This window comes from Vibrio sp. SALL6, assembly GCF_002002385.1.
Lineage (GTDB): Bacteria > Pseudomonadota > Gammaproteobacteria > Enterobacterales > Vibrionaceae > Vibrio > Vibrio parahaemolyticus.
Genome location: NZ_MQVK01000022.1, coordinates 1 through 57,671, shown reverse-complemented (window position 1 = coordinate 57,671; position 57,671 = coordinate 1). Strand labels below are relative to the sequence as shown.

The 57,671-nt window shown below is 44.1% G+C and carries 49 protein-coding genes and 1 other RNA gene (1 of these 50 running past the window's edge); 21 read left to right on the top strand and 29 right to left on the bottom strand.

From position 1 onward, the window contains the following. The 10 genes from ribBA to BIW15_RS14010 form a co-directional block, all read right to left on the bottom strand. Positions 1 to 577, bottom strand: partial view of a bifunctional 3,4-dihydroxy-2-butanone-4-phosphate synthase/GTP cyclohydrolase II gene (gene ribBA / locus BIW15_RS14055; RefSeq protein ID WP_005496254.1) — the 5' portion only. The gene continues 533 nt to the left of window position 1, outside the view; only the first 577 of its 1,110 coding nucleotides appear in the window; its start codon is at positions 575 to 577; the stop codon falls past the left edge of the window. Positions 578 to 746: 169 nt separating this feature from the next. Beyond that, entirely contained in the window at positions 747 to 1,400 is a 654-nt protein-coding gene (locus tag BIW15_RS14050) for a riboflavin synthase (protein WP_025555673.1), read from the bottom strand. Continuing rightward, the gene (gene ribD / locus BIW15_RS14045) at positions 1,369 to 2,538 is read right to left on the bottom strand and encodes a bifunctional diaminohydroxyphosphoribosylaminopyrimidine deaminase/5-amino-6-(5-phosphoribosylamino)uracil reductase RibD (protein ID WP_077281190.1); all 1,170 of its coding nucleotides are present in this window, start codon (positions 2,536 to 2,538) and stop codon (positions 1,369 to 1,371) included. The genes BIW15_RS14050 and ribD overlap by 32 nt, the downstream gene beginning before the upstream one ends. A 7-nt stretch (positions 2,539 to 2,545) precedes the next feature. Next, complete coding sequence (gene nrdR, locus BIW15_RS14040; protein WP_005482986.1) at positions 2,546 to 2,995, bottom strand: transcriptional regulator NrdR; 450 nt, start codon at positions 2,993 to 2,995, stop codon at positions 2,546 to 2,548. A gap of 127 nt (positions 2,996 to 3,122) precedes the next feature. Continuing rightward, positions 3,123 to 4,373 carry a glutamate-5-semialdehyde dehydrogenase gene (locus BIW15_RS14035; protein WP_077281189.1) on the bottom strand — a complete coding sequence of 417 codons (1,251 nt, stop codon included), beginning with the start codon at positions 4,371 to 4,373 and terminating at the stop codon, positions 3,123 to 3,125. Between the two features lie 17 nt (positions 4,374 to 4,390). Beyond that, the gene (proB, locus tag BIW15_RS14030) at positions 4,391 to 5,530 is read right to left on the bottom strand and encodes a glutamate 5-kinase (protein ID WP_005483011.1); all 1,140 of its coding nucleotides are present in this window, start codon (positions 5,528 to 5,530) and stop codon (positions 4,391 to 4,393) included. Positions 5,531 to 5,651: 121 nt separating this feature from the next. Continuing rightward, positions 5,652 to 6,041 carry a sigma factor-binding protein Crl gene (gene crl, locus BIW15_RS14025; RefSeq protein ID WP_005455997.1) on the bottom strand — a complete coding sequence of 130 codons (390 nt, stop codon included), beginning with the start codon at positions 6,039 to 6,041 and terminating at the stop codon, positions 5,652 to 5,654. Between the two features lie 116 nt (positions 6,042 to 6,157). Next, positions 6,158 to 7,405, bottom strand: a complete 1,248-nt coding sequence (frsA, locus tag BIW15_RS14020) for an esterase FrsA (RefSeq protein WP_077281188.1) — start codon at positions 7,403 to 7,405, stop codon at positions 6,158 to 6,160. Between the two features lie 91 nt (positions 7,406 to 7,496). Continuing rightward, entirely contained in the window at positions 7,497 to 7,961 is a 465-nt protein-coding gene (tet(34), locus tag BIW15_RS14015) for an oxytetracycline resistance phosphoribosyltransferase domain-containing protein Tet(34) (protein WP_005381590.1), read from the bottom strand. Between the two features lie 268 nt (positions 7,962 to 8,229). Beyond that, the gene (locus BIW15_RS14010) at positions 8,230 to 9,519 is read right to left on the bottom strand and encodes an NCS2 family permease (RefSeq protein WP_005456001.1); all 1,290 of its coding nucleotides are present in this window, start codon (positions 9,517 to 9,519) and stop codon (positions 8,230 to 8,232) included. A 1,021-nt stretch (positions 9,520 to 10,540) separates the two neighbouring features. On the opposite strand from BIW15_RS14010, the gene BIW15_RS14005 reads away from it, so the two are divergent. Then, positions 10,541 to 12,013 (top strand): aminoacyl-histidine dipeptidase, encoded by a 1,473-nt coding sequence (locus BIW15_RS14005; protein WP_025499715.1) that lies wholly within the window; start codon positions 10,541 to 10,543, stop codon positions 12,011 to 12,013. A 76-nt stretch (positions 12,014 to 12,089) separates the two neighbouring features. Here BIW15_RS14005 and BIW15_RS14000 read toward each other — a convergent pair whose 3' ends face one another. Next, complete coding sequence (locus tag BIW15_RS14000; protein ID WP_077281187.1) at positions 12,090 to 12,629, bottom strand: DUF3332 domain-containing protein; 540 nt, start codon at positions 12,627 to 12,629, stop codon at positions 12,090 to 12,092. A 330-nt stretch (positions 12,630 to 12,959) separates the two neighbouring features. Between BIW15_RS14000 and BIW15_RS13995 the strand changes: the two genes are divergently transcribed. Together BIW15_RS13995 and BIW15_RS13990 are read left to right on the top strand one after the other, a co-directional pair. Next, positions 12,960 to 14,030 (top strand): succinylglutamate desuccinylase/aspartoacylase family protein, encoded by a 1,071-nt coding sequence (locus BIW15_RS13995; RefSeq protein ID WP_005496268.1) that lies wholly within the window; start codon positions 12,960 to 12,962, stop codon positions 14,028 to 14,030. 211 nt (positions 14,031 to 14,241) lie between these two features. After that, entirely contained in the window at positions 14,242 to 14,685 is a 444-nt protein-coding gene (locus BIW15_RS13990) for a hypothetical protein (protein WP_005496270.1), read from the top strand. An 87-nt stretch (positions 14,686 to 14,772) separates the two neighbouring features. On the opposite strand, the gene BIW15_RS13985 is transcribed toward BIW15_RS13990, so the two are convergent. Both BIW15_RS13985 and purL read right to left on the bottom strand, forming a co-directional pair. Continuing rightward, the gene (locus BIW15_RS13985) at positions 14,773 to 15,075 is read right to left on the bottom strand and encodes a DUF3622 domain-containing protein (RefSeq protein ID WP_005455950.1); all 303 of its coding nucleotides are present in this window, start codon (positions 15,073 to 15,075) and stop codon (positions 14,773 to 14,775) included. A gap of 269 nt (positions 15,076 to 15,344) precedes the next feature. Next, on the bottom strand, positions 15,345 to 19,253 hold the full coding sequence (purL, locus tag BIW15_RS13980; RefSeq protein ID WP_077281186.1) for a phosphoribosylformylglycinamidine synthase: 3,909 nt from the start codon (positions 19,251 to 19,253) through the stop codon (positions 15,345 to 15,347). Positions 19,254 to 19,552: 299 nt separating this feature from the next. On the opposite strand from purL, the gene mltF reads away from it, so the two are divergent. Both mltF and BIW15_RS25345 read left to right on the top strand, forming a co-directional pair. Then, a complete protein-coding gene (mltF, locus tag BIW15_RS13975) occupies positions 19,553 to 21,130 on the top strand; it encodes a membrane-bound lytic murein transglycosylase MltF (protein WP_015296324.1) in 1,578 nt (525 codons plus the stop codon). A gap of 308 nt (positions 21,131 to 21,438) precedes the next feature. Then, positions 21,439 to 21,573, top strand: coding sequence for a hypothetical protein (locus tag BIW15_RS25345; RefSeq protein WP_005488686.1), 135 nt, complete (start codon positions 21,439 to 21,441; stop codon positions 21,571 to 21,573). Positions 21,574 to 21,630: 57 nt separating this feature from the next. Here the strand turns inward: BIW15_RS25345 and tadA are convergent, their stop codons facing one another. The 6 genes from tadA to BIW15_RS13935 all read right to left on the bottom strand — a co-directional run bounded on the left by tadA (position 21,631) and on the right by BIW15_RS13935 (position 26,983). Next, positions 21,631 to 22,155 carry a tRNA adenosine(34) deaminase TadA gene (gene tadA, locus BIW15_RS13965; RefSeq protein WP_024700116.1) on the bottom strand — a complete coding sequence of 175 codons (525 nt, stop codon included), beginning with the start codon at positions 22,153 to 22,155 and terminating at the stop codon, positions 21,631 to 21,633. Positions 22,156 to 22,321: 166 nt separating this feature from the next. Continuing rightward, positions 22,322 to 23,881 (bottom strand): AbgT family transporter, encoded by a 1,560-nt coding sequence (locus tag BIW15_RS13960; protein WP_025551307.1) that lies wholly within the window; start codon positions 23,879 to 23,881, stop codon positions 22,322 to 22,324. 287 nt (positions 23,882 to 24,168) lie between these two features. Further along, positions 24,169 to 24,579: a prepilin-type N-terminal cleavage/methylation domain-containing protein gene (locus tag BIW15_RS13950; protein WP_077281184.1), complete on the bottom strand. Its 411-nt coding sequence runs from the start codon at positions 24,577 to 24,579 to the stop codon at positions 24,169 to 24,171. Then, on the bottom strand, positions 24,569 to 25,879 hold the full coding sequence (locus BIW15_RS13945; protein WP_069539637.1) for a hypothetical protein: 1,311 nt from the start codon (positions 25,877 to 25,879) through the stop codon (positions 24,569 to 24,571). Before BIW15_RS13945 ends, BIW15_RS13950 begins: the two co-directional genes overlap by 11 nt. After that, positions 25,876 to 26,493: a hypothetical protein gene (locus BIW15_RS13940; RefSeq protein ID WP_025636099.1), complete on the bottom strand. Its 618-nt coding sequence runs from the start codon at positions 26,491 to 26,493 to the stop codon at positions 25,876 to 25,878. Before BIW15_RS13940 ends, BIW15_RS13945 begins: the two co-directional genes overlap by 4 nt. Then, positions 26,474 to 26,983 carry a GspH/FimT family pseudopilin gene (locus BIW15_RS13935; RefSeq protein ID WP_021454347.1) on the bottom strand — a complete coding sequence of 170 codons (510 nt, stop codon included), beginning with the start codon at positions 26,981 to 26,983 and terminating at the stop codon, positions 26,474 to 26,476. The genes BIW15_RS13940 and BIW15_RS13935 overlap by 20 nt, the downstream gene beginning before the upstream one ends. A 103-nt stretch (positions 26,984 to 27,086) precedes the next feature. Between BIW15_RS13935 and BIW15_RS13930 the strand changes: the two genes are divergently transcribed. Beyond that, the gene (locus BIW15_RS13930; protein WP_005496290.1) at positions 27,087 to 27,518 is read left to right on the top strand and encodes a type IV pilin protein; all 432 of its coding nucleotides are present in this window, start codon (positions 27,087 to 27,089) and stop codon (positions 27,516 to 27,518) included. A 68-nt stretch (positions 27,519 to 27,586) separates the two neighbouring features. Here the strand turns inward: BIW15_RS13930 and dnaJ are convergent, their stop codons facing one another. The 4 genes from dnaJ to grpE all read right to left on the bottom strand — a co-directional run bounded on the left by dnaJ (position 27,587) and on the right by grpE (position 33,483). Then, the gene (gene dnaJ, locus BIW15_RS13925) at positions 27,587 to 28,732 is read right to left on the bottom strand and encodes a molecular chaperone DnaJ (protein ID WP_005496291.1); all 1,146 of its coding nucleotides are present in this window, start codon (positions 28,730 to 28,732) and stop codon (positions 27,587 to 27,589) included. A gap of 204 nt (positions 28,733 to 28,936) precedes the next feature. Beyond that, entirely contained in the window at positions 28,937 to 30,850 is a 1,914-nt protein-coding gene (dnaK, locus tag BIW15_RS13920) for a molecular chaperone DnaK (RefSeq protein ID WP_005455943.1), read from the bottom strand. Positions 30,851 to 31,197: 347 nt separating this feature from the next. Beyond that, positions 31,198 to 32,469 carry a dicarboxylate/amino acid:cation symporter gene (locus tag BIW15_RS13915; RefSeq protein ID WP_077281183.1) on the bottom strand — a complete coding sequence of 424 codons (1,272 nt, stop codon included), beginning with the start codon at positions 32,467 to 32,469 and terminating at the stop codon, positions 31,198 to 31,200. 417 nt (positions 32,470 to 32,886) lie between these two features. Then, complete coding sequence (gene grpE / locus BIW15_RS13910; protein WP_005455958.1) at positions 32,887 to 33,483, bottom strand: nucleotide exchange factor GrpE; 597 nt, start codon at positions 33,481 to 33,483, stop codon at positions 32,887 to 32,889. A 145-nt stretch (positions 33,484 to 33,628) separates the two neighbouring features. Here grpE and nadK point away from each other — a divergent pair, with 145 nt between their 5' ends. The 4 genes from nadK to bamE all read left to right on the top strand — a co-directional run bounded on the left by nadK (position 33,629) and on the right by bamE (position 38,385). Further along, positions 33,629 to 34,513, top strand: coding sequence for an NAD(+) kinase (nadK, locus tag BIW15_RS13905; protein WP_005455932.1), 885 nt, complete (start codon positions 33,629 to 33,631; stop codon positions 34,511 to 34,513). A 250-nt stretch (positions 34,514 to 34,763) separates the two neighbouring features. Next, positions 34,764 to 35,954, top strand: coding sequence for a DUF3103 domain-containing protein (locus tag BIW15_RS13900; RefSeq protein ID WP_005496293.1), 1,191 nt, complete (start codon positions 34,764 to 34,766; stop codon positions 35,952 to 35,954). Between the two features lie 167 nt (positions 35,955 to 36,121). Further along, the gene (gene recN / locus BIW15_RS13895; protein WP_077281182.1) at positions 36,122 to 37,786 is read left to right on the top strand and encodes a DNA repair protein RecN; all 1,665 of its coding nucleotides are present in this window, start codon (positions 36,122 to 36,124) and stop codon (positions 37,784 to 37,786) included. 239 nt (positions 37,787 to 38,025) lie between these two features. Next, positions 38,026 to 38,385, top strand: a complete 360-nt coding sequence (gene bamE / locus BIW15_RS13890) for an outer membrane protein assembly factor BamE (protein WP_005455981.1) — start codon at positions 38,026 to 38,028, stop codon at positions 38,383 to 38,385. 101 nt (positions 38,386 to 38,486) lie between these two features. On the opposite strand, the gene BIW15_RS13885 is transcribed toward bamE, so the two are convergent. Together BIW15_RS13885 and BIW15_RS13880 are read right to left on the bottom strand one after the other, a co-directional pair. Further along, complete coding sequence (locus tag BIW15_RS13885; protein ID WP_005456005.1) at positions 38,487 to 38,834, bottom strand: RnfH family protein; 348 nt, start codon at positions 38,832 to 38,834, stop codon at positions 38,487 to 38,489. Next, positions 38,824 to 39,267, bottom strand: coding sequence for an SRPBCC family protein (locus tag BIW15_RS13880; RefSeq protein WP_005381641.1), 444 nt, complete (start codon positions 39,265 to 39,267; stop codon positions 38,824 to 38,826). The genes BIW15_RS13885 and BIW15_RS13880 overlap by 11 nt, the downstream gene beginning before the upstream one ends. 118 nt (positions 39,268 to 39,385) lie before the next feature. On the opposite strand from BIW15_RS13880, the gene smpB reads away from it, so the two are divergent. The 6 genes from smpB (at position 39,386) to hsdR (ending at position 47,563) form a co-directional block, all read left to right on the top strand. Next, positions 39,386 to 39,871 carry an SsrA-binding protein SmpB gene (gene smpB, locus BIW15_RS13875; RefSeq protein ID WP_005455975.1) on the top strand — a complete coding sequence of 162 codons (486 nt, stop codon included), beginning with the start codon at positions 39,386 to 39,388 and terminating at the stop codon, positions 39,869 to 39,871. A gap of 67 nt (positions 39,872 to 39,938) precedes the next feature. Continuing rightward, positions 39,939 to 40,306: a transfer-messenger RNA gene (gene ssrA, locus BIW15_RS13870) on the top strand. A gap of 183 nt (positions 40,307 to 40,489) precedes the next feature. Continuing rightward, entirely contained in the window at positions 40,490 to 41,716 is a 1,227-nt protein-coding gene (locus tag BIW15_RS13865) for an integrase domain-containing protein (protein WP_025506822.1), read from the top strand. 398 nt (positions 41,717 to 42,114) lie between these two features. After that, positions 42,115 to 42,393 carry an AlpA family transcriptional regulator gene (locus BIW15_RS13860; RefSeq protein ID WP_077281181.1) on the top strand — a complete coding sequence of 93 codons (279 nt, stop codon included), beginning with the start codon at positions 42,115 to 42,117 and terminating at the stop codon, positions 42,391 to 42,393. 137 nt (positions 42,394 to 42,530) lie between these two features. After that, positions 42,531 to 44,951, top strand: a complete 2,421-nt coding sequence (locus BIW15_RS13855) for a DEAD/DEAH box helicase (protein WP_025506825.1) — start codon at positions 42,531 to 42,533, stop codon at positions 44,949 to 44,951. Between the two features lie 167 nt (positions 44,952 to 45,118). Continuing rightward, complete coding sequence (hsdR, locus tag BIW15_RS13850) at positions 45,119 to 47,563, top strand: EcoAI/FtnUII family type I restriction enzme subunit R (RefSeq protein WP_025507010.1); 2,445 nt, start codon at positions 45,119 to 45,121, stop codon at positions 47,561 to 47,563. Positions 47,564 to 47,624: 61 nt separating this feature from the next. On the opposite strand, the gene BIW15_RS13845 is transcribed toward hsdR, so the two are convergent. Together BIW15_RS13845 and BIW15_RS13830 are read right to left on the bottom strand one after the other, a co-directional pair. Continuing rightward, a complete protein-coding gene (locus BIW15_RS13845) occupies positions 47,625 to 48,287 on the bottom strand; it encodes a site-specific DNA-methyltransferase (RefSeq protein WP_025506815.1) in 663 nt (220 codons plus the stop codon). Between the two features lie 665 nt (positions 48,288 to 48,952). After that, positions 48,953 to 49,327 (bottom strand): elongation factor Ts, encoded by a 375-nt coding sequence (locus BIW15_RS13830; RefSeq protein ID WP_077281179.1) that lies wholly within the window; start codon positions 49,325 to 49,327, stop codon positions 48,953 to 48,955. Positions 49,328 to 49,401: 74 nt separating this feature from the next. Between BIW15_RS13830 and BIW15_RS13825 the strand changes: the two genes are divergently transcribed. Further along, positions 49,402 to 49,551 carry a hypothetical protein gene (locus tag BIW15_RS13825; protein WP_017790133.1) on the top strand — a complete coding sequence of 50 codons (150 nt, stop codon included), beginning with the start codon at positions 49,402 to 49,404 and terminating at the stop codon, positions 49,549 to 49,551. A 167-nt stretch (positions 49,552 to 49,718) separates the two neighbouring features. Here the strand turns inward: BIW15_RS13825 and BIW15_RS13815 are convergent, their stop codons facing one another. Further along, positions 49,719 to 50,117 carry a hypothetical protein gene (locus BIW15_RS13815; RefSeq protein ID WP_011079925.1) on the bottom strand — a complete coding sequence of 133 codons (399 nt, stop codon included), beginning with the start codon at positions 50,115 to 50,117 and terminating at the stop codon, positions 49,719 to 49,721. A 163-nt stretch (positions 50,118 to 50,280) separates the two neighbouring features. Here BIW15_RS13815 and BIW15_RS13810 point away from each other — a divergent pair, with 163 nt between their 5' ends. From BIW15_RS13810 to drt2, 4 genes are all read left to right on the top strand, one after another. After that, a complete protein-coding gene (locus BIW15_RS13810) occupies positions 50,281 to 51,771 on the top strand; it encodes an N-6 DNA methylase (protein WP_077281178.1) in 1,491 nt (496 codons plus the stop codon). Then, complete coding sequence (locus tag BIW15_RS13805) at positions 51,771 to 53,558, top strand: restriction endonuclease subunit S (RefSeq protein WP_179115290.1); 1,788 nt, start codon at positions 51,771 to 51,773, stop codon at positions 53,556 to 53,558. The genes BIW15_RS13810 and BIW15_RS13805 overlap by 1 nt, the downstream gene beginning before the upstream one ends. 2 nt (positions 53,559 to 53,560) lie before the next feature. Beyond that, complete coding sequence (locus BIW15_RS13800) at positions 53,561 to 54,556, top strand: hypothetical protein (RefSeq protein WP_143694963.1); 996 nt, start codon at positions 53,561 to 53,563, stop codon at positions 54,554 to 54,556. 620 nt (positions 54,557 to 55,176) lie between these two features. Then, the gene (gene drt2, locus BIW15_RS13795) at positions 55,177 to 56,487 is read left to right on the top strand and encodes an antiviral reverse transcriptase Drt2 (RefSeq protein WP_025506640.1); all 1,311 of its coding nucleotides are present in this window, start codon (positions 55,177 to 55,179) and stop codon (positions 56,485 to 56,487) included. 329 nt (positions 56,488 to 56,816) lie between these two features. Here the strand turns inward: drt2 and BIW15_RS13790 are convergent, their stop codons facing one another. Continuing rightward, positions 56,817 to 57,407: a recombinase family protein gene (locus BIW15_RS13790; protein ID WP_025506639.1), complete on the bottom strand. Its 591-nt coding sequence runs from the start codon at positions 57,405 to 57,407 to the stop codon at positions 56,817 to 56,819. Between the last annotated feature and the right edge of the window lie 264 nt (positions 57,408 to 57,671).

Sequence of the window (57,671 nt, the reverse complement as noted above, 5' to 3'; positions counted from 1 at the left end):
CAATAGTGCCTAACTTCAAGCCGTGTTTTTCAGCAAAGATTTCAAGATCAGGGCGGCGAGCCATGGTGCCGTCGTCGTTTAGAATCTCAACAATCACAGAAGCAGGCTCAAGCCCCGCAAGGCGAGCTAAATCACAACCTGCTTCGGTGTGACCAGCGCGAGTCAATACACCACCATCTTGCGCAGCAAGAGGGAAAATATGACCCGGTTGAACCAAGTCCGCCGCTTTTGCGTTTGGCGCAACCGCAGCTTGAACGGTACGTGCACGGTCAGCCGCTGAAATACCCGTGGTGACGCCTTCAGCAGCTTCAATAGAAACGGTAAAGTTAGTGGTGTACTGCGCGTTGTTGTCTTGCACCATTGGCGGCAAGCCGAGATTTTCACAACGCGCTTTAGTCATGGTCAGACAGATCAAGCCACGACCGTAAGTCGCCATAAAGTTGATCGCTTCCGGCGTAATATGCTCGGCAGCCATGATCAAGTCACCTTCATTCTCACGGTCTTCATCATCCATTAGGATGACCATTTTGCCTGCACGAATATCATCAATAATTTCTTGTGGTGTACTGATTGGCATATTCTGTTTCCCGTTATTCTAAAATTTACTTTCCGACAGCAATGCGTGAAATCTTATTGCAATGGTAATGACATCAACAGTTTGAGCCTTGCACAATGCAAGTCAATTGCCCTAACGATGTTCTGTGAATCCGGTCTGTTATGGCAATTATCGCAACGTGGCTGAGCGCTTACGCAAAGCCATTTTGTTGTAAGAAGTCCATGGTGATGCGAGATTCAGGCTGCTCTTCTTGCTGACCTTGCAGCAAGCGTTCCATATAACGCGCCAACACATCCACTTCTAAATTCACTTTGCGGCCCACTTGGAACTGGTCGATGGTGGTTTCTTCACTGGTGTGAGGCACAATCGTCAGTTTGAATGCGTTTTTACGCAAATCATTCACCGTTAAGCTGATGCCATCAACGGTGATAGAGCCTTTTTCTGCCACGTACTTGCTGATCTCAGCAGGCATCACGACCCAAAACTCTATCGCACGACCAACTTGATTGCGCTCCACAATTTCACCCACGCCGTCCACGTGTCCAGATACAATGTGTCCGCCAAAACGTGTCGTCGGCAGCATGGCTTTTTCTAAGTTAACCTTTTCGCCTACTTGGTAGTTTGCAAAACCGGTTTTTTTCAAGGTCTCGAGAGACAAATCTGCGCTGTAGTAATTGCTGCCAAAGTCAATCACCGTTAAGCACACACCGTTAGTTGCGATGCTGTCGCCTAACTTTACGTCAGACATGTCTAACTTACCTACTTCTACCGTAACGGTAATGTCTTCGCCTTTTGGCGTAATCGCAGTTAATTTACCAACTGCTTCTACAATTCCTGTAAACATAGTGCTTCTTTTCTAAATTTTTTTTACGTACAAGGGTGGCGGTAATACGGATATCTCTGCCCACCATTCGCACATCAGTAATATTTAAATCGATGACCTGCGCCATCTCCGTCAATCCCAGCGCGCCAATTAAACCACGTCCATCGCTTCCCATTAGCTTCGGAGCGAGATAGACAATCAGCTCATCTACAAGGTTAGCTTTGATTAGAGAACTCGCGAGCGTCGCGCCAGCTTCCACCCATAAATGGTTGATATTATGCTGAGTCGCGACCGCTTTTAGGGTCGCAGCTAAATCAATTTTTCCGCTTTGCTCTAGTTGTGGACAAACATCGCCTTCGCTGCTGACAATAATTCGCTCACCTTCGGTACTGAACAGTTTAAGGTCATCACTCAGTTTCTGTTGACGGTCGAGTATTACCCTTGCAGGTTGGCGAACTTCCGTCAGCTCATAGTGCGCTTGAACACTCTGCGGCAAATCATCCCAACGAACGTTGAGAGAAGCGTTATCATCCATCACTGTTTTGCTTGTAGACAGAATACCACCGCTTTGCGCTCGATAACGCTGCACGTCTTGGCGAGCCTGTGGGGAGGTGATCCATTGGCTCTTGCCATTACTTAGCGCACTCTGTCCATCTAAGCTTGCTGCCATTTTTAATTGGATAAATGGCATGCCTGTTTGCATGAATTTAATGAAGCCACGATTGAGCTCAATCGCATCGTTTTCTAACAGTCCAACCTGAACCTCAACTCCGGCTTCACGTAGCATTTGGATGCCACGTCCAGCCACTTTTGGATTCGGATCTTCCATCGCACACACTACTCGCGCCACTTTGGCTTTTATCAACCCTTCAGCGCAAGGTGGCGTGCGTCCATAGTGGGAGCACGGTTCAAGGGTAACGTATGCCGTTGCACCTTCAGCTTTATCACCAGCCATGCGCATCGCGTGCACTTCCGCATGGGGCTCTCCAGCGCGATGATGATAACCTTCACCAATGATCACGCCATCACGAACAATTACGCAACCGACGTTCGGGTTTGGAGCCGTCGTATAAATGCCGCGTCGAGCTAACTTGAGCGCACGCGACATCATTGAAAAATCTTGAGGAGAAAATGGAGACGCAGAAGTGTGTTGAGGCATGATTTAATCAGTCTTCAAGGCGGGCAATTTCTTCGCCGAATTCACGAATATCTTCAAAGCTACGATAAACCGATGCAAAACGGATGTAAGCCACTTTGTCGAGCTCTTTAAGCTGATCCATAACCAAGTTACCAATCATTTGGCTCGGTACTTCACGCTCGCCAGTTGCGCGGAGCTGCGACTTAATCATACTGATTGCAAGCTCGATAGAGTCGGCACTTACCGGACGTTTCTCTAATGCGCGCTGAATGCCACCGACCATTTTATCTTCATCGAATGGTTCACGATTGCCATTCGACTTAATGACTTTAGGCATGACCAATTCTGCCGTTTCAAACGTAGTAAAACGTTCACTACAGGCTAAACACTGGCGGCGGCGACGGACTTGATGACCATCCGCAACCAATCGGGAATCAATTACTTTTGTATCGTTCTCTGAACAAAAAGGACAATGCATATCACCTCCAAATAACGTGCCATTGGGGCCGTCCCAAAAGCCAGACTAGTGTAGCGGAATTGATATGTGAGAGAAAACAAAAAGGGGCACTAGTGCCCCTTTTTCAATCAATATCGAGTCGAATCTGTTAACTGCGTGCTAAGTAGTTCGCTTTGCCGACCCATTTGTAGCTTGTTAATTCTTCCAAACCCATCGGGCCACGTGCATGCAGCTTTTGAGTTGAGACGGCCACTTCAGCCCCCAAGCCAAACTGAGCACCGTCAGTAAAGCGCGTTGCCGCATTCACATAAACTGCAGCCGAGCCCACCGAATTGATGAACAACTCTGAGTTAATCAAGCTGTTGGTCATGACTGCATCTGAGTGACTCGCATTGTGAACTCGCATGTGTTCAATCGCATCTTTCACGTCAGCGACAACTTTTACACCTAACGTGTAGCTTAGCCATTCGGTATCAAAATCACCTTCTACGGCATCGCGAATTTGCGTAGCTTGAGCCATTAGCGCTTTCGCTTTTGGTTCTGCTACAAACGTCACTTTGTCACTCATTCGCTCGACAATCATTGGCAAGAATTTCGCCGCCACTTTCTCGTGAACAAGCAGTGTGTCTAGCGAGTTACATGCCGAAGGACGTTGAACTTTCGAGTTTTCAACCACGTTTAGCGATTTCTCTAGGTCCGCGGATTCATCAACAAAAATGTGACTGATACCAAAACCGCCGATGATCACTGGAATTGTGCTGTTCTCTTTACACATTTTGTGCAGACCAGCTCCACCACGTGGGATGATCATATCAACGTAGTCATCCAGTTTAAGCAGTTGAGAAACCAGCTCGCGATCTGGCTTTTCAATGTACTGTACTGAAGCGGCTGGCAAGTTTGCTTTTGCAAGGGCTGATTGGATAACTTTCACAAGTTCCATGTTAGAGAAAAACGTCTCTTTACCACCGCGTAGGATGCTGGCGTTACCCGTTTTCAGGCATAGTGCGGCAATGTCGATGGTCACATTTGGACGCGCTTCATAAATCACACCCACAACACCAAGTGGTACACGGCGGCGAGAGAGAGACATGCCGTTTTCTAGCAGTTTACTGTCGATTTCGCTGCCCACAGGATCGTTTAGGCTGATCACATTGCGAACATCATTTGCAATGCCCGTTAAGCGTTCTTCATTCAACAGTAGACGGTCTAACAGCGCATCGGTCAGACCAGCTTCACGACCAAGTTCGATGTCTTTTGCGTTTGCTGCCAAAATCGCAGCTGAGTTTGCTTCTAGCTCATCTGCGATGATCGCTAGAGCTTGGTTCTTTTGAGCCGTTGACGCCGTCGCCAATTCGAAAGCTGCATCTTTAGCAGCTTTACCCATATTCGTTAAATCCACGTTGCTTCCCTCAATTTCTATTCTTGAATGACGACAAGATCATCGCGATGAATCACTTCTGAGCCGTAGTCATGACCCAAAATAGAGATGATGTCTTTACTGTGTTTGCCAGTAATTTTTGCCAAGTCTTCACTTGAGTAGGCGCTAATACCACGCGCAACCAGTTTGCCATGAGAATTTGTTACGCGAGCAACTTCACCACGGGCAAAATCACCGCTCACCTTGATGACCCCTTTTGCTAGCAAGCTGCTGCCTTTACCAACAACCGCATTTACCGCACCATCATCGATGATAATATCACCCGATGCTGCAGGACCTGCGAGGATCCAACGCTTACGGTTTTCCAATGCTTCTGAACAAGGTAGGAAACGCGTACCTTGAGGCTCCGTGCTCAACGAGTCAAAAATTACGTTTGGCGCGCTACCTGCTGCGATAATAACTTCAATACCCGCGCGACGTGCGATGTCGGCTGCTTGAAGTTTCGTCGCCATACCACCCGTACCGAGTGTTGTACCGCTGCCGCCAGCAATTTTACGCAACGTGTCATCAATGGTTTTAACTTCTTTGATCAGCTCTGCATTCGGATCTTTTCGTGGGTCAGCAGTAAACAGACCTTTTTGGTCTGTCAGTAGCAATAACTTATCTGCACCACACAAAATACCCACTAAAGCCGATAGGTTGTCATTGTCGCCGACTTTGATTTCACTGGTGGCTACTGCATCATTTTCGTTCACGATTGGAATAATATCATTCGCTACAAGCGCATTGATGGTGTCACGCGCATTAAGAAAACGCTCACGATCATCCAAGTCAGCACGAGTCAGTAGCATTTGACCAATCTTGATACCGTAAATACCAAACAAAGACTCCCATGTTTGAATCAAACGACTCTGACCCACAGCAGCAAGCAACTGTTTGCTCGCCATCTCGTTGGGCAGTGCGGGGTATCCAAGATGCTCACGGCCTGCTGCAATTGCACCAGACGAAACCATTACCACTGAATGGCCTTGTTTCTTAAGCTCAGCACACTGACGCGCTAGCTCAACCATGTGAGCGCGATCTAGCGCCAATGTGCCGCCTGTCAGCACACTTGTACCCAGTTTCACAACGACGGTTTGTGGTTGCGAAACAACTGCGTTTTGTTGATTCGTTGTCATGATGTCTTCTGAAGTGAAAAACAAATAAAGAGAGGATGTTTTAACAATCAAATAGGGATTTAACAAGAGAAAAGGTGCGAAAACGCACCTTTTTGTTCAGTCGAAAAAGAAAACCGCCAAATCAGGCGAAATCAAATGACTCGGTATGATATTCCACTTCGAGTTTGAAGTGTTCAGCCAAGGTATCAATGAGCTTCTGATGAAAGGTACTTTGTGTAAAGTACACTTCCTCTACCACTTTTTGCGGCAGAGCTTCAGACACCCATTTCCCTTCTTTGTTGTATTTCCCAATATGGTACTTGGCGGTAAAGCCCCCTTCGATGGATTCTAAATCCATCCACCAGCCCCAGAACTCGCGTTTCTCAGGTGACTTTTTGTCATCTACACAAACAGATAGACAATCAAAATAGTAGCGCCCTTCTTGTGATTGCGGTTCACGCAGGTAAGGCCCAATGGCCTTCAGCTTTGACATCAAGCGAAAGTGTGTTGGACCCTGAGTCGTCTCTGACATATGAATCTCCGTTTCCATATAGTTAAAGTAAACACCCAATAATGATTATTATTTTTTATTATCATGAGCTTATTTTTTGCTCAGGTATATCACTCTTAACTAAATTAGGAGATTTGTCATCTTAATAATTCATCTTCCAACCACTTTATCGCCAAATCGAGGGATTGCTCATATCCTTTTGTAATTGTCTTGGAACTGATCTTCTTCGCCTGCCCATAGTGGCTAAATAGCGCGACTAACTGGTTGTCACTGTAAGGCGAAACGGGGTCACCTTCTAAGCTCAGCGCTAAAATTGGCACCTTAGTTTTACGACTGCTCAAGAAGCCTTGAACTTTCAATGACCAAGCCATCATCTGCCAAGCCATGCTGTTGATATCAACTGCGCTTTTACCCAAACGAGAAGCCAGCATATCCAGATACATCTTCGGCATTTTTTGCAGCTTTTTCGGCGAGGTAAACAGATCATGCACCGGTGCGCCTAGTGCCACACACGCTTTGATCTTTTCTTGCTCAAGAAAAGACAGACGAACCATGGCATTGCCACCAAAACGGAAACCGACCAAACCAACTTTGTGATGATCAACGTAAGGAATGGAATAAAGCTCATTCAACACGGCTTGATGAAGACAGCTTGAATCTTCCGTCAAAGGCCAATGAGAACTGTGTCCGACTGATGGCATATCGACGGTCAGCATTGCAATATCTTTAGGAGCAAAGTGATTGCGGAACAAACGCCACATGTCGGTTTGTAAACTGTCGAGTCCTGCACTCACCATCACAACTGGTAGCTGCTTATCGGTTCTTGGCAAATGCAAGTTAGCGATAATTTTGCGTTTTTGGTAAGGCACCTCAATTTGCTTGATGGTGTATTGAGTTTTCTCAGCCCCTTCAGAATAGGCTTTGTTTGCTAACACCTGAGCCTGAAGCGCCAAGTTGTCGTTTTTTAAATGAGGATAGCCCGCAATGCTGAAACACAACGATGCGGTAAACAACTCGTCGGCAGCATCCTCACCTTTAAGGTCATTGGCACGTCGTTGGTGTTCCATACCTAACTTGATCCATTCAAACGTCCAGTTACCACTGTGATACCCCATCACAGTATCTAACCAATCATCGTGAGTACGAGAATGCGTTGACGAAGCAATGCGCGACAACACTCCTTCCATTTCAATTGGAGATAAGCCTTGCCACGCCCACTGCAAGCGACGCAAATGACGATACCAAGCACGATCTTCTTGCTGTTCTCGATCATCAAGAATCTTTTTGCTGGTTGGCATGTATTGAGTGAGCGCGGAGGTTTCTTTCGCTTGCTTATGTTTTACGAACAAAGTCTCGGAAAGATTTTTACTGACGTCTTCAGACATAGGAAGAACCTTTGGCTATTAGCATTAGCTGTAATGATAATAAAAAAAATGCCCCTATAAAGGGGCATTTCTCAATATTCTTCGCTAGCGATTACTTTTGCTTGCGGTTTACTGGCTCTGCGTACTGGATAGACATATCCCAAGGTTGCTCGATCCAAGTGTCTTGCGCGATGTCTACTACGTAGTCATCTAACAATTCTTTACCCGACGGTTTTGCACATACTGCAATCATTTTTGCTTTCGGGTACATTTCACGCAGTTTGCGCGCTGTATCACCGCTATCTACTAGGTCTTCAACGATTAGGTAGCCTTCACCATCGCCTTCAGGTGCTTTAAGCACTGTCATATCACGTTGATGATCATGGTCGTAGCTTGAGATACAAATTGTATCAACGTAGCGAATACCCAGTTCACGAGCCAAGATAGCACCCGGTACTAGACCGCCACGGCTTACCGCCCAAATACCTTTCCATTGCTCAGCTGGCATCTGTTTCTCAGCCAGTTCACGGCAGTAAGTCTGCATCGCATCCCAAGTGATAATGAATTTTTTACTCATTGTAATAACCTAATAATTTGAAAATATGCATCCTCAAAATCTAGCGAAACGGCTTTAAAGCGGAATATTCACTATGCTCTCCAGAGGTCAGGAGACGAGGATTTCAAGCTGCGCAAACGATTATTCTACCGAAACACACCGTTAATACCAACGGTGATATCAAAATTCTCCGCCTATTACGCAGAAAAATCGAATTCAGTGAACAACGCTAAAAGCAAAAAGCCAGAACGAACAGCTTTTGCTGCTCGCGCTGGCTTTTTAAAAGTAATTACCCGGCCAGGTATTTAACGATGAAGATGGCAGACATAACCCAAACACTCATCGATACATCGCGGCCTTTGCCACTAAACAATTTGATAGCAGCATACGCAATAAAGCCTAGGGTGATGCCTTCTGCAATAGAGAAAGTAAGCGGCATCACAAGACAAGTTACAACGACTGGAGATGCTTCAGTTAGGTCACGCCAATCAATGCTCACCAAGCCAGAAAGCATCAAAATTGCTACATAGAACAATGCACCTGACGTTGCATACGCAGGGATCATACCCGCTAGTGGCGAGAACAATAGCGCAAGCAGAAAGAGTACACCAACAACCACTGCGGTTAGACCAGTACGACCACCAGCAGCTACGCCCGAAACACTTTCAATGTATGAAGTCGTGTTTGACGTACCTAGCAACGCACCAACAGAAGTCGCTGTTGAGTCAGCAAGTAGTGCTTTGTTTAGACGAGGAATGTTGCCATTCTCATCCGTTAGACCGGCTTTTTGAGAAACACCAACGAGCGTACCAGCCGTATCAAATAAGTCGACGAATAAGAAAGCGAACACAACAGAGATCATGCCGACTTCAAATAGACCTGAGAAATCCAATTGCAAGAATGTAGGTGCGATACTTGGTGGTGTTGACATGACACCGTTCCATTGCACATCACCAAATAGAAGACCAAGCGCCGTCACACCCAAAATCGCGATCATCACCGCACCTTTCACACCACGGTGAACAAGCGCGATAGTAAGGAAGAAACCAATCGCCGCCAACACTGATGGCAATGACGTGATATCGCCCATTGAAACCAATGTCGCTGGGTTATCAACCACAATACCTGCGTTTTTAAGGGCGATAAACGCCAAGAAAAGGCCAATACCTGCAGAAATGCCGGTTCGAAGCGAATGCGGGATCGAGTTAATGATCCACTCACGAATCTTAAAAATGCTCAGCAGAATAAACAAAACACCAGAAACAAACACTGCAGCCAGCGCGACTTGCCATGTGTAACCCATGCCTAACACAACGGAATATGTGAAGAATGCGTTTAGACCCATGCCCGGAGCCTGAGCAATTGGGTAGTTTGCGACTAAGCCCATAATGAAACAGCCAATCGCGGCGGCAAGACACGTTGCAACAAAGATCGCACCACGATCCATACCGGTATCAGACAAAATAGCTGGGTTTACAAAAATAATGTAAGCCATGGTAAGGAAGGTCGTAATACCTGCAATGATCTCAGTGCGCACATTTGTGCCGTTTTCACTAAGTTTAAAGAGCCTTTCGAGCATGATCGAATCCTGTAAAGGTAAAAGTAAACGGTTGCGTAATCGATTGGCAGGAATTATAAAGTTATCAAATAGCAAATTCTAGATAGAATCATCACTCTAAAGCGTTTTTTTTCGCAGGATATGAAACCCATCCGTTAGTATTTAAAATCAAGAATGAATATAGCGCTTATTAAACAATAACTAACCGCTCATGTTCACTTTGCCTTCAATGCGTGCAAATTGAGCAATGTTCTAAACTTTCAAACAGAAATGGACGTTAAAGGGCAATATTCACTCACAATTTACTGCGTAAGTGGGATTCCTTTTAGCAGCAATAAGAGAATGGAGGCTTAGTGGTGGAAATTTGGTCGGAAGTAGAAACAAGAGATAAAAAAACGCCACTCAATTTGAGTGGCGGTGAATCATGTCAGCACTATCACTGAAAAAAAATTCCAATTTATAGGGGTGAACAAACTGTTCGAGTCACATGCGTTGACTTCACTTAGTAGCCAAAGCTTGTTGGGTATACAAAGTTACCGGTATATACAGATTTGCTATTCCAGAACATTGCACTTGGTAAACCTTTCATAAATATCACCTTCTAAATCAATTAAAACAGTCGTTGATTTCTCGGTTCCTTGGAGGCGATAAACGGACTCATCCTTTGAGCATTTCATTCTTCATCTCAGAAGCTGGTTACAAATATACCACCAAGAAATTTAATTACAAGCATTTTAGTGATAAAAGTCACAAAAAATCCATAAATTGACGTCAATCAAATTTTAACTGTAATTAAATTACATTTTTGTGAATTAAAAATTATTCTACTTTCAGTTCATATAAACATAAGCGCATTTACGACTTATACCATGTTCATAAAGTGTGACAGTGAGGAAGGAAATCCTTTTGTTCTCGACTACTAGTAGCCTTCGTCTGGTGGTATCCTTGAGCTAATTCATGCCAAATATCATTAGCATTTCCTGCTAATCACACATTATTTATACGGTATATGTTTGGCAAAGCACATCAAAAGGAGTCTTCCGTGTCTGAATTCCATTCTGAAATCAGTACCTTGTCACCTGCTCCACTTTGGCAGTTTTTCGATAAGATTTGTTCCATCCCTCATCCATCTAAGCATGAAGAAGCATTAGCACAGTACATTATCAACTGGGCAACAGAGCAAGGCTTCGATGTTCGCCGAGACCCAACGGGCAACGTATTCATCAAAAAGCCAGCAACGCTTGGGATGGAAAACAAAAAGGGCGTGGTTCTTCAAGCACACATTGACATGGTGCCACAGAAGAATGAAGACACTGACCACGACTTCACAAAAGATCCAATTCAACCGTACATCGATGGTGAGTGGGTAACAGCGAAAGGCACAACGCTTGGTGCAGACAACGGTATTGGTATGGCTTCTTGTCTTGCTGTATTAGCATCTAAAGATATCAAGCATGGGCCAATTGAAGTTCTACTAACAATTGATGAAGAAGCAGGCATGACAGGTGCATTCGGGCTTGAAGCAGGTTGGTTGGAAGGTGATATTCTTCTAAACACCGACTCCGAGCAAGAAGGCGAAGTGTACATGGGCTGCGCTGGTGGTATCGATGGTGCGATGACTTTTGACATCAAACGCGACGCGATCCCTACTGGCTTTGTGACTCGTCAGCTAACCTTGAAGGGTTTAAAAGGCGGTCACTCTGGTTGTGATATCCACACTGGTCGTGGTAATGCCAACAAACTGCTTGGCCGATTCCTAGCGGGCCATGCACAAGAGTTGGATCTTCGCTTGGTTGAATTCCGTGGTGGTAGTTTGCGTAATGCTATTCCTCGCGAAGCTTTCGTAACAGTTGCTGTTCCTGCTGAAAACCAAGAGAAGCTTGCAGAGCTTTTCAACTACTACACTGAGCTATTAAAAGCTGAGCTTGGCAAAGTAGAAACGGGCATTGTGACGTTCAATGAAGAGATCGCAACCGAATCACAAGCCTTCACCGCGGCGGATCAACAACGCTTTATTGCTGCTCTCAACGCATGTCCTAATGGCGTGATGCGCATGAGCGACGAAATTGAAGGTGTGGTTGAAACGTCACTGAACGTTGGCGTGATCACTACTGAAGAAAATAAAGTGACTGTTCTGTGTCTGATTCGCTCTTTGATTGACTCTGGCCGTAGCCAAGTAGAGAGCATGTTACGCTCTGTTGCTGAACTCGCAGGAGCACAAGTTGAGTTCTCAGGCGCTTACCCTGGTTGGAAACCAGACGCTGATTCAGAAATCATGGCAATTTTCCGTGATATGTACGAAGGCATTTACGGCCACAAACCAAACATCATGGTTATTCACGCAGGTCTAGAGTGTGGTCTATTTAAAGAGCCGTACCCGAACATGGACATGGTTTCTTTCGGCCCAACGATCAAGTTCCCTCACTCTCCTGATGAAAAAGTGAAGATTGATACCGTTCAACTGTTCTGGGATCAAATGGTTGCGCTTCTAGAAGCAATTCCTGAGAAAGCGTAATCCAAACGCGACAACAAAACAAAAAGGGTGCCGAGACACCCTTTTTTATTGCTATTTATCACGAGAGTATCGCGAATTATGCACGAGTTTGCGCGTACGCTGCTAGCTCATCCATAGAAGTCTTCGCGACCACTTCACCATTGATGTAGTAAGTAACAAACTCACCCTCACGTACACCCATTAACGTCGCTTTTTCGCCGTTGTTGTATGTGATGTTCATCTGAACCGTATTTTCATCGATTTGGTGCATTTGGCCTTGCTCGATAACGCGGTTGTTTGTAAGTGGGCCAATCGGCGCTGTTGTAAGCGACTTATCTAGCTGGTGGTTTACATCAATGTAAGTGTCCATCTTAGTATCGAAGATGTGTGGTTTGCCGTTTAGCGGGTTTTTACCAGTCCAGAACTCTAGAGAGTTAAATACGATGTAGTCAGCTGCGATTGCCACACCGTAAACTGGTGCCATAAGCATGTTTAGACCACCACGAGCGTAACGGTTATCTACCGCTTTCAAGTTGAAGCCCATAACATAGCCAGTTACCGCGTTGCTGCCAACACAACCTGAAAGTGAAACTGCCACAGCAGTCAATACGCCAATTTTAGCAATTGCCTTTTTCATCAAAACCTCTAGTTAGAAAGTATTAGGTCGAAAATTCGGCGCGGATATTAGCTTATAAAAACTAGGGATAAAAGACAGAATTTTCCGAAGAAAGCATCTTTATTATTTTTAATACGTGGACATTTATCTAAACAATAAATAACCAATTTAAGATAAGGGTGACGAGATATTCAGCAAATAATAAACGTCACATTTACAACAAACTTTCCACAAAAGGTTATTATTTGCTCTCCTTGATTAAAATAATTTGTCGTATCCTTAATTAGAATGATTAGTGTGATTTTGACGCGATTGTTACATTGTTGCTAACTTATTTGACAGAGATGGTTTATGGCCAGAAGTAAAACAAGCAAAGTATTTGAGCTGCTCGGGCATAAAATACAACCAGGACAGCGTTTAGAAGTAGAATTCGAAGCTGCTCAGCTATACACGCACTCTCCACTTTCTATCCCTGTGGAAATCATTCACGGGAAACAAGAAGGTCCAGTGCTGATGGTGAACGCCGCAATCCATGGTGATGAGCTTAATGGCGTAGAGATCGTTCGTCAGATGATCAACCAGTTAAACCCATTAAAGCTAAAAGGTACGGTTATTGCGGTGCCAATCGTAAACGTATTTGGCTTTATCCATAAGTCTCGTTACTTACCCGATCGCCGCGATCTAAACCGTTGTTTCCCTGGCAGCGAAAAAGGCGCACTCGCCTCACGTATGGCGTACGGATTCTTCAATAATATAGCGAAACGTTGTGATTATATTTTAGATTTACACACAGGTGCGATTCATCGTACTAACCTACCCCAAATACGCGCTAACCTGAGCAATCCGGAAACACTGCGCATTGCTAAAGCATTTGCCACGCCAGTGATCGTTGACTCTGCATTGCGTGATGGCTCGCTACGTAGCGAAGCCGAGAAGTGTGATATCCCAGTATTGACTTACGAAGCTGGTGAAGCACTTCGCTTTGATCCGCTATCTATCAGTGCTGGTGTTTTAGGCGTTCAACGCGTTATGCAAGCGATCGGTATGTTAAGAGCCAGCCGTAAAAAACTGCCTGAACCTGTTATCGCGAAATCGACCAGCTGGGTTAGAGCGCCAGGCAACGGTATTTTACGCACGGTGGTGAACCTAGGCGATAAAGTAGAAAAAGGTGAAACCTTAGCTTACATCAGCTCACCCCTCGGTCACGATGAAATAGAGCTAAAAGCACCTAAAAGTGGTTTAGTGATCGGTCAGCAAACGCTGCCATTGGTAAACGAAGGCGATGCCATTTTCCACCTCGCATACTTCAGCCAAAGCGACGATGAAGTAGAACAAGCGGTAGAAAGCTACATTGAAGGATTAACTGAGTTTGACGTCGAACAGGTAACGACGGGACAAATCCCACTCGACTCTCAGTCATAATTGCATGCTCTATGATCTCAAAGCCCAGTACCTAGTGCCGGGCTTTTTTTGTTATGTTTACTCACCAATATTATTTATTACAAACACTTAAACATGAAAACTTAACGTTTGTGCTTCGTGTTTAGCTTATTTCAATTCATCTTGTTCATCGCACAATTGCACAGCGTTTTATTTATTCGTATTATGTTTTCTTTTTTGCTTGCACACATCTATGAATAAAACACAACTCATTGGTTGTTTGTTGGGACTTGGACTTTCTGCAAATCTCCTCGCTCAAGAATCTGAAAACATCGCTCAATACTTACAAGAACAAAGTCAACAACATTCACTAGAAGATCATTATGCTTCATCTGTTCCAGATGAACTCAACTTGGACGCGCAACGCTCAGAACTCAAATGGCGAGAGGAAGGCAAGCCAGATCATTGTTACCACACAAAAAATAACGCCGAGGTCACAACAGACTTTGACTACGGTGAGGCCAACGATCTTTCGGATGGCTTACATCATATTGATTTACCGCCTGTGCATACACGTAATAACAAATCATCTCATCGTGTTTACGCAAACAATCCTCACTTACTGCCTGGCAACCAACAGTTTGCCGCACCTTCCGAAGGCTCTTTTGGCTTCTCGGTTTCTTCTGACTGCTTATGAAAATGAGCCAACAAAAAAGCCCTGAAGAAAACTTCAGGGCTTTTTAGCATTACCGACAGATCGAAACATCAATCGGAATATATGCCATTATTCTTCGTCAGCTTCAGCTTCGCGTGCTTTACGAGCTTCTTCTTTGCGAACTTTTGCCGCAAGTTGCTCTGCTTCACGTTCTTGACGCTGTACAGCTTTACGCTCATTACGAACAACTTGGTTTTCAATGAAGCCCGCAAGTTCTTGTTCAGCCCAAGCTTGTGCTTTTTCTTCGCTGTCAAACCCAGTTTCACGTTTTGAAACCATTGTTTTGCGAGACGTTACTTGACGAGTGATTTCTGCGCTCCAACCGTTACGTTTTTCAGTTACGCGGATAGCAAATTTTGGATTTTTAGACATCTATTTCAGTTCCTAAGGGATTAATCAGGGATTCGGTCAACTTGATAACTCCATCTAAGCTGAGCTGTTTAACACCATCCCTTGGTAAGCGCGGTATTAGAGCATAAATCATTATGATTGGCTGCAAAAATTTTATTTTCCACACTTAAACCACATTGGTTGTTGGCAATAAGTGTACTAGCCCGTTTTCGACTTCGCACTTCCACAATCCCAAAAAAGAAAAGCGCAGATCTTTCGATCTGCGCTTTGCGTTTGTAAAGTATTAAGACTTAACCGATGTTCTTGCGCGCGTTTTGGAACATACGCATCCAAGCGCCATTCTCACCCCAACCTTCCGGAGCCCAAGAGTTTGCAACTGTGCGGAATACACGCTCTGGGTGAGGCATCATGATGGTTACACGGCCATCTTCGGTAGTCAGACCAGTAATCGCATTTGGCGAACCATTCGGGTTGTTCGGGTATTGTTGCGTTGGGTTACCGTTATTATCAACGTAACGTAGCGCTACAGTACCTGACGCTTCAATTGCGTTTAGGTGCTCACCGTCACGTACTTCGACACGACCTTCACCGTGAGATACCGCGATAGGCATACGAGAGCCCGCCATGCCATCGAAGAACACAGAATCAGACTTCTGTACTTCAACTAAGCTAAAGCGCGCTTCAAAACGCTCAGATTCGTTGCGAACAAAACGTGGCCACAAGTCTGCCCCCGGGATAAGCTCTTTCAGGTTAGAAAGCATCTGACAACCGTTACAAACACCTAGAGAGAATGTCTCTTCACGGTTGAAGAACGCTTGGAACTGCTCACGAGCTTGTGCGTTAAACAGGATAGACTTCGCCCAACCTTCACCCGCACCGAGCACGTCACCGTAAGAGAAACCACCACAAGCTACCAGACCTTGGTATTCATCAAGTACCGCTTGGCCTGTCAGAATGTCGCTCATGTGGATGTCGGTTGCTTCAAAGCCAGCACGGTCAAAGGCTGCTGCCATTTCAACGTGAGAGTTAACACCTTGTTCACGAAGAATCGCCATCTTAGGTTTCGCGCCTTTCGCAATGTAAGGGGCTGCGATATCTTCATTCACATCAAAGCTTAGAGATACGTTCAGACCTGGGTCTGAGTTGTCTTTCTTCGCTTCAAATTCTTGGTCTGCACATGCAGGGTTATCACGTAGCGCCTGCATTTTATGCGTAGTTTCTGCCCAGATAACACGTAGTTCGGTACGTGAACGCTTAAGCACAACATCATCACCAGAAGTGATAACAAAGTCGTCTGATGCTTCAACAGAACCAATTACATGTGAACATGACTCTAAGCCGTTTGCCGCTAGCGTAGATAGGACTGAGTCCAGGTCGTCGTTTTTAACCTGAACAACCGCACCTAATTCTTCGTTAAATAGAACCGCCAGCGCATCTTCACCCAGCTCTGCGATGTTCGCTTTTACGCCACAGTGACCCGCGAACGCCATCTCAGCCAACGTTACAAATAGACCGCCGTCACCTTTATCGTGGTAAGCAAGCAGCTTGTCGTTACGTACGAGATTTTGCATTGCATCGAAGAAGCCTTTTAGTTGCTCTGCGTTGTCTACATCTGCTGGCTTATCACCCAGCTGCTTGTAAACCTGTGCCAGTGCTGTTGCACCCAAACGGTTTTTGCCGTTACCCAGATCAACAAGAACAAGTGAAGTGTCACCTAGCCCTTCCAAGGTATCAGATGTGCGTAGCTGAGGCGTTACTGTCTTACGCACGTCTTCAACACGACCAAACGCAGTGATAACTAGCGATAGTGGCGAAGTCACTTCTTTGCTTTCGCCATTCTCTTCCCACTTAGTCTTCATTGACATTGAGTCTTTACCAACTGGGATAGTCAGACCTAGCGCCGGACATAGCTCTTCACCAACCGCTTTCACAGCTTCGTAAAGACCCGCATCTTCACCTGGGTGACCCGCTGGAGACATCCAGTTCGCAGACAGTTTAATGCGCTTGATATCACCGATGTCAGTCGCCGCGATGTTAGTTAGTGACTCACCAACAGCCAGACGAGCAGACGCGCCAAAGTCTAGTAGAGCAACCGGAGTACGCTCACCCATCGACATCGCTTCACCGTGGTATGTGTCGTAACTTGCCGCTGTAACTGCACAGTTCGCCACAGGCACCTGCCAAGGACCAACCATTTGGTCACGAGCAACTAAACCAGTAACTGAGCGGTCACCGATCGTGATCAGGAACGTTTTCTCAGCAACCGTTGGTAGACGAAGTACGCGATCAACCGCTTCGTTGATTTCGATACCGTCGCGTACGATCGCTGGGCTATCTACTTTCAAAGTCGTTGCTTCACGGTGCATCTTCGGTGTTTTACCAAGCAAGATATCCATTGGCATATCGATTGGCGTGTTATCAAAATGGGAGTCTTCTAGAGTTAGATGACGCTCTTCTGTAGCCACACCAACTACTGCGTAAGGTGCACGTTCACGCTTACAAATCGCATCGAACGCTTCCATATGCTCTGGTGCTACCGCAAGAACATAACGCTCCTGAGATTCGTTACACCAGATTTCCAGAGGGCTCATGCTCAATTCATCATTTGGTACATCACGTAGCTGGAACTTACCGCCACGCTCGCCGTCGTCACAAAGCTCAGGAAGTGCGTTAGAGATACCGCCCGCGCCCACATCGTGGATAAATGCGATTGGGTTCTCTTCACCTAGCTGCCAACAACGGTCGATAACTTCCTGACAACGACGTTCCATCTCTGGGTTTTCACGCTGTACTGAAGCAAAGTCCAGATCTTCTGCTGACTGACCAGACGCCATTGAAGACGCCGCACCGCCACCAAGACCGATGTTCATTGCCGGACCACCAAGTACGATTAGGCTCGCACCAACTGGGATCTCTTTCTTCTGAACGTGTTCGTCACGGATGTTACCCATACCACCAGCAATCATGATTGGCTTGTGGTAACCACGAACTTCTTCCCCCGCGTGAGAAGTCACTTTCTCTTCGTAGGTACGGAAGTAACCTAATAGGTTTGGACGACCAAATTCGTTGTTGAATGCTGCACCACCCAGAGGGCCTTCAAGCATGATATCTAACGCGTTTACGATACGACCCGGCTTACCGAAGTCCGTTTCCCAAGGCTGTTCAAAACCAGGGATACGCAAGTTAGACGTTGTAAAACCAACCAGACCCGCTTTTGGCTTACCACCGATACCGGTCGCGCCTTCGTCACGGATTTCACCACCAGAACCGGTTGATGCACCTGGCCAAGGAGAGATTGCCGTTGGGTGGTTGTGCGTCTCTACCTTCATCAAGATGTGCGCATCTTCATGGTGGTAAGTGTATTGACGAGATTTCGGATCTGGGAAGAAACGACCCACTTTAGAGCCCGTCATTACCGCTGCATTATCTTTGTAAGCAGACAGAACATGGTCTGGTGTCGTTTCGAATGTGTTTTTGATCATCTTAAACAGAGACTTCTCTTGGTCGACGCCATCGATAGTCCAGTCTGCATTAAAGATCTTATGACGACAGTGCTCTGAGTTCGCCTGAGCAAACATCATCAGCTCGATGTCGTTAGGGTTACGACCTAACTTAGTGAAATTCTCCACCAAGTAATCAATTTCATCTTCTGCGAGTGCCAAACCAAGGGAAACGTTTGCTTCTTCAAGCGCAAGACGACCGCCCGCTAAGATATCAACATGCGCCACAGGCTTTGGCTCTGCGACTGTAAACAGCGCTGACGCGGCTTCAAGTTCTGTGAACACCGTTTCCATCATGCGGTCGTGAATTAACGCTTTGACAGCGTCAACTTGAGCTTCTGATAGAACAACTGAAGATTCTACGTAGTAAGCCGTACCGCGCTCCAGACGCTTAACAGTGTCCAGACCACAGTTAATAGCGATATCGGTAGATTTAGAAGACCAAGGCGAGATAGTGCCTGGACGAGGCGTAACAAGAAGTAGAAGACCTTCTGGCTCATGCTCTTCAATTGTTGGGCCGTAAGTTAGTAACTTTTCAAGTTTTTCTAACTCTTGGTCATCAAGGTCAGACTTTAGATCTGCAAAATGCATAAACTCGGCATAGATGCCAGTTACAGGCAGATCTTGTTCACGACAAAGTTCCAGTAGTTTATTAACACGAAACTCAGAAAGAGCTGGGGAGCCACGCAAAATTCTCATGTGCTTAGGTCTCTTATGCAATTGATTAAGGTGATATTGGAATAAATTCAGATACTTAACTTGAGTCCTATCGAACCTATGCCGATTCCACCTCGTCATTGCGAGCGCATTATATAGCAATTGTTTTTGTGATGTAACATCAAAAGCAACCGTTTGCGTCATTTTTTTTGTCAAATTTGAGTTGTAGCCGAAATGTCGATAAAACACACAATGTCGCACTCTATCTGTCCGATTCGCTTTGCCCCATCTCTACGCTTTGATATAAAGACCACTAGAAATTTTCTGAGATGTACCGATCAATGCAAATACGCCACTTCAACCGACTCAAGCGCAGCGTCCTACTTTTTGCTTCTGTGCTACTACTTTCTGCCTGCCAAATTGAGTCGCAGCCGAAAAGTGAATTCGAGAAAATCCAAGAGCGCGGAGTGCTACGCGTTGGCACGCTCAACAACCAACTCTCGTACTACATTGGTCCTGATGGCCCTGCGGGTTTGGATTATGAGCTGGCGCGTAAATTTGCAGAAGAGTTGGGCGTAAAGCTAGAAATCAAACCCGCTTTCAGACAAGCCGACCTTTTCCCTGCCTTAAAGAAGGGCGACATCGATATTATTGCTACGGGGCTTAATCAAACCTCACAAGCCGTCAAACGTTTTAGACCTGGCCCTGCTTATTATTATGTAAGCCAGCAAGTGGTCTACAAAAAGGGCCAGCTTCGTCCTCGTGATATTGAGCAGCTTATCGAGTATCAAGCATCCAAAGACAGTCAATCAGAAGAAGACGTGAATGCTGGCGCGCAAACATTGAAAATTGTCGAACAGTCTCAATATGTTCCGACACTGACGGCATTGAAAAAGCAGTATCCTGAATTGCAGTTTGAAATCGTGGGCGATGCTGACACTCGCGATTTACTGAAACATGTATCGACTGGAGAACTGCGTTTCACCGTCACTGATTCCGTAGAGCTGTCTCTCGCGCAACGCCTGTATCCAGATTTAGCACTTGCTTTTGAGCTCACCGAAGATCAACCAGTATCATGGTTTACTCGCCGCTCAGAGGATGAGAGCTTGTATGCGATGCTGATTGAGTTTTTCGGCAATATCAAACAATCTGGCGAGCTAGCTTCTCTTGAAGAGAAGTACATTGGCCATATTGAAGCGTTTGACTACGTGGACACGCGTGCCTTTATTCGTGCTCTTGATGATAAGTTGCCGAGATGGGCTCCGCTGTTCCAAAAATACAGCGAAGAGTTTGATTGGCGTTTAATCGCGGCTTTGGCCTACCAAGAATCTCATTGGAAACCAAAAGCAAAATCGCCTACGGGTGTTCGTGGCATGATGATGCTGACTTTACCAACTGCGAAAAGTGTTGGTGTAACCGATCGTCTAAACCCAGAACAATCTGTTCGTGGTGGTGTGGAATACCTGCGTCGCATTGTCGCTCGCGTACCTGATACGATTAACGAACATGAAAAAATTTGGTTTGCATTGGCATCGTACAATATTGGTTATGGCCACATGATGGACGCGCGTCGATTAACCAAGGCACAAGGTGGCGATCCAAACGCATGGGCAGATGTAAAAGACCGACTACCGCTGTTACGACAAAAGCGTTACTACAGCCAAACTCGTTATGGCTACGCTCGTGGAGACGAGGCACGAAATTACGTTGAAAATATTCGACGCTACTACCAATCAATCATTGGGCATGTCAGTCAAAAGCCTTCCATTGATGAAGATACGGATGATCTACAGGTTATCCCACCGCTAAATCCAGAGTTGCTTGTTTCTGGTGCGGTGGAAACCATTGCAAAAGAAGTGTCTGGTGCCTCTGATGTCACCAATGACGTCGATGAAGATTTAGACCAAGAAGAAGAATAAACACGCAAAAAAGACGAGTGTGAAGCTCGTCTTTTTTGTTGAGTCCAAGGTAGAACTTATCTAAAATCCGATGTTCCGAACCAGACCGGTCATCATAGTAAGTGTATACAAACGTGATTGGTCAACACCTTACTGCAGCGTCCATACCCGTTAATTGATGCTTGCGGAATAAATCGGTTCGGTTGGTTTCCCTCTCTCCTAATTTGAAGTGACTCCATCACTAGAATGTCATCCACAATGCAAAGTAGATGCAGCGTGCGCTGTATCGCGAGAGGGTGTTTGTAGTCTTGTCTGCAGGAGGTTCGGATATGAGAAGACGTAGAGTGCAGTCAAAGCGTTTGAATAAGACAGTGGCTGCGATTCGCCGTAAGCGAAAGCTGACAACGATGAAAAAGAAAGTCAGCTCACGCAATCGTGTATTCGTTCACTTAGTAAATCACTAAGAACTTAAAGCAAACATCTACACACCCGTAGATGTTTGCTGAACACAACTCACCAACTTAATCTTCTTGCTTACCTTCTGACGCTTTTTTCTCTTGTTTCTTGGCCTTAATTTCTTTGCGACGACGCTTGAAAAAGGCCTGCAACTGCTCACGGCACTCATCCTCTAACAGCCCTCTTTCGACCGTTGCGTAATGGTAAGCCGCTTGGCTCTCAAACAAGTTCAATACCGTACCAGCCGCGCCCGCTTTAAGATCTGGCGCGCCAAATACCACGCGTTTCACTCTGCTGTGCAACAGTGCTCCTGCGCACATAGGGCAAGGCTCTAGTGTGACATAGAGAGTGGTGTCTAAAAGTCGATAGTTTTCTAACACAGTCCCAGCATTACGTAGAGTCTGAATCTCCGCATGTGCTGTTGCATCATGAGAGCAGATAGAGCGGTTCCAGCCTTCTGCAATCACTTCTCCATCTTTAACTAATACCGCTCCCACAGGCACCTCTCCTTCCAATTCAGCTTGTTCAGCTAATGCAAGTGCGCGGCGCATAAAAATTTCGTCTTGTGGGGTAAATTGATGCTCAGACAAAAGGGCTCCAGAAATGAAGGCAACTATGAATAGCGAAATATTACCACCAACATCGCTTTCACTACAGCAGGACATAAGTTTTGGAGATGCGCCTCTTTAGTAGTGGCACCTCAAAACAAAAAAGCGCAGACCTTTCGACCTGCGCTTTTCTCTAATATTCGATCATTTACATCGTGTATGTGTACGGTGCTTGAATACCTAGTGGGATACCTACCATCCAGTAAAGAACTAGGAAGATTGACCAACCAATCAACATAGCAATCGAGAATGGCATCATCAGTGACGCAAGTGTACCAATGCCTGTCGACTTCACGTAACGTTGACAGTAAACCACTACAAGAGGGAAGAATACCATCAGAGGCGAAATGATGTTCGATACTGAGTCACCCACACGGTAAGCCGCCTGAGATAGTTCAGGAGAAATACCTACCGCCATTAGCATTGGAACTAGGATTGGACCAATCAAAGCCCATTTCGCAGAAGCGGAACCGATAAGTAGGTTTACAGCCGCTGTTAGCAAGATCATACCAATGATGGTTGCTTCACCTGGTAGGTTCATCGCTTTTAAGCCTTCAGCACCATACAACGCTAGCATCGTACCGATGTTTGACTGAGCAAATGCAGATAGGAACTGAGCACAGAAGAATGACATTACAATGTATGCGCCCATGGTCGACATGGTGTCCGCCATCGCTTTGATGATGTCGTTACTTGTCTTAAAGGTGCCAGATACTTTACCGTAAACGTAACCAGGGATGATAAATAGAATGAAGATCAGTGGAACAATCGACTTCATGATAGGCGCAGAAAACGCCGTAATTTCGCCTTCAGGAGAGCGAAGTGCAGAGTTATCAGGCAATAACGCGGCAACAAGAAGTGCAATACCCGCCATCATAGCCCAGCCAGCGTAGCGGAATGCTTTTGATTCCAACTCAGTGAAAGAGCCTAAGTTTGGCGCCGTTTCTGCATCTTCATCAATTGGCATCTTTGCTAGACGTGGCTCGATGATTTTCTCAGTCACGTACCAACCGATAGCAACGATGATCACTGAAGATAGACCAGTGAAGAAGATGTTTGCTAGAGGGTTAACCACGTATTCAGGATCAAGAACCTGTGCTGCTGTTTGTGTGAAACCAGCGAGCAATGGGTCAATACCTGAAGGAATGAAGTTTGCGGAGAAACCACCAGACACACCAGCAAATGCCGCTGCGATACCAGCTAGAGGGTGACGACCAGCGGCATGGAAAATGATACCACCTAGAGGAATAACCAAAACGTAGCCCGCATCAGCCGCGGTATGCGAGATGATTGCGACAAGAATAAGCATTGGTGTAAGTAGCTTCGCTGGAGTGAAGTTCAGCATCTTCTTAAGGCCAGTCGTGATAAAACCAGAAGAATCCGCAACACCTACACCCAACATTGCAACTAATACGATGCCTAGAGGTGCAAAACCAGTAAACGTAGTGACCATGTTAGCAAGGAAACTTGCTAGAGCTTCACCCGTAAGTAAGTTAGTAATGGTAAGAGCTTCGCCCGTTCGAGGGTTTGGAAGGTCGAAAGTCACATTCGATAAAAGTGCAGACGCAGCCCAAGTAATGATCAGTGCCCAGAAAAACAAAATCGCAGGATCAGGAATTTTATTACCTGCACGCTCGATAAAGTTTAGAAAGCGATCCATCCCGCTCGGCTTCGATGATGGTGCCTTATTTACAGCTTGGTTACTCATGGTAACTCCATATGAATGATGTTGGTGCCAAGGCCTATTTGAATAATTATAACGGCCTATTATCAACACAGCATTCTAGTAAATAAGGCTAGGGAAAGCACAAGGTTCTATAATTTTTTCCATAATTGGAGACATATTTTGCAAAAACGCCACTCCAATTAAACATAATAAAAACAGTAGCACATCAACCGCATTAACAGTTCGAAAACCATTCATTAACTGAGACAAACCCGGTATCAAAAAGAAATTATCCACTACTTTGTCTCAAGCCATGTATGCAATTGAACTTAGTTTTCGAATTCACTGTACTGTGAAATCATAGTTTTCAACTGAACTGATTGCGTTTTTCCCATTCTATCTTTCCAACTGGTCGTAATAGTAATGGTTTTAAGAGATCCAGACACAGTAACCGACGGCACAACCCACTCCACTGTATACGCACCAGTAGCGGACGATCCTGTTGCAATAGCGGCAAAGCTAGCCGTAGAGATCGTCGAAAGCGCATCCGAGGCTCCACGCGTGCGGAACCATTCAAGTTGGTTCTCTGCTAGACGCAGTGCTTCAATACTTTCTATCGCATAGTCGGATTCTCGTTCGAGATACACGTTTAGCTTTGTTAAACCTAGAGCCCCGACACCGATAAGCAAAAAAGAAATTAGAACCTCAAGAAGGTTAAAACCTTTTTGTTTAGAGATCATTCCAAGAGCCTCGCTGCCACTTTAGTTTCTCAATGTACTTGCCGCTCTTTCCACCATTGTAGGCAGGTATCAAAGATCCATTTAATTTTATAGTTCTATCTTCTGCATCTAACCCTATCCCGCCATCAAGCTTCAATGAACCATCTAGCAAAAAAGCATATTTATTAAAGTCATTATTAATATCATGCTTGTGAAAAGAAGTAGGGGTTACACCTATATCATTTTTAGAATCAAAAAGATCAATCCATATTCCTTTAACATCCAACACAGTTGGCTTTGAAAGGTATTGGTAAAGAAGTCCATCAAAATAACTCATACTTTGACTGTAGAGAACACCATCATAAATAATAAGCTGAATAGCATTATCTACAGGCTGAGTAGTAGAACCAAAAATATTTCCTGATATTGCGCAACTGCCATCGACCCAAAACCTTCGTTTTCCAGCAGCGTAAGCATTAGCTAACTTAGTATGGCATGACTTAACCCAACCTTTAGGTGTCTTACCGCTAGCAATTACAACGCCAACAGGATCCGCTTTAATCTCGTTTTTGAGTTTTGCTACGTTAACTGCGTTGAAATCCATAGTGAATAAGTCTTTGAAAACCGAAATATTTGCAACATTTTCTTTGATATCTTCATTTTTATTCGAAGTGCTAGTAGTAGCTAGGTAGGTTGGACGTTTGGTTTCTTCAAATAAATTGGATTTGTGCGAATTCTTACAAGTAAAGCTAGGAGCCCCTAAAATCCCAGTAGCATGACTACTGACTGAACTGTCCACCGTCAGAAAGTGCTCATCAGAACCACTTACACTTGCTACATAACTCACGGTTCCACCAGCAATAATGGATGTACACTCACTGTCAGACGACAAACCTTTTGCTTTAGGGACAAAATGCATTGAGCCAGTAAGCTCTACCGACGCACTCGTTTTTAGTACTGCACCAAGGCCGTTTCCTGTCGAAATTATCACTTTACTTAAATTTGTATTTCCCTCTTTAGATGTAACCAAATATTCATAATCGCTGAGCTTTCTTATCGTCGTAGATACTGCACAGCCCAGTAGAGTAATTGTTCCCGAAGGAGGAAGTACTAACATCTTCTCCTTTATTTGTGCAAAAGCACATTCCAATCCTCCTTCAGCCTTCCAATGTTCTTGTCGAGCTTTTAGTTCATTCTGAGCCACTTTTAATTGAAAGAATACGCCCTTTGATGATGCGAGAGATGCAATCAAAGCAAACAATAATAGTATGGATGTTACTAACAACGTCGTGTATCCAGAACATCCAAATTTAGATCTCATTGCCAATTCCTTTGCTTAATTGAAAACTCTGCAACTTGATTAATTACGCCGTCTACAGTTTGTAAAGCCAAAGTAACATCCGTTACAGCGCTAATATTTGTGCCATTCGTTACGACTTTAGAATTCACTGTAAAATTCGTCACTTGAAAAATATCTTCATCAAATAAAGAACGGCAAAAATCCACACCATCAAAAGGCAGTATTTGGGCTTGGGATACTACACCATTCTCACAGATTACAAGTTTGCTATCTCGCTTCTCATACTTAATATTTCTATAGTTTTTATTTAACGGAGAGTCATCTCTAAAATAAACAAACCCAATAGAAGATGCACCACTGACTGTTATTGTTTCCGAGGCTCCGGATAATTTAAGAGACATACCATGACCACCATCATAACCCGCTCTTTGAATATCCTCTTTCATGACAGCTAGAGTAATATTAAGCCCTTGTAGCAAATTTAGTTCTAAGCTTTTTTCTTTCGCTGTTTGTTGTATGCTAATAAATATCGAACCAATTATTCCTAAAATTATGAGTCCAATTAGAGAGCTAATCATGAGTTCAATCAAAGAGCTACCTATTTGGTAACGTCTGCTAGCATTTAAGGTAATCATACAATTTAGCTCCAGACATACTACAAACTTTTATTCGCCCTGGCGGATTAGAAAGTGCCACTTTTAATTTTGTACTTTGCTCACCGGTCGGGAAGAACTCGATACTTCCGCTTTGCGGTCGACCTCTCACTTCCTCAAAACTCATTTTTTTAGTCTCATAACTATGTAACACTGATAATTCTGAAAACTGTGTCCCGGAAAGGTGTAAAATAACATTCCCCGCACCACTTTCTGCATCGGTTAAGGTGATTGACCAAGCACCTTGACTCACTACATTGCCTTTATTCATAGAGAAATGGACATATAGTTTTTTATTTCGTACGACTGCTTCAGATTTACTTTGGCTCAAAAAACCGACCAACTCTGTTGCAAGTCTCTGCATTTGTACTGTTTGAGAAACACGACTAAAGCTTGGCGCTGCAAACGCTAATATAATACTCAGCACAGCAACAGTGATCATAAGTTCCAACAACGTAAACCCGCGAGGCATTTCCCAAATTCCTATGCAAACGGCTAGTCGACCGTAATTCATCTTGCACAGATGCTATCACCTGCCAAAAATAGGCGGAAAAGTGAAAAGGAAACTACTCGTGATGATTCGAATTTCTCGTTGTAACAGCTACAAAAAAAGATTGAGAGGGATGACATTGATCGAATTACTGATAGCCGTAACGATCGTCGGAATCATTGCAGCAATCGCCTACCCTTCTTATACCAATCATGTGATCAAGTCCCATAGAACGGTTGCCTTGAGCGATCTTAGTCGAATTCAACTGGAACTAGAGACATCTTACGATGGTGGGTATGACTGGAGTCATATTATTTCTGGTGGCGCTTGTACTCTATGTGATTCCGACACAGATCGATTTTCGTTCGATATTGTGAGCTCTGCAATCACAGCCTACACCATTACAGCAACAGCAAAATCGGATCTTGGGCAGGACGACGACGAGTGCTTGAATGGCGCTACAACTATCACTTTAACGTCAACAAATGTTGAATCACCAAGCGCTTGTTGGAACTAAAAAACTACAAATGCAAAAAGGCCTGCGTTTCAGCAGGCCTTTGTTTTTAAGCTTTTAATGAACTTATCTTAGCTGGTTAAATCATCAAAGAACTTCTTCACACCATTGAAGAAGCCTTCAGATTTTGGTTTGTGTTTAGTTGCAGCTTCACCGCCACAAGACTCTTCAAACTCTTTCAACAGTTCTTTTTGGCGAGCGCTTAAGTTAACTGGCGTTTCTACAACCAATTTAACGATCAAGTCACCAATACCACCGCCACGGACACCTTTCACACCTTTACCGCGCATACGGAACATACGGCCAGTTTGTGTTTCTGACGGCACTTTTAGGCTTACTCGTCCATCAAGTGTTGGAACTTCAACTTCGCCGCCGAGTGCAGCCATAGCAAAGCTTACTGGCACTTCACAATAGAGGTTGTTGCCGTCACGCTCGAAAATGTGGTGCTCTTTCACGTGTACTTGTACGTATAGATCACCTGATGGTGCACCCATTTCTCCCGCTTCGCCTTCGCCAGATAGACGAATGCGATCACCAGTATCCACGCCAGCTGGGATTTTAACGTTAAGTGTTTTCGTTTTTTGCTTGCGACCTTGGCCATGACACTCATTACAAGGGTCTTTGATGATCTTGCCTTTACCATGACAGGTAGGACAGGTTTGCTGAACAGCGAAGAAACCTTGACGCATTTGCACTTGGCCATGGCCATGACAGGTACCACATGTTTCCGCTGATGAGCCTTTCTTCGCACCGCTACCGTCACAAGAGTCACAGTGAACCAGTGTCGGAACTTCAATCTCTTTAGTTACACCACGAACGGCTTCTTCTAGCGTTAGCTCCATGTTGTAACGTAAGTCGGCGCCACGTTGCGCACGATGACCACCGCCACCGCGGCGACCACCACCGAAGATATCGCCAAACACATCACCAAAGATGTCGCCGAAGTCAGCACCGCCTCCACCAAAGCCGCCGCCGAAACCACCGCCACCTTGTTCAAAAGCTGCATGGCCATATTGGTCATAAGCCGCTTTTTTCTGAGAGTCGGTTAGAACTTCGTACGCTTCTTTTACTTCTTTAAACTTGTCCGCCGCAGACTCATCACCCTGGTTTCTGTCTGGGTGGAATTTCATCGCTAGGCGCTTGTACGCCTTTTTGATATCACGCTCTGAGGCATCACGGCTTACGCCTAATACTTCGTAAAAATCACGTTTTGACATGTTCTTCGTCACCAGTTAATTACTACAAACGGCATCGATTCACCGCTTGGTGTTTGTATCGTTCTAGGTAAGTGCACTTATTGCAAAATACTTAACTAGAAAGACAGCGTTTACAAACAGACGGGCGTAAGAGTCACCCCAAACGCCCGCACACCGAAGTCGTATCGACTCCAGATGGCTTTGCAGCCATCTGGTTAAGAAAGATTATTTCTTGTCGTCTTTAACTTCTTCGAACTCCGCATCTACAACGTCGTCATCTTTTGACTGTGCGCCAGCGTCAGCACCTTGTGCTTGTTGCGCTTGAGCTTGTTGTTGAGCGATTTCCATTAGTTTTTGAGCAGCAGTCATAAGAGCTTGAACTTTCGCGTCAATTGCTTCTTTGTCTTCGCCTTTACGTGCTTCTTCTAGCTCAGAGATAGCAGTTTCAATCTTCTCTTTCTCTTCAGCTGGAAGTGCGTCACCCGCTTCTTCCATTTGCTTACGAGTACCGTGAATCATTTGGTCTGCTTGGTTACGTGCAGTTGCTAGCTCTTCGAACTTTTTGTCCGCTTCTTTGTTAGCTTCTGCTTCTTGAACCATTTTCTCGATTTCGTCGTCGCTTAGACCGCCAGAAGCTTGGATTGTGATCTTCTGCTCTTTACCAGTCTGCTTGTCTTTCGCTGATACGTGTAGAATACCATCCGCATCAAGGTCGAAAGTTACTTCGATTTGTGGCATGCCACGTGGTGCAGGCTGGATGCCCTCTAGGTTAAATTGACCTAGAGACTTGTTGTACATCGCTTGCTTACGCTCACCTTGTAGAACGTGGATAGTTACCGCGCTCTGGTTGTCTTCTGCAGTAGAGAAAACTTGGTTCGCTTTAGTTGGGATAGTTGTGTTCTTCTCAACTAGCTTAGTCATTACGCCCCCCATAGTCTCGATACCTAGAGACAGTGGAGTTACGTCTAGTAGTAGAACATCTTTAACTTCACCAGCAAGTACACCACCTTGAACTGCAGCACCCATTGCTACTGCTTCGTCAGGGTTCACGTCACGACGCGCTTCTTTACCGAAGAACTCAGCAACTTTCGCTTGAACCATTGGCATACGAGTCTGACCACCAACTAGGATTACGTCAGTGATATCGTTTACTGATAGGTCAGCGTCAGCTAGAGCTACTTTTAGTGGCTCAAGAGAGCGTTGTACTAGGTCTTCAACTAGAGATTCTAGTTTCGCACGAGTCACTTTGATGTTCATGTGCTTAGGACCAGTTGCATCAGCAGTAACGTAAGGTAGGTTTACGTCTGTTTGAGAAGTAGAAGAAAGCTCAATTTTCGCTTTTTCTGCTGCTTCTTTAACACGCTGCATTGCTAGTGGATCGTTTTTAAGATCGATACCTTGCTCTTTCTTAAACTCGTCTACTAAGTAGTTGATTAGACGGTTATCAAAGTCTTCACCACCTAGGTGAGTGTCACCATTAGTTGCTAGAACTTCGAATGTTTTTTCGCCTTCAACTTCATCGATTTCGATGATTGAAATATCGAATGTACCACCACCAAGGTCGTATACAGCGATAGTGCGGTCACCGCCTTTCTTGTCTAGGCCGTAAGCTAGCGCAGCTGCTGTTGGTTCGTTGATGATACGTTTAACTTCTAGACCTGCGATACGGCCAGCATCTTTCGTTGCTTGACGCTGTGCATCGTTAAAGTAAGCAGGTACTGTGATAACTGCGCCAGTTACTTCCTCACCTAGGAAGTCTTCAGCAGTTTTCTTCATTTTCTTAAGAACTTCAGCAGAAACCTGAGGAGCTGCCATTTTTTGGCCTTTCGCTTCTACCCAAGCGTCACCGTTGTCAGCCTTAACGATTTTGTAAGGCATGATTTCGATGTCACGCTGAACTTCTTCGTCTTCAAAACGACGACCAATTAGACGCTTAATTGCAAATAGCGTGTTAGTTGGGTTAGTTACTGCTTGACGTTTCGCAGGTTGACCTACTAGCGTCTCACCGTCAGTGTAAGCAATAACCGATGCAGTAGTACGTTCACCCTCTGCGTTTTCAATTACACGTGGTTTGTCGCCGTCTAGTACAGCAACACATGAGTTAGTAGTACCTAAGTCAATACCAATGATTTTACCCATCTGGCTATCTCCGAATAAATTCTATTTTCGTTTGGTTATAACCCCAATGTGGGGGGAGGAGAATCGGGTTTCAACCCTTGCTCACAAACAAAAATAATCAATGTTTGCTTCTCTATGCCACATAGATAAGGGCGTCAAAACGCTTTTCAAGGGCAGAATTGAAAAAAAGCGTATTTTTTATGAATTAATTGATTTCTTTCAAGCTTGTTGGGAATGCATCACATTCCAGAGACAACTTCCAAAGTAAACATGATGAAAAGCGGTTATTTTTCTGTGACATAAAAAAACAAGAAAGCGAGCTCATTCCGCTCGCTTTCTATATATAGATTCAACTCTATAGTTCAAGACTAGGCATTAGCTTGTGCAGGCTGCGCCTCTACTTCTTGATTGCCGATCTCACCTTCTGTTTTGGCGACAATAGTGTTCACTGCGGTATCCCCTACCACGTTCGAAGAGGTACAGAACATATCGTTGATACGGTCAACCGCTGCAATGATAGCTAAACCTTCTGGTGGAAGACCCAATTGGTGAAGAAGCACACCAACCATCACCACACCACCACCTGGTACGCCACCAGCGCCAATAGACAGAAGAAGAATCGTCAGACCGAGTGTAAACACATCAGCGGTGTTAATTGGCTGGCCAAACGCGTTAGCAACGAAGATTGTAGCAAGCGCGATGTAAATAGATACACCTGACATGTTCATCGTCGCGCCTAGCGGTACACCAAAACCCGCAACTGATTTAGAAACTTGCAGTTTCTCTGTCAGAGTACGCATGGTTACAGGGATGGTTGCATTTGAACTTGCCGTAGAGAGGGAAAATAGGATTTGTTCACGAGTTGCACGCAGAAACGCCTTTGGAGAAGTTCCAGTCGTAATGCCAACTGCCATTGGATAGAAGATGAAAATCCAGAACACAAGCATAGCCACGACAAGCGCAACGTAACCTGCAACAGACATCAGTGTATTCGCATTTAAGGTTGCACCTAGTTGAATCATCAGAGCAAACACACCGTAAGGTGCTAGACTCATGACCAAACCAACCAGCTTCATCATGATCTCATTGGCCATCTTAAACGTGCGGATAGCAGGGCCACCACGAGAATCCAGAGCTTGAATGGCTAGACCTGTCAAAATAGCCATAAAGATAATTTGTAGCATGTCGCCGTTAGCAAAAGCTTGTACTGGATTGCTTGGTACAATGTTTACCACGAGCGAGAAAATATCTGGTGTTTCAGTTGTCGTCAGTTTGACGGTTTCAGAAACCGTACCCGCTAAGTTTGCACCAGCACCCGGTTGGAAAATTAAACCTACGGTCAACGCTGCTGCGATCGCAATGATGGTATTGAGAATGTAGAGAGTAAAAGTTTTCCCACCAAGACGACCAAAAGCACTAATGTCTTTCAAATCGACAATGCCGCACACGATTGAAACATACACAAGAGGCACAACCAAAAGCTTGATCAGCGAGACAAACATGCCGCCAACCCCTTCTGCCGTTCCAAGTAGGTAAGTATCAAAAATCTCAATACCACTAAATAAGTACTGAATAGCTGTGCCCAGCACAAGGCCGGCAAACAAGCCTATGAAAATCTTACTAGAAAGCGATTTATCCATTATAAATCTCCGATATGTTGTGTTTACTATTTACATTTTTGTAGTTATATCTGCTTATTTCTAAAGCAGTGGTCGCAAATAATACATATCAAAGTTACAAAATAAAGCGATAATTTACATTTTTGTTAACAACAAAATTCAGCAAAACAAACTATGAATACATTCATATTCAGAACAAAACTCACTTAGTCAAATGATAACAACCAGTTATCGGTTTAAGGTTGTATAACTACGCAGTTGATAGAAAGAAAATTCCCTATAAGAAAAAATATCCCCAATAGGAAAAACTTTGAAAGGGATCAAATTTTAGATATCGATGGTTCAGCGAGACGGAGGGAGCACACCTTTGTTTAAAACAAAAATGCCCATCACAAACGTGACAGGCATTTTGTATTTACTTTGCAGTGACTTGCGTCGTTATTTAGCAACCATGACCATTGCAGGACGAATCACACGGCCGTTTAACTCATAACCCTTCTGCATAACAAACATCACGGTGTTTGATTCATGATCTGGGCTTTCTTGAATAGACATTGCTTGGTGGAATTCAGGGTTGAACGTTTCGCCTTCAGGGTTGATTTCTTTCAAACCAAACTTAGCAACCACATCAACAAACGTCTTGTGGGTCAGCTCAACACCTTCAAGGATCGGCTTAATCACTTCGTTTTCTGTATCTGCCGCTTGAATCGCACGCTCTAGGTTATCGATAACAGGAAGCAGTTCTTCAGCGAACTTGTTAAGAGCGTATTTACGCGCTTTGTCGATTTCCTGTTCAGTACGACGACGCATATTTTCAACTTCAGCTTTTGCACGAAGCACTGCATCTTGCTGATCTTTTACTTTGGTTTCGCTAGACAATAATGCCGCTTCTAGTTGAGCAATCTTAGCGTCTTTCTCGTCACCAATTTCTTCAAGTTCTGCTTCAGCTTCTTGAGCCGCAGCTTCTACTTTTTCAGCCTCTTCGATGATTTGATCAAGCTCTTCTTCTGTAACTTTGTTTTCTTCGTTGCTCATGATATCTCCAGAATTCAACGTAATGCCCTTAAAGCCATGCTCGTTTTGCGGGGTTTAACCACATAAAAATTCGCATATTTAGGTAACTTGCCATTATTATGGGGATGAAGATTCCTGATTCAAGCCTCTTTAATGCGGAAATGCTATGAAAAATCCATGTAACGTGATCGCGATTATCGGAAAACCAAGAGATCAACAAGCGATTCAGACTCATAAAGAGCTTTACGAATGGCTGACCTCAGAAGGTTACAAAGTGTTTATTGACGATCGCCTTGCAGCGATTTTGGACGAGATCCCGCAAAACCACTTCGCCAGCTTAGTTGAGTTGGGCAAAAACGCAGATCTTGCGATAGTTGTCGGTGGTGATGGCAACATGCTGGGCGCAGCGAGAATTTTGTCGCGTTTTGACGTGCCTGTGATTGGCGTAAACCGTGGCAATCTAGGCTTTTTAACTGATTTAAACCCAGACGATTTCCAAGCGGCACTCAAAGCCGTACTTGCAGGAGAGTACATTGAAGAAGAGCGTTTCTTACTTGAGGCAGAAGTGCATCGTCATGGTCAAATAAAAAGTCATAACGCCGCTTTAAACGAAGCCGTGCTCCATCCTGGGCAAATCGCACATATGATTGAGTTTGAGGTGTACATTGATGAAAGCTTTGCCTTCTCTTTACGCGCCGATGGGTTGATTGTCTCCACACCAACAGGCTCGACAGCATACTCACTTTCTGGTGGTGGCCCTATTCTGTCACCAAGCCTGAATGCCATTTCACTGGTGCCTATGTTCCCTCATACCTTATCTAGCCGACCGTTGGTGGTTGATGGCAAACGTAGAATCAAACTGATTGTGTCACCAGAAAATCGCGGTACACAAGAAGTAAGTTGTGATGGACAAGTGTCGCTGCCAGTTTCTCCCGGCGATGAGATCCACATTTATCAAAGCCCAAATGTGCTCAAACTCATCCATCCGAAAGACTACAGCTACTATCACGTATTAAGGAACAAACTCGGTTGGTCTAGTAAGTTATTCTAGCTTTCATGAACACGAATTTAAGCCAGTTGCTGATTGCTGCTGGCTTTTTTCTTTTTTGGGATAACACGTAAAGACTTACTAATAAGGCGACGTGATATATCCTGCCGTTAAAACGAAATTTATAAACTTTGATCCTGTGTGCAAAGTTTAACTTATTCCAGAAAAGCAAATTGAATGGAGTATGTCGGGTGATATTCTCACCATGAATAGAGTATTAACTCTATTTCATAAAATCAATAAAGGACATACTATGAAAAAAACTATCATTCTGTCTGTTCTCAGTACATTAGCACTGATTGGCTGCCAATCTGAAGATACTAAAGTGACAAACGTATCTAATGCGCGTGCGGACGACATTACACAAACCAAACGGGAACTTGCTCAACAACTGAGCGAAAACTATACGGCAATTGAGCCAATGTTGAGAAGAGATATTACTGCTCAACAAACCAATGTTCCTGTCTCCTCTTTCATTGAGCAAAACCCTACTGCAGAATTTAGCCAACAGCTCGTTGAAGCCGACGCTCAAATTCGTAGCTGGAAAGGCATTACTGAATTCTCAGATCAGTTGCTAGAAGTGCGCTTAGCCAACGAAAAAATGCTAGGAGCATGGCTTAATGGCGACGTTGCACCACTCTTTGCCTTTGAACCAAGCGGTGATGATGAAAGCTGGCAATACATCGAAGCGTTTGACGTTTACGGGCAAATTCATCAACTTGATGTGTATCAGCTTCCTGACGTTCCCGTTCTAGTTGTCGATAACAACAGCTCTGCAGAGCTCAAAGCAGGCTTACAGGCGATGCAGGCAGAAATGAAAAAGCTGGGTCAGCCAGCTCTAATTCAGCCTTATTATTCAGAGAGTCAAAAACAATCTTCACCAATGCTACAAAGCGCAGCGACAAGTGATGTCGCTCCGATTCAAACAACTCAACTGAAGAAAATTCGCTTAGCGGATGACAAAGAACCGTGGATCTCTGGCAAAGCAGAGGTTTACGCCATCGTGACAGGTGTCAATCCAAGCCGCGACGAGCCGACAATTGATCTGGTAGAGCTTCCTTACTTGGATTACGACAACCAAGATTACTACCCAAATCAAATCATCATTCACTGGTCTCGCTACCGCTGGGGCGCTGCAGATATTGTTCTGATGGAGCAAGATGACGGCACAGACTACAAACAGCTGGCTAAACTATTGGTGCAAGTCGCTGAAGAAGTTCTGAAAGCCATCCCAGATCCGCAAGTTCAGGCATACGCAGTCATCCCACAAATCACAAACAAGATCATCGATGCCATTCCAGATGGTGTGCTTACCAACGATGATGACTTTGTTGACGTTTTCTACACGTTGATGCAAGACACGTCGTATGTCGATCACCCAGGAGCAAGTGTTAATGCTGTCGTGACACTAGAGCCACTGACGATCAATCCAACTCGCCCATAACCCTTTCAATTTCAATGAGTCGTTGTCGAGACTTCGACTCATTTTTCCCACCTCATCACAAAAAATAACCTGTTAGATAAAAATATTCCCGCTCATCTTTACTGTATAAAGAAACAGTATATACTGTTCTCATATACAGTATTGTTCAGTTATACAGGTAAATAAAAATGCTGGCTCATCTAAGTGTTAATAATTTTGCGATTGTTAAGTCTTTACAACTCGAGCTTTCTAAGGGCATGACCACCATTACAGGTGAAACAGGCGCTGGTAAATCTATCGCGATTGATGCGTTAGGTCTGTGCCTAGGCGGACGTGCCGATGCAGGTATGGTGCGTCAAGGTGAAGATAAAACCGAAGTCAGTGCCGCCTTTTTACTGGACAACAACCTACATGCAACGCGTTGGCTAGAAGATAACGATCTGCTGGATGGCACTGAATGTATCTTGCGTCGCATCATAACTAAAGAAGGCCGTTCAAGAGCCTTCATCAACGGCAGCCCAGTACCACTTTCACAATTAAAATCTCTTGGGCAGCTGTTAATCAACATCCATGGACAACACGCGCATCACCAACTGATGAAAAGCGAATACCAAATGGCGATGTTGGATCAATATGCCGGACACTTAAATCTATTAAAGAGTACACGCAGTGCGTACCAACATTGGCGTCAGGCAGACAATAACCTCAAGCAACTCAAGGAAAACAGCCAGCAGAATCAGGCGCAAAAACAGTTGCTTGAATACCAAATCAAAGAACTGAATGAGCTATCGCTAGGTGAAGAAGAATTCGCAGAACTCGAGCAAGAGCACAAACGACTGTCCAATAGCGGAGAACTCGCCGCTACCTGTCAGCAAGCCCTCGAACTTATTTACGAAGGTGAAGAAGTCAATGCGCTTGGTATTTTGCAATCGGCCAATCACTCCCTAATTCAATTAGCGGAATTAGATGAAAAATTAGCCGAGCTTCCAAATATGCTGGCTGACGCGATGATCCAGCTAGAAGAAACCAAAAACGAACTTCGTAGCTACTTGGATGGCATCGATGTCGATCCAGGTCGTATGGCTTATGTCGAAGAGCGTTTTTCTAAAGTGATGTCGATGGCTCGTAAGCATCATGTTATGCCTGATGAGTTATACCAACATCACCAAGACCTTCTAGCACAAATCGAAGCATTGGATTGCTCTGATGAACGTCTGGATGAATTGGCTCAAGAAGTGGAACAGAAATACCAAAGCTTCCTGACTCAAGCGGAAAAGCTGCATAAATCACGCAGCCGTTACGCAAAAGAACTGAACAAGCTGATCACGCAAAGCATGCACGAACTGAGCATGGAAAAAGCCGTCTTCAGCATTGAAGTAAACAACGAAAACACACATCCGTCGCCACTGGGTATGGACAGTGTGTGCTTCTTGGTTTCCACTAACCCGGGTCAACCTTTACAACCAATTGCGAAAGTTGCGTCAGGTGGTGAGTTATCCCGTATCTCGCTAGCGATCCAAGTGATCACAGCTCAAAAAGTAGATACGCCAAGTTTGATCTTCGATGAGGTGGACGTGGGTATTAGTGGTCCAACAGCTGCGGTAGTAGGCAAAATGCTACGTAAGCTTGGAGAATCGACTCAAGTCATGTGTGTCACTCACTTACCGCAAGTAGCCGGTTGTGGCCACCAGCAAATGTTTGTCGCAAAACACACCAAAGGCGGTCAAACGGAAACACAAATGCGCGCACTAGATGAAGAACAACGTGTGGCAGAACTGGCTCGTTTACTCGGTGGTAGCCAAATCACTGATTCAACATTAGCTAACGCGAAAGAACTCCTTATCGCCGCCTAACCCTATGACACAGAGTCATCGGCAATCCAGTTGATGACTCTTTTCGTATTAATCGCTTCAGTGACTCGGCTAACGAAAACGCCATTATGCCCCCTATCACCCCTTAATATCTGCTAATAAATGCAACTCAACTCAAAATTCGTTGTCAGATTCCCTACCATGCGACGCATAGCTTTTTACATCTGCGTCGAGCTTGTTTATTATCAGCGCAGTATTTTAAAGGTTACTAAGAAATTATTATGCAATTAAAGAAGTGGTTAGTTGCCGTACCATTAGCAATGACATTGCTGACAGGATGTTCGGTATTGGAAAAACTGGTTTATCGTATTGATATCAACCAAGGCAACTATGTAGAACAAAGTGCGGTTGATAAATTAAAGTTTGGGATGACTAAAGCACAGGTTCGCTTCGTACTTGGATCGCCAATGCTTATCGAAAATGGCTATCCTAACACTTGGTATTATATCTACCATCACACGCCAGGCCACGGTGACCCAGTACAGAAAGATCTTGTCGTAAACTTTAATGACCAAGGAACGCTGGCCGATATCAGCGGTGACTTCCCGAAAAGTGACGCGTTTTACGAACAGATCCAATAAACCAATCCTGTCATTACATCGATTGGCATCATAAAACCTTTATGCAAAAAAACCTCCCACTTGGGAGGTTTTTTTATCATCTAAAATATTACTTATTCTGCTTACTTGCGCAGAGCATTTGGCTTGCCACCAGTCACTGGATCGGCATTCCCAGCCGCTTTTGCTTGCTCTGCTCGCTTACGACGAATCTCTTTTGGATCTGCCAATAAAGGGCGATAGATTTCAATGCGGTCTTTATCACGTACGGTCGCGTCTAGTTTTACATTACGACTAAACACACCTACTTTGTTTTTTGCTAAATCAATTTCTGGATACAATTCCAAGACACCCGACTGACGAATGATCTCTTCAACCGTCGCGTGGTTATTCACAACTAAGTTAAACACGCGTTGCTCATGAGGCAATGCATACACGACCTCAACGTGAATCATGTCTGACTCAATACTCATAACACTCGTACACCTGTTTCGCGCGTTTGGTAAATGCATTAACCATATTGCTAGTTAGCTCGTTAAAAATCTTGCCGAACGCCATTTCAATCATTTTGCTCGAAAACTCAAACTCAAGCTTAAGTTCAACCTTACATGCCTGCTCATCCAACGCAGTAAAAATCCAACCACCTCGGAGCGTTTTAAACGGACCATCAACCAAGTTCATCATAATAGCTTGGCCAGGAATAAGCTCATTGGACGTAGTGAACGTTTTACTGATGCCCGCTTTCGCAACATCGACAGAAGCGACCATGCCGTTACCCGAAGACTCAATAATTCGAGAGCCCGAACAACCAGGCAAAAATTCAGGGTATTTAGCAACATCATTGACCAGATTAAACATCTGTTCTGCACTAAAAGACACCAACGCAGAACGGCTGACTTGCTTCATACATACTCCTATCGATACATGTACAGATTTAAAGCTCGCGACAATTTTACTTTTATTCCACGATTGCGCAAATAAAAGGATTTCCTATCCGATATCCAACCCGTATAATGACGCCATTATGGCAAAGAAAAAATCAAAACAAAAAGCGGGTAGTAACACTATCGCGCTGAACAAAAAAGCTCGCCACGAGTATTTCATCGAAGATGAAATCGAAGCTGGCTTGGAGCTCCAAGGTTGGGAAGTGAAAGCCCTTCGCCAAGGTAAAGCCAATATTTCTGAAAGTTACGTATTCATGCGTGACGGTGAAGCCTTTGTGAGTGGCATGACAATCACTCCTTTAAATCAGGCATCGACACACGTAGTGGCGAACCCTACTCGTGTGCGCAAACTACTTATGAGTCGTCGTGAACTTGACAACCTACTCGGTCGCATTAACCGTGAAGGTATGACACTTACGGCACTCTCTCTGTACTGGTCTCGCTCTTGGGTGAAGATAAAAATAGGTGTAGCAAAAGGTAAAAAGCTTCACGATAAACGTACAGATCTTAAAGAAAAAGACTGGGCAAGAGAAAAAGCACGCGTAATGAAGAGCGCACTGCGTTAATCTTGACCACTTAAACGCATAGTGCTGGACAGCTAAGTCTTTTCTGTTACTATGCGAATCATACCTTGGGGCTGATTTAGGATTCGACGGGAATTCAGAAGTCTGAGGTGCATGCCGAGGTGCGGTAGGCCTCGTTAACAAACCGCAAAAAAATAGTCGCAAACGACGAAAACTACGCACTAGCAGCTTAATACCCTGCTCAGAGCTCTCTCGCCCTAGCTTCCGCACGTAAGACGGGGAATAACGAGAGATCAAACCCAAACGCGCTAGCCCGGATTCTCCCGCCTGAGAGATGAACGGCGAATTATAATTCAGGATAGTCATTCATTAGCGTGTCGGTTCGCAGGTGGATGGTGAATTTAAAGATCGACTAAGCATGTAGTACCAATGATGAACGGTTTTCGGACGCGGGTTCAACTCCCGCCAGCTCCACCAATCACTAGTAACGGGACGTCTCAGGACGTCCCGTTTTCTTTTCTAAACCCTTGTCCTATCTAGCTTTAAGTGGTTCAGGGCGTCTCATCGAGATTCACTTAATCTCAGTCATTTAGTAACATTCTGCGTAACACTAACCAATAACAACACAAATTAGTGTTACATCAGAAAGGAACTATTAAAATGGCTAAGCAAATCAAGCCCTTATCACCGACTCAAGTAACCAAAGCTAAGCCCTTAGAGAAAGAATATTCGCTTGCCGATGGCAATGGTCTGTACTTACGTGTAAAGCCCAATGGCGCAAAACTTTGGATTTTCAACTATATCCATCCAACTACTAAAAAACGTAAGAACATCAGTCTTGGTGCATTTCCTGACATCACTCTCGCGTCCGCGAGAGAAAAAACAAGAGACATGCGACAGTTGGTAGCAGAGGGTGTAGATCCTAAGACTCACAGAGATAACCAACGTTTTAATACTCAGATAGCACAGTCTCACACATTAAGAGCTGTCGCTGAAGAATGGTTTGAAGTGAAGAAGCATGATGTATCAGATGATTATGCAGATGACATTTGGCGCTCTCTTGAGCTTCATATTTTCCCTAACTTAGGAAATATGCCAGTTAGCGAATTAAGTGCTCCAACAGTGATTCAAACATTACGGCCTTGTGAAGCGAAAGGAGCTTTAGAAACAGTAAGACGCGTCTGTCAGCGCTTGAACGAGATTATGACGTATGCACATCACTGCGGCAAAGTTGAAGTCAATCGGCTCGAAAAAATCTCGAAAGCTTTCAAAAAGCCAAAAGCTGAACACATGCTTACGATAAAGCCTGATGAGCTAAATATTCTTATGCAAAAAATGTCATTGGCAAATATCAAGCTTACTACTCGTTGTGCCTTTGAGTTTCAGCTTCACACGCTAACTCGCCCAAATGAGTGCACTAGAGCCGAATGGAATGAGATAGATTTCGAAAACAGGCTTTGGATCATTGGTCGAGATAAAATGAAAATGAAACGTGACCATAAGATCCCTCTTTCAGACGCTGCATTACAGCTATTGAACTTTATGAAGCCTATATCATTCGGTCAACGATATGTTTTCCCAAGCGCTAGCTCAGCAGACAAACACATGAACAGTCAAAGTATCAACGCCGCAATGAAACGTGCAGGTATGGCAGGAAAGCTGGTGAGCCATGGTATACGCTCAATCGGCAGTACAGCGCTCAACGAACAGGGCTTCAACAAAGATGCTATTGAGCTGTGTCTAGCACACGTAGACAAGAACACGATTCGTGACATCTACAACAATGCTGAGTACCTTCAGGAGCGTCGTAAGATAATGGAATGGTGGAGCAACTTCATACTTGATGCTTCTAAAAACACCAACACAATAGCCAAACCATCAAAATAAGTGATACAAATCACACTTTCAATAAGATGCGGGTGTTTTTGTATTGACGATGAGAATCACCCGCATTATTTTAAATCGCGTCTAAATATTTAATTTTTACATAGGAAACAGACATTTAAAGTCCGCTCCGCGGCAACAGCCTTATGCTCGTTAAACTTCGGTTTAACTATTTTTTATTGTTTTAGCACTAACTTAATTTTCTGAGTCTTTTTTTAAGACTTCTTTATTTTATTACATACACAACACCTTCCCTCCTGTTGCGAAGGGTGAGGCTGTTACCAACATAAAGGTTTCAGTCCTAGGTTATTATTACTTTGCTGAAGTTAAATTTCAGTGGATCAGTGTAAGTATTAGAATATGAAGGCGGTGCTAGACATGAATTAACATAGGTTATCGTTATGTCTGTAAATACAACTCCTCTTCTAAAAATCGTACGTAAACCTGACGTTCTACAACGCGTACCCTTCTCAAGAGCGACTCTCCACCGCAAAATTAACGATGGAACATTTCCACCTTCAATTCCCCTTGGTGCAAACTCTGTTGGTTTCTTGTCTCATGAGGTCGATGCCATTATCGCAGCCATGGCACTAGGCAAAGATCTACATCAAACCGTTTCTCATCTTGTTGAGCAAAGACAGTCTCTTTTCGACAACAGTCTCTATGCACTAGCCGCATAACTAAAAACTCTCACTAAGCACAAATAAATCAATTGTTTACTGCATGCTTTAGCATGCTGGTAAAAGTGCAGAGTTCTTTAGTTATATATATTACTTAGAAACTTTGCACTTTTACGTTCTACTAGGAATAAGAATAAATGAACGTTATCGCGCAATCTCAAGCCTCAGAACATACACTGGTTCGTTCAACAGAGTCCTGCTCAGTCGCTATTCTTAGCGGCGAGTCTCTAAGCTTCGATCATGACAAGTACAGGGTCGTTGCTGTTCGCAACGACAAAAACAACCTGGCTGAAGTTATCCGCTATTACCGTGATGCTGGCTTCAATAGCATCAAGTTAATCATTGATTCAAAAAAGCTCCCTGATCAAGCTGTAGATTTCATGATGATTAATTATCGCCATGCTAGGTGTGATCTTTATGATTTAGCGTCAAAGCGACTCTACTGTCTGAAAGACTACAACGATACAATCCAGTATCTATCTCTTTGCTATCAGTTGACGAATTGCGGCATGCGGGGTGACGAAATCATTGACTGGCTAGCTAAAAAACTAGTCCGTACAATTCCTCTGATCTGTTCCGATGCTAAATCATGCTTGAGAACTTACCGTTTCTGTCTTCACAAAGACAATAATTTCCTAAGCAAAGTTTTAGATTGCCTTGAACTACAGCTACACCACTATCATTCGTCAGTTCAAGATTTTATGAAGCTTAGAACGCCGACGAAAACAATCCGTACTTCAACTCTCGACTGTCCAGAAGTGTGTGAAGCGCTAGCCAATGAGCGAACCCTTGCGATTAAATCTGCAACAGGGACTGGTAAAACGAAACACGTCTTTGGCCCTATTACTCAGCTAGCTGAGCAAAACAATAAATCCGTGGTATATCTTTCTCACCTGATGGCTTTAGTAGAACAATACTGCATTCAAAATCATGCGGTCAGCTATACCACTCAAAACTTAACTCAGCTTGAACAGTCGAAAGCGATGGGATTAGTCGTCAATAGTGTGTGGAAAGCACATATCCAAGCATATTGCCACAATGCTGATACCTTGATTATTGATGAGTTTGAGAAAGTAATTTCAACTGTCGTGTGTTCGGAGCATTCACTACAAATGCCTAAACAACGCGTCTTTCATTGCTTGTCTGAGATTATTCGCTCCATTCCACAAGTCATTGTGGGCGATGCTGATCTTTCCGATATTAGTTTAGGCTTCTTGAAGGATTTACGAGGTGACGTGACTTTAATCCAGTGCGACAAAAACCCATATCTGGGAATTGAAGCAGTTATCACAGATAAAAATCAGTATCTTTATAGTCAGGATGATCTCAAGTCCAAATTGTTGGAGGACAAGGTGTTTCTCTTTGACTCGCTAGTGACACTTCGAGGAGTAGTTAAACAACTTGGTTATGAGGACAAACAAGGTTTAGATAGTGAGACTGCGGCTCTAAACGACGGTGTGCTAGTCATTCACGGGGAGAATAAAGGAATGGACGCACAACGTGCTTTTCTGGCTAACCCGAATGAAGAAATCTCCAAATACAAAGCGATTATCGCTTCTCCCTGTCTAGGGTCAGGCTTCTCAATCGTCAAAAACTTTGCCAATAGAGTTGTCGTATTCTGTGACAAAACACTAAATCCATTTGAACTAGTTAACTTCGCACGTCGATTCCGTAAAGCAAAGGAGATTTGTTTCACCGTAGATGCCCATCAAGACTTCTTCTGCCGCCCGACAAGGGCAAGAGTCTACAATGCGAATATTCACTCAGCGCCAACAGACCACCTAGAGATTGCATTCGGTAACGTGAAATCACAGTTCACCGCACCTCTGGGGCTACATCTATGGCTAACATTGAAGGAACTCGGCTTTCATGTTGATCCGCTACCATCCTCAGTGTACTCACAGAGCTGTGGGTCTAAAACGAACAAGCAATATTTAAAAGCTTACAGAGAGGCGTTGGTCAACGCCATTATGCAATCTGTCGATTTAACCCAGCATGACGTGAAGCGGCTTATGATGGCTGATAAGCGCACAGCCAGTGACAACGCAGCCATCTCGAAGCATACAATCAAAAGCTACTATCATTTGACTGAAGTCACGAAAGAGGATGTCGAGTTTCATTTCCTGTTTTCTAAGAACAGAAAGCTCTTCGACAAGCTATTTTCTGTTCCAGCGCCAAACGAAGATAACAGCAAGTACTCAACATATCGCCGCTTGGCGAATTTAATCAATGAGGGTCTGTTCAACGGACACCAGCTTAATTCTCAATCACCTTCTATCATGATCCATAGGGAGCAGATTTTGGGGTTTGTTAATCTGATGATCGAAAATCGGGACTTAGTCAATTGGACACTGCACAAAGATACTCACATCCCACTATCACTCAACGAAAACAGCACGACAAATAAAAAGATGCTGTATTTTGGGCAACTCATGAAGTCTCTGGGTTTTGAAATCGGTAGATTTAGCGGAACAACAAATAAAGCGAAAATCTCTCTGACTCAAAGGGCGCGTAGCTACACTAGATTAAGTACCGAGTCTCTAGATATCGTTGCTTAACTGACTTCCCGTTATGCTATTGCATAACGGGATAACTATTTCCACGAATAGCATCTGGTATTTCATGCATACCGTTACCCACTTCACTGATAAGTCAGTATCTTTTCTGCTTTTATGCATCCTTTGGTATAGTCATGAAATGCATTTGTACTGAGCTGGCTAATCGCATGGAATCGACAATCAATAAATCAAAGCTATCTGAAACCGACATCATCACGAAATTCATTCTTCCTGCTATCAAAGATGCGGGGTGGGATGATATGTCTCAAATCCGTCAAGAGGTAAAACTGCGTGACGGTAAGGTCATTGTTCGTGGTCAGGCAGCGGCGAGGAAAAAGGTTAAGTCTGCGGACATCGTCCTTTACCACAAACCGAGTATGCCTCTAGCCGTTGTCGAAGCAAAAGCGAATAAGCATGAAATCGGCAAAGGTATGCAACAAGGTCTAGATTACGCCAGCTTACTTGAAGTCCCTTTTGTCTTTGCCTCAAATGGCGACGGTTTTATCTTCCACGACAAAACCAACCCAGCTCAACTCGAAACTGAAATTCGACTTGAAGACTTCCCAACACCTCAGCAACTGTGGGACAAGTACTGCGTTTGGAAAGGCTATAAAACCGAGCACCTTCCAGTTATTACTCAAGATTACCATGATGATGGTAGCGGTAAGTCTCCGCGCTACTATCAGCTACAGGCGATAAACAAAACTGTGGAAGCGGTCGCAGCAGGACAAAACCGTGTACTCTTGGTTATGGCAACAGGTACGGGTAAAACTTACACTGCATTCCAGATTATTTGGCGACTGTGGAAGTCCCGAGCCAAAAAACGCATCCTGTTTTTGGCGGACAGAAACGTTCTGGTCGATCAAACTAAGAGGAACGATTTCCAGCCGTTTGGCCCCGCTATGACCAAAGTCACTGGTCGAACAGTCGATCCCGCTTACGAAATCCACCTAGCTCTGTATCAAGCTTTGACTGGCCCAGAAGAGCACCAAAAAGCATACAAACAGGTCGATCCTGATTTCTTTGATCTTATTGTCGTTGACGAGTGCCATCGTGGCAGTGCCGCTGAGGACAGTGCATGGCGCGAGATTCTTGAGTATTTCGGTTCAGCGACTCAAATAGGGCTAACCGCGACACCGAAAGAAACCGATATCGTGTCTAACACCGAGTACTTTGGCGATGCCATTTATACCTACTCTCTAAAGCAAGGTATTGAAGACGGTTTCTTAGCCCCTTACAAAGTTGTGCGTGTAGATATCGATGTAGATTTACAAGGTTGGCGACCAACCAAAGGACAAGTCGATAAACATGGTGAAGTCATCGAAGACAGAATCTATAACCAGAAAGACTTCGACAGAACTATGGTCATTGATGAGCGAACAGAACTGGTTGCACAGACCATCACCAGCTACCTCAAGCGCACCGACCCGATGGCGAAAACCATTGTTTTCTGCAATGACATTGACCATGCAGAACGTATGCGACGAGCACTAATCAACTGCAACCCTGAGCAAGTTGCTAAAAATGAAAAATACGTAATGAAAATTACTGGTGATGATGAAATCGGCAAAGCTCAGCTTGATAACTTCATCAGCCCCAAAAAGGCTTACCCTGTTATCGCAACCACCTCAGAACTTATGACAACAGGTGTCGATGCAAAAACTTGCAAACTGGTTGTTCTTGACCAGGGCATTCAGTCGATGACCAAGTTTAAGCAGATTATCGGTCGCGGTACTCGTATCGATGATCGTTACGGAAAGCTATGGTTTACCATTCTTGACTTCAAAAAGGCGACTGAACTGTTCGCTGATGAGCGCTTTGATGGTGTCCCCGAGCGAGTTAAAGAAACAAGACCCGAAGACTTCGAAACCGATGAAGGACTCGATGAGATCATCGATGGTGAGGATGAACTTGAACAACATAATCCATTTGAAGGGGAAGATATTGACCCTGAAAGCATCCATGAATCAGAAGCTCCATACGACTCAGGTTCATCTCCTTCTGACGGTAGCAATTCCGATGATGATTGGCAGGATGAAAATCGAGTTAGAAAGTTCCATGTCAACGGTGTAACGGTGAAAGCCATTGCCGAACGTGTTCAATACTACGATTCCGACGGTAAACTCGTAACCGAATCGTTCAAAGACTATACCCGCAAGACGATGGCAAAACAGTTCACCTCAATGGATGACTTCGTTAAGCGCTGGCAAGATGCCGATAAAAAGCAAGCAATCATTGATGAACTGGCAGAGGAAGGCATCATCTGGGAAGCGTTAGAGCTGGAAGTCGGCAAAGATCTCGATCCATTCGACATGATTTGTCATGTCGTGTATGACCAACCAGCACTCACCAGAAAAGAACGCGCTGACAACGTCAAAAAGCGCAACTACTTCACTAAGTACGGTGAAACGGCTCAGCAGGTGTTGAACAACCTACTGGACAAGTACGCAGACAAAGGCGTTCAAGAGATTGAAAATATTCATGTACTCAAAGTTAAGCCTTTTGACGAGATGGGACGCCCTGCTGAAATCGTCAAAAAGTGCTTTGGTGGTAGAGAGCAATACTTAGAAGCGATTTCTGAATTGGAAGCTGAGATTTATCAATCAGCCTAATCACCACTACCCCGCATTGCTACTCGGCTACCTTCAGGTAGCCGTTAACTTTATTCGCCTTTTAAGTTCCAAAATCCATACGCTGGCGGATGTGTTCATGGGCAGACGGGGAAATATCGTTCCCTTTAAACCGACGATTCAAGTTTTTAGCTGCAACCAAGGTCGAGCCAGAGCCAAAAAACGGATCAACAACTAGCTCGCCTTCTCTGCTACTTTGAGCGACCAGAACTTCCAAGAGACTTACTGGCTTTTCAGTTGGATACCCTCTATAGACCCGTTTATGAGTCAGTATGTCAGGTATGCTCAAATCATTAAGCTTCCTCTTGCCCTTTTCAAAAAACAGTATGTATTCGTGTCGAGCACGGTAATGGTAACCCATACCAATACTAACCTTGTCCCAGATAATTGGTTTCCAGAATTTAAAGCCTACTTTTTCCGCAATCGGTTTAATGACGAACATCGTTTCTTGATCGCAGAAAAGGTAGAAATGTGCATTCTTTTTGAGCACACGATAAACTTCGTGTAGTAGCTCTTCAAATCTTGCATTTGGGAATATCTCAAACCATTGATTGCTTGAGGACTTACTGACTTTAAGTCTTGTTGTCGTACCGATCTTTCGGTGTTTCTCTAGAGATTCATAAGGTGGATCTGTTATTAGCAAATCAACGCTCGCAGAATCGAGCATTGATAGCCAGTTTACTGCATCATCTTGGGATAAATTCATTCGATTCCTAAACAAGACTACTGCACGTTTTTCCATTCATATATGTATGAGATAGCTCACCTTTATTTAGGCGGCGACAATCGATACAGTAGCTCTGGTAGCCTTCGGGGTTCCTAGCCGTCACTCTAGCAGGAGTTTTGCCAAAGGACGATGGATAGGGATGAAAAACATGCTCTCCTCCATTTGCATCAGAACAATGGGGGCAGGACTTAAATTTTTGGCCCGTGTGGGGGTCTCTCTTGTGTATCATTCCTACGTTCAAACGTTTGTTACAACAACTGCAAGTCATGCAAAGCACCTCTTTAAGTATCATAGACGCTTTATGATACGGGCTGCTTATAAATCAAACAGTGAGGAAAGCAACAAAGTTCGTTTTAGCTGCATAGCAAGGTAACTTTCTAGTCCTTACAAATTAGCATCCGCTTGGTTTCCTCGATAGAGATAAGACCCCAGCCTAAATTCTCATTAATTACGATCAGTTTTGTATCAGGCAAAACGCTCATTGCTTCATCTATAGCCAACTTTAATGAGTCGAAATCAAGGCTCATAGCTCGAAGATCCGTTCTCTCTTTTCCCACAACATCGTACCAATGCCCCTTGTACACAGCGCCCCCCTAATATTTCCCACCTAAAACAATTTCATAACTTACACATTATTTAACATATTAAGCATCTATGCATTCATTTTCATTATCTAGTGTGTTGGAGATCTCGGAAAGCCCATCTATAAGGCATTGATTTAAACATGTGTGTCCTACGTATTTAGGCACAACAACTCCCAATCCCAAAGCAATAAACTCTGGGTGTTCTGATACGATTTTTACGTACTGTTCTAGCCTATCTTCTGGTGTAGAAGGACGTTGAAGTTGTTTTTTTAACGTCTGTTGAAATTTGCTCACAGCCTCGGGATCTACATCATGAAGCTCCTCATACTCAGAGCAATAAAGCTCTTCATATAATACATCGGCCAGTTGCTTATGGCTCCAGCCTAACGCATCCAACATAGTTCGAATTTGCTTTTGTTTTTGGGTTGTCCCCATTTGTCCCTACCCTACTAGTTACTATGCAATGGTCTCAGCGGAGACAATCATTCATAAACGAAAAGGAAAATACTATGTCTAAAAACAAAGCACCAATGACCCCAGAAGCCGCTGCTCGCATTCAAGCGAATCAAGCAAAACAAAATGGCGGACAAGTCTCTAAAGATTCGTTCGCTGCCCGCGCTCAACGCGCTGCTGCCAACAACCAAAAACAAGGTAAATAGGAGTAACCATCATGGCAAAACCAAGTTCTGCACCAAAAACTGCGCCGAAAGGTAATCCAAACTACCCAAGCACAACTGGCAAACCTTCAGGCAAAGGTCGTGGCAACACACCTAAACGCTAAACACATTAGATATAAATGAGGCAGTCTAGCTGCCTCATTTTTCTATTATGAACAACTTCTTGCATTCAGCTTGAAGTTACTTAAAAACAAGTTTTGATCAGATTTGTAATCGGAATACGGCACGGACTTTTCTGTTTGTGAAAGAGCGCATAAACACGTTTCTCGCTTACTCTCATACCAACTCACCGACACCATATTTTTTGACGAGTTTATGCAGGTATCAACGATGGCATACTCTACTTCTAATGGGTAACGCTCTTCATCAAAAGCACCATTCACCTTATAGCCACCAACCACGCCCACGACCAATGCCGTACTGGCAGACACCAGTTTCCGTTTACTAAATTTAAAGCCTTTGAAGCTTTTTTCACACTTCTCACACGAGATATTCTCTGCATATTCAATAACATTGTCAGTGTGACAATGGGGACACTCAACCTTCATTTTCTAGACAACCTGGTTATATTTTTTATTATTTCATTTATATCACTGATTCATTATTAAACCACAATTACAAACATAGTTTCATAGCGATAAGTTCATTTTCTTCGATCCATTTCTGCTATAATCTGCCTCAATTTTTTCAGTCATTTAGTAGTAGAACTTCATGTCAATCAGTTCAGTTATCAAGTCTATTCAAGACATCATGCGTAAAGATGCGGGTGTTGATGGTGACGCGCAGCGTCTAGGTCAAATGTCGTGGCTTTTATTCCTTAAAGTGTTTGATGCTCAAGAGGAAGAACTAGAGTTCGAGTTAGATGATTACCGCGACCCCATCCCAGCCAAGTACCTATGGCGCAACTGGGCGGCAGATAACCAAGGCATTACAGGTGATGAGCTGCTGGAGTTCATCAATGATGACCTATTCCCGACGTTAAAAAACCTAACCGCACCGAAAGACACCAACCCACGTGGTTTTGTGGTGAAAGAAGCATTTAGTGACGCCTTCAACTACATGAAAAATGGCACACTGCTTCGCCAAGTGATTAACAAGCTCAACGAAATCGACTTTACTGACTCTAAAGAACGTCACCTGTTTGGTGATATCTACGAGCAAATCCTACGCGACCTACAAAGCGCAGGTAATGCGGGTGAGTTCTACACCCCTCGTGCAGTAACCCGCTTTATCGTAAACAGACTGGATCCAAAGCTAGGCGAACAAATTATGGATCCCGCCTGCGGCACGGGTGGATTCCTAGCTTGCTCATTCGATCACGTTAAAGAGAACTACGTGACCAGTGCAGCCGACCACCAAACGCTGCAAAAGCAAATTCATGGTGTAGAGAAGAAACAACTGCCACATTTGCTGTGTATCACCAATATGATGCTCCACGGCATCGAAGTCCCCGTGCAGATCAAGCACGGCAACACGCTTAACAAGCCGCTTTCAAACTGGGACAGCAATATCAATGTGATTGCGACAAACCCACCTTTTGGCGGTACAGAAGAGGATGGGATTGAAAAAAACTTCCCTGCCGAAATGCAGACTCGTGAAACGGCTGACCTGTTCTTGCAGCTTATTGTCGAAGTATTGGATAAAGATGGTCGCGCTGGTGTGGTACTACCTGATGGCACCTTGTTTGGTGAAGGCGTAAAAACCAAAATCAAAAAGATGCTGACGGAAGAGTGTAACCTGCACACGATTGTTCGCTTACCTAATGGCGTGTTCAACCCATACACGGGCATTAAGACCAACATACTGTTCTTTACCAAAGGCCAACCGACCAAAGAAGTGTGGTTCTATGAGCACCCCTACCCAGAAGGCGTGAAGAACTACAGCAAAACCAAACCAATGAAGTTTGAGGAATTCCAGCAAGAGATCGATTGGTGGGGTAACGAGGCCGATGGATTCGCTAGCCGCACCGAGACCAAGCAAGCTTGGAAAGTGTCGATTGAAGATATTATCGAGCGCAATTTTAACCTTGATATTAAAAATCCTTATCAGGACGAAGTCGTCAGCCATGATCCTGAAGAGTTACTGGCTAACTATCAGCAGCAACAACAAGACATCAAAGCACTGCGTGATCAACTGAAAAGCATTCTCGGTGATGCTCTTAGCTCTACCATTCAAGGTAAAAAGCAAGGTGGAGAACAATAATGGCAGCCGACCAATCTCCTATGAATAAGCTAATCACCGAACATATTGATATTTGGACTTCCGCAGTTAAGACCAAATCGATCTCTGGCCGCGGTAGCAGCAAGAAGCTAGAGCTTTATGGAATTAAAAAGCTACGTGAACTCATTATCGAACTAGCAATCCAAGGGAAACTCACGGCAAGCCTAGATTTCAAAGGAAGTGCGAAGAAAAGCGTTGAAGATGCGATAGTTGCAAAATTTAATTTGTCCAAAGAAAGGAATATCCGTGGAGATAAAGAAACCTATTCTTCTGATAGGGCAAAAGGCTTCCCATTGCACTGGGAGACCATATGTGTTGGGCAAGTAGCGCATGTATTGGGAGGTAAACGAGTTCCTAAAGGATATAAACTCTCAGAACAACCAACTGATTTCGTTTATCTTCGTGTTACTGACATGAAGAACCAATCTATAGATGAATCAGACCTACGCTATATTTCAGAAGAAGTTTTTAAGCAAATATCTCGATACACAATTAATACTGGAGATGTCTACGTCACGATAGCAGGTACGATTGGGGCTGTTGGTACAATCCCACCTCACCTTGATGGTATGAGTCTAACAGAAAATGCTGCAAAACTAGTGTTCAGTGGCCTTTCAAAAAAATACCTAGTAACTGTTTTGCAATCCAGCTTTGTAACGAGACAGTTCAATGATGCGGTAAACCAAATGGCTCAACCCAAATTATCGTTGAACTCTATAAAACATACCTGTATTCCGATTCCTCCACTCGAAGAACAGGAGTACATTGCTGATAAAGTCGATGAACTCATGGCGCTCTGCGACCAGCTAGAGCAACAAACTGAAGCCAGTATCGAAGCGCATCAAGTGCTGGTAACAACTCTGTTAGACACACTCACTAACTCTGCCGATGCTGACGAGTTAATGCAAAACTGGGCGCGAATCAGTGAGCATTTCGATACCCTATTCACCACTGAAGAAAGCATCGACCAGCTTAAGCAAACCATCCTACAACTGGCGGTGATGGGTAAGCTGGTTCCACAAGATCCAAGTGATGAACCTGCTGCTGAGTTACTGAAAAGAATTGCGGAAGAAAAAGCACAGTTAGTCAAAGAGAAGAAAATCAAAAAGCAAAAAGCGCTGCCACCGATCTCTGAAGATGAAAAGCCGTTTGAACTGCCGAGTGGGTGGGAGTGGTGTCACTTGAACTCATTAATTAGTGAAATGGATGCTGGTTGGAGTCCAGCTTGTCCACCAGAGGCATCTCCAAACCACGAAACTTGGGGTGTACTTAAAACAACTGCCGTTCAGAATATGGAGTATAGAGAATATGAAAATAAAGTTCTCAGCTCCTCCAAGGAACCTCGACCTCAATATGAGGTAAAGAATGGAGATATTTTGATTACTAGAGCAGGCCCCAAAAACAGAGTAGGAGTCTCTTGCTTGGTTCAAACCACAAGGCCTAAGCTTATGATCTCAGATAAAATTATTCGCTTTCACCTAATAGAACTTGGGATGTCTAACAACTTCGTTTCGCTGTGTCTAAACGCGGGGGCTACTTCAGAGTATCTGGAATCATCTAAATCTGGCATGGCAGAAAGTCAAATGAACATATCTCAAGACAAGTTGAAAATGGCACCAATCCCACTCCCCCCCATTAGAGAACAGACTCTGATTGCGAAGAAAGTAGAGGAGCTAATTGATCTATGCGATAAGCTCAAACTTTCTTTAGAAAAAGGAAAGCATGCACATTTCCAATTTACTGATAGTGTGATCGAACAAGCGGTGTAACTATGAGCCTGTACAATATCGCCAATAAAAACCTCACCGCACTGACACCGACCACCTTTGCAGCCGAAGGGCTGCAAGAACGGCACGATTTGCAAGAAGCGCTGAAAGGCTGTATTGATGCCATCGCCCCTGATTGCGTGGTGATATCAGAGGAATTTTCTGACTGGGAAGACAGCCGTCGCCGTATTGACTTGTTAGCCATCGACAAGAATGCCAACTTAGTCGTCATCGAGCTTAAGCGGGATGAAATCGGTGCGCATATGGAGCTGCAAGCGCTACGCTATGCCGCGATGATCTCTACCATGACGTTCGATAAAGCATGTGACTACTATGCCCAGTACCTGAAGAAAGAAGGCCAAGAGATTGATGCCCGCGAAGCAATTCTGGAGTTTGTCGATCTGGATGAAAACAGCCTGGATGACTTTGGTAACGATGTTCGAATCGTTCTAGCATCAGCAGACTTCGGTAAAGAACTAACCACCTCTGTCTTGTGGCTGCGTGATAAAGGTATCGATATCAGTTGTGTGCGCCTCACGCCCTATCGCTACAAAGAAGATGTATTGATCAATGCAGAACAGATCATCCCTGTACCCGAGGTAGAAGAGTACCAGGTGAAGTTCCGCGAGAAGCGTGCCGAGCAGCGCACAAGCGTTCAAAAAGGCGAAAAAGATTACTCAGAGTATCGCTATAACGGTCATACCTATAAAAAGCGTCACCTAGCCCTAGCGTTAGTCACTGACTGGATTGAGAAGCATCAGCCGCAAAGCCTGAATGATGTGCTCAACGCATTTAACGAACCAGTAAGACGACGCATTGCCATCCTAGCGGATGAAATCCCTCAAGGTAGAATTCGCCGCTTCCACAGCGATGAAGACGCGCTGATTACGTTGCCTAACGATGAAGTGATAGCCATCACCAACCAGTGGAGCCTCAGCAATATCACTCGATTGATTCACTTTGCAGAGCAAAGTGGCATGGTTGTAGAGAAAGTAGACTGATTCTGTTAGTCAAAGTCTCAAGTAACAAGCTTTGAGTAGAACATAGTTCTCCTCGAAGCATTTTTTATTTGTTAATCAAATACTCAATCTTTAGATTTTGATAATTTGAGCGAGAACAGTGTTCTCGCAGTATCAATAGCCAGCTCACCAATACCCTGTTACTCAACTCGTTACTCAGAGAACATTGTTCTCTGTTATGAAAATTAGAGTGGATAGGAAATTTCAAGCTCATTTTCAAGCAAAGGCGACTGAGAAAGTCTAACCACACAAGAAACATAAAGCAGCAAGTGATGAGAAACAAGACACCAATAAAGACTTGATTGCATATATAAAAATCAATATGCTGTCGGAGCTTCACGCGAAAGGCGTGGAGGTTTGTGACAGATTGTCAATACCGTTGCGCTTGCGGAGCCAAGACAACAACATTGTCATGAGGTGTACGATTATCATCATATAGTCTCCATCGCAGATTACATTATACATCATTTCTAATAGATCGCGGCGAGTGCCTTTCGGGGCCAGATGATTGGTTAGGCCAGTTAGTTAAAGCCCAAGGGGATATACGGAAAGGCCGCATGTCCACTCCTCTTGGGTTTTGCTAGAACTTGTGCGCTCAAAGTATGAAAAAGGTGTCCGCTCCACTCTGGTATACAAAACGAAATTACCTTCACTTTGATGTACCTGTATCTGGAACAAAAGCAGAAAAGATCGTAACGAGTACAACATCTGTTGCCAGGCACGCATTTTTCCCTTTTATCTCCTACAGTTTCCAGCTAACTAAACTTGATAGAGATACTTCTACGGGTAAACTTTACCGCAAGCCAAAGCCAAGAGAGGTAGCATACTCTTCTCATATAGATAGCCATATTTATGCTTACTACGCTAATCAACTATCTAATTTATACGAACAAAAAGTTGAAAAATCAGGACTACATGAATCGGTTTTAGCATTTAGAAAGCTTGATGGAAAAAGTAATATCCATTTCGCGGACGATGCTTTTAATTACATACGTAAAATGAAAGAGTGTTCAGTTATCGCTCTCGATTTTTCTAAGTTTTTTAACACTCTTGACCATCGAATTCTAAAAGAAGAATGGAGTAAACTACTCCAAGTCAAACACCTTCCAAAAGATCACTACAACGTTTTTCGATCTCTAACCAAGTTTTCGACTGTCGAACGAGATGAGCTTTTCAAAACGTTTGGTATATCTCAATACAACCAAAAAGCGAATGGAAGAAATCGCGTCTGTACCCCACTTGAATTCAGAGAAAAAGTTCGTGGTTCTGGTTTGATAAACCCAAACCCAAATGGTGCTATGGGCATTCCTCAAGGCTCTCCAATCAGCGCATTACTTTCTAACATCTACATGTTCTCATTTGATAAACACATGAAGAATTATGTTGACTCTATCGGAGGAAAGTACTTTAGATATTGTGACGATATGCTGTTTATTGTTCCATCAGAGTATCGAGATACTGTTGAGAAGCTGGCTAATAGTAAAATTACAGCACTAAAGGTACAGATAAACAGCGATAAAACAGAAATCAGAGATTTTAAATTCCATAATGGACAACTTTGCTCATTTGACGAATTTGGCAAACAGAAACCGCTTCAATATCTAGGTTTCTTATTCGATGGACATTCTATCTTTCTTCGTTCTACAGCCCTCGCTCGCTACTCAGAAAAAATGAAAGGCGGTGTTAAATTGGCCAAGAAAACGATGGAGAAAGAGAACAGAATACGTAAAAGTAAAGGCGAACCAGAACAGAATCAGCTTTACAAGAGAAAGCTCCATCGCCTGTATTCTTACAGAGGAAGAAGAAACTTCCTCTCATACGGCTACCGAGCAGCCAAGATTATGAACTCAAAAAGTATCAAAAGACAATTGAAGCCTCTATGGCAACGGCTTCAAGACGAAATAAGCAAATAACGAGACGGATACCAGTAATTAGAACATATTTATTATGCTTCTGTTTTTTATTAATTATTCAAATAACCAATCTTTACTATTTTAGGGTTACCATAAGAACATTGTTCTGAGTAAAGAGCAGTTCATTCTCGATATGATTATCAGACATCAATTAGCAGCTTACTCAAAACTAGCGAAAGATAAGACTTCTACTGAATGTCGGCGAGAGAACTTGGTATTATTCGATAAGCTAGCGAGAACAAGGTTCTTACAATATCGTTTAAACCTCTTAGCTGATAACTACTACTGACTGGTAGATCTCCGCCTCTCGGTATCATGGAACATTGTTCTCATTGAACTCTTTCAGTTAGCCGCTTGTTCCAATGCCGCTTAACCGTGGGGACGGAGATGCCTAGAGCATTTGCTGTCTTAGATTGGCTCAGTCCCCTTGATCTACATTCTTGAACTTTTTGAGTTGTACTGATGGCTTCTGGTCGCCCAATCCGCTTACCCTCAGATTTAGCCCTAGCCTGCCCTTCCAATGTCCGCTCTCGAATACGGTTTCGCTCAAATTCAGCAAATGCTGAGAACATTTGCAGCATCAATCGTCCCTCCGCCGAGCTTAGATCAGCGGTCGGCAGATCCAGAGAAATTGGCGTAACACCTTTTTCTAACAGCATACTGATCGTATGCTGAACATCGATGTTATCTCTTCCAAGTCGATCAAGCTTAAGTACAACTAGTTTGTCCCCTGGCTCTAGTTTATGCTCAATCAACATTTTGAACTCACGTCGTTCTGTTGCAGGCACACTACCAGAAACTGTTTCATGGACAATTCGGTGTTCTTGAATATCGTAGCCAGCATTTCTGATAGCTAAGATCTGATTTGACACAGTTTGCTCACTAGTCGATACACGACAATAAGCGAATGTCCGTCCAATACTATTCACTACTCACTCCTTTTGGCATCACAATTGGTATCATCAACCTGCTAGGTGTCATAAAAATCCGAACCCTACTTTATGAGACCGCAAACACTTCATTCCCGTCTGGTATCAGAAAACGGATGTTTGTTGATACTACAGGGGTGTTTACATCTCGCTAAAGTTGACTAGTTAAGTCGATAATTAAGGCAAACCACCTTTGCCTTAATAAAAATCGAGTAAATAAATTATTACGCATAGATAAAAATCATTACTCTAAAT

Bases quoted from the DNA above. Each gene is read 5' to 3' on its own strand.
- hsdR (WP_025507010.1), top strand. From the start codon at position 45,119: ATGGAATCGACAATCAATAAATCAAAGCTATCTGAAACCGACATCATC.
- BIW15_RS13990 (WP_005496270.1), top strand. From the start codon at position 14,242: ATGAATAAAACACAACTCATTGGTTGTTTGTTGGGACTTGGACTTTCT.
- purL (WP_077281186.1), bottom strand. From the start codon at position 19,253: ATGAGAATTTTGCGTGGCTCCCCAGCTCTTTCTGAGTTTCGTGTTAAT.
- nadK (WP_005455932.1), top strand. From the start codon at position 33,629: ATGAAAAATCCATGTAACGTGATCGCGATTATCGGAAAACCAAGAGAT.
- recN (WP_077281182.1), top strand. From the start codon at position 36,122: ATGCTGGCTCATCTAAGTGTTAATAATTTTGCGATTGTTAAGTCTTTA.
- BIW15_RS14010 (WP_005456001.1), bottom strand. From the start codon at position 9,519: ATGCTCGAAAGGCTCTTTAAACTTAGTGAAAACGGCACAAATGTGCGC.
- BIW15_RS13960 (WP_025551307.1), bottom strand. From the start codon at position 23,881: ATGAGTAACCAAGCTGTAAATAAGGCACCATCATCGAAGCCGAGCGGG.
- BIW15_RS13845 (WP_025506815.1), bottom strand. From the start codon at position 48,287: ATGAATTTATCCCAAGATGATGCAGTAAACTGGCTATCAATGCTCGAT.
- mltF (WP_015296324.1), top strand. From the start codon at position 19,553: ATGCAAATACGCCACTTCAACCGACTCAAGCGCAGCGTCCTACTTTTT.
- smpB (WP_005455975.1), top strand. From the start codon at position 39,386: ATGGCAAAGAAAAAATCAAAACAAAAAGCGGGTAGTAACACTATCGCG.
- BIW15_RS13880 (WP_005381641.1), bottom strand. From the start codon at position 39,267: ATGAAGCAAGTCAGCCGTTCTGCGTTGGTGTCTTTTAGTGCAGAACAG.
- dnaK (WP_005455943.1), bottom strand. From the start codon at position 30,850: ATGGGTAAAATCATTGGTATTGACTTAGGTACTACTAACTCATGTGTT.
- ribD (WP_077281190.1), bottom strand. From the start codon at position 2,538: ATGCCTCAACACACTTCTGCGTCTCCATTTTCTCCTCAAGATTTTTCA.
- bamE (WP_005455981.1), top strand. From the start codon at position 38,026: ATGCAATTAAAGAAGTGGTTAGTTGCCGTACCATTAGCAATGACATTG.
- BIW15_RS13830 (WP_077281179.1), bottom strand. From the start codon at position 49,327: ATGGGGACAACCCAAAAACAAAAGCAAATTCGAACTATGTTGGATGCG.
- BIW15_RS13930 (WP_005496290.1), top strand. From the start codon at position 27,087: ATGATTCGAATTTCTCGTTGTAACAGCTACAAAAAAAGATTGAGAGGG.
- BIW15_RS13860 (WP_077281181.1), top strand. From the start codon at position 42,115: ATGTCTGTAAATACAACTCCTCTTCTAAAAATCGTACGTAAACCTGAC.
- BIW15_RS13885 (WP_005456005.1), bottom strand. From the start codon at position 38,834: ATGAGTATTGAGTCAGACATGATTCACGTTGAGGTCGTGTATGCATTG.
- BIW15_RS13945 (WP_069539637.1), bottom strand. From the start codon at position 25,879: ATGAGATCTAAATTTGGATGTTCTGGATACACGACGTTGTTAGTAACA.
- frsA (WP_077281188.1), bottom strand. From the start codon at position 7,405: ATGTCTGAAGACGTCAGTAAAAATCTTTCCGAGACTTTGTTCGTAAAA.
- BIW15_RS13915 (WP_077281183.1), bottom strand. From the start codon at position 32,469: ATGGATAAATCGCTTTCTAGTAAGATTTTCATAGGCTTGTTTGCCGGC.
- drt2 (WP_025506640.1), top strand. From the start codon at position 55,177: ATGAAAAAGGTGTCCGCTCCACTCTGGTATACAAAACGAAATTACCTT.
- BIW15_RS13940 (WP_025636099.1), bottom strand. From the start codon at position 26,493: ATGATTACCTTAAATGCTAGCAGACGTTACCAAATAGGTAGCTCTTTG.
- BIW15_RS25345 (WP_005488686.1), top strand. From the start codon at position 21,439: ATGAGAAGACGTAGAGTGCAGTCAAAGCGTTTGAATAAGACAGTGGCT.
- BIW15_RS13865 (WP_025506822.1), top strand. From the start codon at position 40,490: ATGGCTAAGCAAATCAAGCCCTTATCACCGACTCAAGTAACCAAAGCT.
- BIW15_RS13900 (WP_005496293.1), top strand. From the start codon at position 34,764: ATGAAAAAAACTATCATTCTGTCTGTTCTCAGTACATTAGCACTGATT.
- BIW15_RS13815 (WP_011079925.1), bottom strand. From the start codon at position 50,117: ATGAAGGTTGAGTGTCCCCATTGTCACACTGACAATGTTATTGAATAT.
- BIW15_RS13810 (WP_077281178.1), top strand. From the start codon at position 50,281: ATGTCAATCAGTTCAGTTATCAAGTCTATTCAAGACATCATGCGTAAA.
- BIW15_RS13825 (WP_017790133.1), top strand. From the start codon at position 49,402: ATGTCTAAAAACAAAGCACCAATGACCCCAGAAGCCGCTGCTCGCATT.
- BIW15_RS13935 (WP_021454347.1), bottom strand. From the start codon at position 26,983: ATGCCTCGCGGGTTTACGTTGTTGGAACTTATGATCACTGTTGCTGTG.
- BIW15_RS14000 (WP_077281187.1), bottom strand. From the start codon at position 12,629: ATGAAAAAGGCAATTGCTAAAATTGGCGTATTGACTGCTGTGGCAGTT.
- BIW15_RS13985 (WP_005455950.1), bottom strand. From the start codon at position 15,075: ATGTCTAAAAATCCAAAATTTGCTATCCGCGTAACTGAAAAACGTAAC.
- dnaJ (WP_005496291.1), bottom strand. From the start codon at position 28,732: ATGTCAAAACGTGATTTTTACGAAGTATTAGGCGTAAGCCGTGATGCC.
- BIW15_RS13995 (WP_005496268.1), top strand. From the start codon at position 12,960: ATGGCCAGAAGTAAAACAAGCAAAGTATTTGAGCTGCTCGGGCATAAA.
- BIW15_RS13805 (WP_179115290.1), top strand. From the start codon at position 51,771: ATGGCAGCCGACCAATCTCCTATGAATAAGCTAATCACCGAACATATT.
- BIW15_RS13855 (WP_025506825.1), top strand. From the start codon at position 42,531: ATGAACGTTATCGCGCAATCTCAAGCCTCAGAACATACACTGGTTCGT.
- BIW15_RS13950 (WP_077281184.1), bottom strand. From the start codon at position 24,579: ATGATCTCTAAACAAAAAGGTTTTAACCTTCTTGAGGTTCTAATTTCT.
- grpE (WP_005455958.1), bottom strand. From the start codon at position 33,483: ATGAGCAACGAAGAAAACAAAGTTACAGAAGAAGAGCTTGATCAAATC.
- proB (WP_005483011.1), bottom strand. From the start codon at position 5,530: ATGACAACGAATCAACAAAACGCAGTTGTTTCGCAACCACAAACCGTC.
- crl (WP_005455997.1), bottom strand. From the start codon at position 6,041: ATGTCAGAGACGACTCAGGGTCCAACACACTTTCGCTTGATGTCAAAG.
- BIW15_RS14050 (WP_025555673.1), bottom strand. From the start codon at position 1,400: ATGTTTACAGGAATTGTAGAAGCAGTTGGTAAATTAACTGCGATTACG.
- nrdR (WP_005482986.1), bottom strand. From the start codon at position 2,995: ATGCATTGTCCTTTTTGTTCAGAGAACGATACAAAAGTAATTGATTCC.
- BIW15_RS13800 (WP_143694963.1), top strand. From the start codon at position 53,561: ATGAGCCTGTACAATATCGCCAATAAAAACCTCACCGCACTGACACCG.